Consider the following 57,426-nt stretch of genomic DNA (forward strand, 5'->3'; position numbering starts at 1 on the left):
ATTCAGTCAAAAAATCGGCAAAAAAAGCCAGCAAAACCACCCCCATCAGACAAAACCACCCTCCCTGGAGGGCGATTTCGTCAGGTATCAGGAAGAAACGCGAGCAAAAACACCCTCCCTGTTCAAAAGCACCCTCCACAGACAATAACGCCCTCCACAAACAGAAACACCCTCCACAGACAAGAAAAATACGAATTATCCACCCAAAAACACCAACCCCGGAGGGCAATTCTGTCGCTGGAGGGTGGTCTTGTCCCTTAAATACGTGGTGCCGGGAAAGTGATTAGGTTACGGGAGGGTAACTCGATTCTGGGAGGGCAGGTTTGTCACCTGAGGGTATTCATATCGCGGGAGGGTGGTTTTGTCCCTTAAATACGTAGTGCCAGGAAAGTGATTAGGTTACGGGAGGGCGATCTTGTTTCCGGTAGTAAGTTTCGGTAACAAAAAGGGGCTAATGCCGAGCTAATGCCCTTTTGGGTATTAACCCGGCATTAACCCACGAAAAGCGCAAGAAAAAGGGTAGCCCTGGCGGAAAATCCGCCAGGGCTACCCTTGAATCTTTAGGTAACTAGCTAAACAGCAGAGTTACTTCATCTTGGTGCCGACCGAGCCGAGGCGTTCACAAGCCTCAACTACGCGCGCCGCCATACCAGCTTCGGCAGCTTTGCCCCAAGAACGCGGGTCGTACTGCTTCTTGTTGCCGACCTCGCCGTCAATCTTCAGCACACCGTCATAGTTCTTTAGCATCCAGTCAGCTACCGGACGGGTGAAGGCGTACTGGGTATCGGTATCTACGTTCATCTTGATAACACCGTTGCGAACCGCAGTAGCAATCTCCTCGGCAGTAGAGCCAGAACCACCATGCATTACCAGGTCGAACGGCATTTCTTTACCGACTTTAGCTCCGACCTCTTTCTGGATGTCGCCTAGGATTTCTGGGCGCAGTTTAACGTGACCGGGCTTGTAAACACCGTGTACGTTCCCGAAGGTCAAAGCGGTAATGTAACGACCCTTCTCGCCCAAACCTAGAGCTTCAACAGTCTTTAGACCATCTTCAGCAGTGGTGTACAGCTTTTCGTTGATTTCCCCAACAACGCCGTCTTCTTCGCCACCGACAACCCCGATTTCAACCTCTAGGATGGTGTTGGCTTTAACGGACAGCTCTAGCATTTCCTTGGCGATTTCCAGGTTCTCTTCTAGCGGTACAGCCGAGCCATCCCACATATGAGACTGGAAGAAAGGCAGACGCCCAGCCTTTACTTCTTCAGCTTCCAGTTCCATTAGCGGGCGAATCCAACCATCAATTTTCTCTTTCGAGCAGTGGTCAGTATGCAGTGCCACGGTAACGTTGTAGCCCTTGGCGATTTCACGAGCATAAGCGGCCATAGCCAGGGAACCAGCTACCCGGTCATTCACAGTGGAGCCCGACCAGAAATCCGCACCACCGGAGGAAACCTGGATGATGCCGTCAGATTCAGCTTCGGCAAAACCGCGAATCGCGGCGGTCAGCGTTTGGGAAGAAGTCACGTTAATCGCGGGATAGGCGAATTTGCCTTCCTTAGCGCGGTTAAGCATTTCGTTATAAACATCAGGGGTTGCGATTGGCACTGTGGCCCTCCTTTTCTAAAGTTCTTACGGGTCTCATTCTCTCACAAGGTCAGGCTTAGTGCAGGGTCTTGTGTCCCACGGTTTTGTTATGTTGAATCACCCACGCCCACATGGCAACGGCGGCAGCTGCTCCTACATTGATAGACCGGGTAGATCCATATTGGGTAATCTCGTAAACTGCGGCACATTCCGCAATCATTTCTGGGCTCAAACCGTTCGCCTCAGAGCCAAAGACCAGGCAACAGCGCTGCGGTAACTGCGCGCCCTCTAGAGGCTGAGAACACTCAACATTGTCAATCCCAATCAAGGTAATCCCGCTCTGCCGCGCCCAATGCGCAAAAGAGGAAGCGTCCGGGAAATGGTCTACATGCTGGTAGCGGTCAGTTACCATCGCGCCGCGTTTATTCCAGCGGTGTACCCCCACAATATGTACCGAGTTAGCGCCAAACGCGTTAGCAGACCGCACAATGGATCCGATATTGAAATCATGGTCGAGGTTTTCGATAGCCACCTGGAACGGGAAACGTTCACTGTCTAGGAAATCGCGAATAGCATCCCGCCGCCAATAGCGGAAACGATCTTCCACATTCCGGCGGTCGCCTCCCGCCAGCAAATCCGGATCCCAATGCTCGCCCTCTGGCCAGTGTTCCGGCCCTCCCGGCCAAGGTCCAACTCCGTTAGCCATACCCTAGACCCGGAAACGGTCACGCTGGAGGTAACCGGTGAAATGGCACACCAGGGAGCGGGGAGCTTTCCAGGTTAGGAAGCTCATCAGCTTAAAGATTAGGGAAGGCACCGAGATGACCTTGCCACGCGCCAAGTCATTCAAGGCCTGTTCCACCACGTAGTCCGGGGTTAGCCGGGCAATAGTGGGCACGTCCTCGATTTTGGTAGTGATTTTACTGAAGAAGCCGGTATCGGTAGTGCCGGGCTTCAGCGCCATTACCTGTACTTCACTGCCACGCAGTTCCTCGGCGAGGGCGCAACTAAAGATTTCCACCCAGGTCTTATGGGCAGCGTAGGTTCCCATCGCAGTACCGGAAGCTACCGAGGACACATTCAAAATTGCGCCCCGTCCACGCTTGCGCATCCGAGAGGCCGCGGTTTGTGACAGCAGCATTACCGCCCTCACCATCACGTTTAGCCCCCGCACCTGTTGGGAGGCGGACCCGTCCACAAAATCTTCTGCCAGGGCGAAACCAGCGTTATTAACCAGCAGCGAAATCGGGCGTTCAGAGGCAGCCAAGCGGCGCGCAACCGCTTTAAGCCCCGGTTGGGTAGCCAAGTCTGCGGGTAGAACCTCGCAGGTAACCCCATAGTAATTCTCGATGCGTTGCGCCTCGGTCACCAAAACATTTTCCCGGCGGGCAACCATCACCACATTGTGTCCGCGCCCTGCGAGCTGGTTACAAAACTCTAGCCCTAGCCCACTGGAAGCCCCAGTTACTAAAACCCATGACATCTTTAATCCCCCTCGATTCCTAAATCTGCCAAATCCAGCGCCGCCAGATATTTCCAGCCAGCCTGATTAACCTTTTGCTTCGCTACATCACCGCGGTCTACCACTACCGCCACGCAGAGTACTTTAGCACCTGCTTTTTCTGCCGCCTGAGCTGCTTGAATAGGAGAGCCGCCGGTAGTGGAAGTATCTTCCACGATTACCACCTGTTTGCCCGCAATATCTGGGCCTTCAATCTGGCGTCCCATTCCGTGATCTTTAGCTTCTTTACGAACCACAAACGCATCAATATCGAGTCCGCGCGAAGCCGCCGCTTGCATAATCGCGAAGGCCACCGGATCGGCTCCCATGGTCAGCCCGCCGACTGCGTCAATATCCTCTGGCAGAAAGCCGGCTTCTTCTAGCAGGTCAAGTAATACATGCCCGATCAGCACTGAAGCCTCATGATGCAGAGTTGAACGCCGCAAATCAATATAGAATGAGGATTTTTTGCCACTGGCCAGCGTGAAATCGCCGTATTTAACAGATAGCTCTTTGATTAAGGAAACCAAACGAGCCTTTTGAGAATCATTAGCGGTCATGACATTCAGTTTATCGGTTTTGTAACCGATATGGTTAGCACATGAGGATTGCAACTTGGAACGTTAATTCCATTCGCGCCCGATATGAGCGGGTAAGCGCATTTTTAGAGCGGGAAAACATTGATGTTTTGGCGATACAAGAAACCAAATGTCGCCCCGAACAGTTCCCTTATGAACCTTTTTCCGCTGCCGGATACGAGGTCGCGGCGCATGGAGCGAACCAATGGAATGGGGTGGCGATTATTTCTCGGGTGGGTCTTAAGGACGTGCAGCGGGATTTCTCTGGGCAACCCGCCTACGGCAATCCGGGGAAGGAACCGGTAGTGGAGCCGCGCGCAATCAGCGCAAAATGTGGCGGGGTGCAGGTCTTTTCCCTCTATGTTCCCAATGGGCGGGAGCTTTCTCACCCTCACTACCGCTATAAGCTCTCCTGGCTAGAGCGGCTCCGCGAATATACGTCCTCGCTGTTAGAGGTGGATTCCCAGGCACAAATAGCACTGATGGGTGACTGGAATATCGCCCCCTTTGACCAGGATGTGTGGGATATGGAGGTGTTTGCAGACTCCACTCACGTGTCTAGGCCGGAACGGGAAGCATTTTTCGCTTTCGCAGATGCCGGTTTCACCGAAGTTACCCGCGACCTGTTTGATCAGTACACTTATTGGGACTATAAACAGCTGCGTTTCCCGCGAAATGAGGGAATGCGGATTGATTTTGCCTACTGCTCCTCTGCCCTGGCAAAACGGGTCACGGGGGCGCAGTCTTTGCGCGAGGAACGTAAAGGCAAAGGGGCATCTGACCACGTACCGGTGATTTTAGAGGTGGCTCCCAAGATCCATTAAGCGGTTTGGGCTACTTCCCGCAGGGCACGGTTTAGCTTCGGCCATAGCTGCTTGTGGAGGGCGCCGAAAGGCTCTTGCCCTAAAAAGACTGCTCCCAAACGCGAGGTAGGGTCAATCCACAGGAAGGATCCGGATTGCCCAAAATGGCCGTAAGTATCCTCGCTGGAGCCAGGCAGCGTCCAGTGTGGGTCTTTGGCGCCGCGGATTTCACAGCCCAATCCCCAGGCATTGTCGCGGTGAAAGCCATAGCCAGGCACTACCCCAGGTAGCTGCATCCCATCACTGCGCGACCAGGCAGCAAACAGCTTTGGGGAGAGGAAACGCGGGCAGGCGGCCTCGATAGCAAATGCCAAGAGTTCCCGGAGGTTCCCGTGCATTCCCCAGGCGGGCGATTCGGACAGTTGGCGTTCTATTCCCAGGGGTGAAAGCACCATTTCTTGAGCCCAAGTAGTGAAAGGAATCCCGGAACGCTGACTGAGTAGTTCACCAAGAATCTCATATCCAGAATTGGAATACACCCGGCGCCTACCGGTCGCGCGGGTAAACTCCCGTTTTTCATGACCCAGGCCGCTGCGGTGCGCGAGCAGGTCAGCAACACTTACCGGGCGGGACTCGCTTACTCCTGTTAGCTGTGGCAGAGGCTCGCTCAAGTCGAGGACACCGTTTTCTACTGCCCCCAAAATAGTGCGGGAAGTTACCAGCTTGGTGACCGACATCCAAGGATAGACTTTATCCTGGTCGCCCCAGCTTCCAAGCAGCTGACAGCTCCCTGGCAAAGTTGCAGATTTAAAGGAAAAAAGCGCGCAGGAAACCGGAAAAGGAAATTGCGCTAGGACTGCGGCTACGGGGTCAAAAGCCATAGCGGCATTATCCTTAGAAAGGACGAGCAGCCATAACTGCGGTAAGTGCCGCCACCGCTTCACGCGGCACGACGCCAACATCCGCCAAAGTGTTGTATTCCTCGGTTTCGAGAACGCTGTTGATAACCAAACGCCCCAGCAAGTCGATACTGAGAGCCTGGTTTTCCTGCGCGTATTCGAGGTCGTTCGCGTTTAGAATGCCGGAACGAACAATCTTGTCCAAGATTTCTTCCGGTACATCCGACAGACCGTATTTCTCCATTTCCTGGGAGGAAAGACTGATGTAGCCCTTTTCCAACAGGTCTTCCAAAGTAAAACCAGCAGCCTGTTCGATAGCGGCCATTGCGGAGGGGGTGGCAAAACCGCTGGACATGATGGCGCGCAGTGCCTTGGGGTTGGACAAGTCTACCTGGTTAATAATCAAGTTAGTGAGGGAGGCGACTACGTCTACCCCGTCACGGTTATAGAGCCACTGAATATGCAGCCCGTACCATTCGGCTAACAGGGAATGACCAAGTGATTTAGGATCTGCATCCTGGTTGATAAGCTCATCTTCTTGTAGCTGAGTAAAAGCAGAGGTAAGTACCTTTTGTAGCCCTTCAAATCGGGCTGCGAAGTGATCATGTGCCGGGTGAACTTCGTTTGAGGCTTCCACCGAGAGCATACATTCCATTTCCACGATTGTGGGATTGGAGCTGAGCTCGGTAGATAGCTGGGTGAAGGCGTTAAACACTTCAAACGGCTGCATATGCCGCATTGCTTGAATATCGAAATGGGAGCGATCTTCATAGCGTTCAATAACCGCCATGAGTAGGGCTTCTTTGGAGGGAAAATGGTAGATAACCCCAGGGTGAGAAATGCCGACCCGCCGAGCCACGTCGCGCATAGATAAACCGTGGTAGCCGACTTCCGTAATCATATCTACGGTTGCGTCAAGTATGGCTTCACGGCGAGCCACGCCACCGGCGTACGACCCGCGTTCCCCGCTCTTATGTGCTGGTTTGGGCACCTGGGCATCCCCTCCCTTCACTTCACCTAGTACTTATGTCCTATCCATCGCTTACATAAGAATACCTAAGCTTTAACCAGGATACAGTCTTTCCCCGAAAAATACATAACGAATTAACAATTTTTTTAATTTTTACTTCTGGGTACAAGAACTTACCCCCCCCCCGAAAATCTGTTCAACCTGGATAAGATAAACAAATAACCACCATATTTAAACATTTGTTTTACTGACCCCAGATTAGACATCGAGACATAACCCTCAAGATTTCCACACGGACTGTCATCAAATTATTTGAAGATTAAAACGAGCTGAGTTGGGGATAACCGATTCCGGAACTTTCACCGTAAGCTCGGAGCCATCTTCCCACTTGCCCGCCAACAATCCTTGCGCCAATTGGTCGCCAATCTCACTTTGAATCAGGCGACGCAGCGGACGAGCCCCAAATGCCGGGTCATACCCGCGGTTAGCTAACCACTGCTTCGCTTGCTCACTCACATTCAGTTTCAAACGGCGCGAAGCCAGACGCTCCATCAGCTGTCCCAACTGCAAATCCACGATTTTAGCGAGTTGAGCCCGGCTGAGCGGCTTAAAAATCAAAACCTCATCTAAACGGTTCAGGAACTCGGGACGGAAATGATTCTTCACCGCTTCCTTAACCAGCCGCTCTTTCTCTGCTTCTGCCAGGTCTTTCTCAGTCAAATACTGCGAACCCAAGTTAGAGGTGAGCACCAAAATTGTGTTGCGAAAATCCACCACTCGCCCTTGACCATCCGTAAGGCGACCATCATCTAAGACCTGCAGCAACACATGGAAGATTTCTGGATGCGCTTTTTCGACTTCATCAAGCAGAATTACCGAATAGGGACGCCGCCGCACTGCCTCGGTGAGCTGCCCGCCCTCTTCATACCCCACATATCCAGGAGGCGCCCCGATTAGGCGCGATACCGAGTGCTTTTCTCCGTATTCGCTCATATCGATGCGCACCATCGCGGCAGGATCATCAAAGAGGAAAGCCGCTAAGGACTTGGCAAGCTCGGTCTTCCCCACCCCGGTTGGCCCTAGGAACAGGAAAGATCCCGTCGGACGATTAGGGTCGGAGATTCCTGCCCGCGAGCGCCGCACCGCATCAGCAACCGCCTGAACTGCCGGTTCTTGCCCGATTAGTCGTTTACCAATCTCGGTTTCCATATGCAGCAGTTTTTCGGTTTCGGTTTGCAGCATTTTCCCGGTAGGAATCCCGGTCCAGGACTCCACCACTTCGGCCACTTCGGTAGGACCGACTTTTTCGACTACCATTACCGGTAAGTCACCGCTTTCCTGCTCCTGCTTTTCCGCAGCGGCAATCGCGGCCTGGATTTGCGGAATTTCTCCGTTTTGTAGCCGGCCAGCCTTTTCCCAGTCGCCACTGCGCATTGCCCGCTCTAGCTTGGTGTTTAGCTTATCGAGTTGCGCGCGCAAATCCCCCACTTTATTGCGGGAGGCTTTTTCAGATTCCCACCGTATATTCAAGTCATCCAAGACTTGTTGTTCCTTGGCGATTTCCGCGCGCAAGTCTGCTAGCCGGGCTTTGCTCTGCTCATCTAGGCCTTCCCCTTCGGAATCTGCCAGGTAGGCTGCTTCCATTTTCAGTCGGTCTACCTGGCGACGTTTTTCGTCTACTTCCACGGGACTGGAATCTAGCTCCATTCGCAGCCGGGAAGCGGCCTCGTCAATCAGGTCAATAGCTTTATCTGGCAGGTTACGTTCGGTGATATAACGGTCGGATAGTTTTGCCGCCGCCACCAGCGCCCCATCGGTAATCGTAACCTTATGGTGTGCCTCGTATTTGGGGGCAATCCCGCGCAAAATCGCTACCGTATCTTCTACGCTAGGTTCGGCTACGAACACCTGTTGGAAGCGGCGCTCTAACGCCGGGTCTTTCTCGATATTTTGTCGATACTCGTCCAGGGTGGTGGCTCCCACCATCCGTAGTTCGCCGCGCGCCAGCATGGGTTTAATCATGTTGCCGGCATCCATCGCCCCCTCAGAGCCACCCCCAGCCCCTACTACCGTATGCAGTTCGTCAATAAAGGTAACCACTTGTCCATCGGCATTTTTGATTTCTTCGAGGACGGCTTTCAGGCGTTCTTCAAATTCGCCGCGATATTTGGCGCCCGCGACCATCGCCCCGATATCTAGGCTAATCAGTTTCTTATTTTGCAAGGATTGGGGAACGTCTCCGGCTACAATCCGTTGCGCTAGACCCTCTACCACTGCGGTTTTACCTACCCCGGCCTCTCCGATTAGCACCGGGTTGTTTTTGGTGCGCCGCGAGAGCACTTGGATTACGCGGCGAATTTCTTTATCGCGTCCAATTACGGGATCGAGTTTGCCGCTACGGGCTACTTCCGTCAGGTCACGACCATATTTTTTCAAGGCCTGGAAGGAGGCTTCCGGGTCTTGCGACGTGACCGGGTCTTTGCGAAGTTCTTTGAGTTTGGCACGCAACGCCTTCACGCTGGCTCCGGCAGCATTTAGCAGCCGGCTAGCCCCAGTTTCCCCCTCGGATTCATCGGCGAGGGCGATTAACAGGTGTTCCGTGGATACGTATTCATCGCTGAGTTCACGCGCCAGTTCGCTGGCTTTCTTGATAACGCGGCGCATAGCCAGGGAGGTTTGCACTTCTCCGACGGAACTGCCGGTGACGCTAGGCAGTTTTCCCAGCATTTGATGGAGGGGCGCATTAATCTGCTGAGTGCGATTTGGTACTAACGTGTCCAGAAGCGCAAAGGCTATCGAGTCGGTTTGTCCCAGTAACGCATTCAACAGATGTTCTGGTTCTACCTGGGGATTGTTATTTACCTGCGCGGTTTGTACCGCATCCCCTAAGGCAGCTTGTGATTTAACAGTAAGTTTGGTTTCCATTTTTTCCTCCCATGTTCCCATCCGGGTGGGATGGGGTGTTGCTATTTAGTCCAACACCCTGAAAGTTGAGTTTATTCCACTCAACTTGCCTATTAAGTCACGCTCACCTCTCAAAGCGCTATTCGCCCTCCCCGCTTTCTAAAACATCAAGCCCAGGCAAAAGCGCAGAAATCAACCCAGAAAAGAGATAGCAATAGAGGATTTAAGACTTAAAACCTAGCGTGAACCCTCACGTCAGCTAAAAAAGATAGACGAATCCTAATATTTAAGAACCCTAACGATAATAAGAGGCGGTAATCAAGGCTTGGCGATTATCCCTGCCCCGTTTAACCGTCCAAACAATCCCCCAAATCATCAGCCCCAAACCGGCAAGCCCGATAAGAGTAGGAATCCCAAAAACCCACCCTAGGAAACCAAAAGAAAGATTAGGAATCAAACCGATAGACTCGATTTGAGTATTGGACGAAGAAGTGCAATCAACCTTAAGTTTGCCCGAACCACTAATCGCATAGGAATACACGGCAGACCCATTTTTGTCCTCTTGCAAGGATTCAGCCAACGCAACCCCAAACGAATCACCACTTTCAGGCTCTATAACCTCGCCATTAAAAGTAGCTTCACATTTAACATCCTTGGGGTTACTAGCTTCGACTATCAGTGCAGTATGTCCCGAAAACTCGTCTACCCGCTCGATACTGTTTTTACCCTCAAGCATGTCAAAATCAGAGACTGTATCGGTAGCCCACCCAATTATCAGACCAAAAAACGCGAGCGGAGCAGCAACTAGCATCATTACAATCCCAACAACCAATACCGTAATCGGTACGGCGCGAGATTTCACCGGGCGAGGCGGATAGGAGGAACCACCCCCTAATCCGGAAAAACTGCCTGCCGCCATATTTCCCGGTCCCGGCGTAACTGGCATTCCCGCTGGTGAATTAGTATTCCAAGAGTAATCGCTGTCTGGATACCTGGGGGGAATCGGTAAAGGAGCACCGCCATTACCTGCTGGCTGCGAAGGAGTAGCGCCACCTGCTGGGAAAGCTGTAGGCAAGGGCGCAGCGCCATTGCCGTTTGGAACACTAAAACTAGCTTCATTTACAGGATTTTGCGAGGGCGATACAGTATTTGATACCGAGGGCGCATGGTCATTCTTGCCCACCTGCGCGGGATTTCCCGAATATAACTGACCATCAAGCACCCACTGCTCCTGATCATTTGAGTTAGCTCCAAATTGATTCGGGGTTTGTCCCATTGTTCCTCCCATAAAAAGATTTATCCCCATTGTAAAGGCTAATAACGCTTTCCACCCCAAAGAACTATTTGCCCAGGTAAATAGGGCACAAGTTCCTGACCAACTGGAGCGCGAGAAGTCGGAAATTTAGTTAAGGGAGATACTTCCCCATTGGGACCGGCTGAAAATACCCGTCCTCGTCCTCGTTCATAAATAGCTAGCCGTTGCCGCAGCTGCTGATTTTCTGCCACCAAGCGAGACAGGGCGCGTTGCAGCTTGAGCACCTGTTTAATCCCCGCCAGATTCATCCCCTCTTCCTGAGACAGGCGCTGCACTTCCCGCAGCTCCGCAATATCTTGCGCGCTGTAGCGACGCCCCCTGCCCTTGGTACGCCGCGGAATCACCAACCCAATCCGGTCATATTGCCGCAGCGTTTGCGGATGCATACCGGCAAGCTCGGCAGCCACCGAAATCACATAGAGAGTTTCTATACCGCCAGACATTAGCGTCCCTCAAGATGACTGCGAGGATTAAAGTCAGGGTGATCTGCGGCAATCGCACTCGCTAGCTGCTTCGCAATATCAACCACCCGATTAGAGGGATAGGCAGGATTAACGATTTGCACCCTGGCCACCACATCTAGACCGTCCAGTCCTTTACCCCGTAATCGGAGTTTGGTTCCACTGTCAGCTCCTGCCGGAATCTTAATGGTCGCTTGTTTGCCTCCCAAGAGCGGGATTTGTACTTTCGCACCTACCAGCGCCTCAGCAGCAGTGACCGGCAGCTGCATTTGCAAGGCTTTCCCATCAAAGGAATACACCGAATCCGGTTTGACGTGTACCGTTACCACCAGGTCGCCATTACCCGCTGGCCCTGGTCGCCCTTTCCCGCGCAGACGCAGCTTCTTGCCGTCACGAATCTTGCCAGGAATGCGTACGGTCATAGTTTTCCCGTCCACCCCAAGTTTCATCGTGCTGCCGGACATAGCGGTAGCAAAATCTAGAGTGACCTCGGCAGCTAAATCTTGACCTTTCTCACGCCCAAAACCGCCACCAGCTCCAGATCCGAAACCTCCGGGAGCGCCATAACCGCCGCGCGTTCCGCCGGAAAATAGCGACCCCAGCATAGAACCCAAATCGCCTTCGCCCAGGTTAAACCTAGCGGAGCCGCCCCCCGGAGCGGTTCCTGCCCCAAACATAGAGGCGAACACGTCTTCGAAGCCTCCGGCCCCACCACGACCTGAAGTGGGGCCGGCGCTGAAACGGGCACCACCGCCCGCCATAGCGCGAATCGCATCATATTGCCGTTTTTTTTCCGGGTCAGAAAGCACCTGGTAGGCTTCGCCAATCGACTTGAATTTTTCCTCGGCGGCTTTATCACCAGGGTTTTGATCGGGATGATATTTACGCGCCAGTTTCCGGTAAGCTTTCTTAATCGCGGCCTGATCTGCTTTTTTTGACACCCCGAGGGCAGCGTAGAAGTCTTTATCTACCCAATCCTGTCCTGCCATGAATGCTCACCTCCTTAATCCCTAATCAGGGTTATTGACTATTACTTTGGTTGCCCGCAAAACGTTTTCGCCCACTTTATACCCGGGCTGGAGTACCTGGGCGATACTGGGTTCGCCCTCCCCACCGCTTTGCGCCATCAAGGCTTCATGCACGTTCGGGTCAAATTCTTCCCCAACGCTGCCGTAGCGAGTTAGCCCAAAATTGGTTTCCAGGGTATTTTCCATTTTCTTTGCAATGGCTTCGAAAGGACCTTTCAAATCCCCGGCATCACGCGCTGCTTGCACATCGTCCAGGACGCTTAGCAGAACCTGCAAGACCGCTTTCTTCCCCGCGGCATGATGGGCAGACATCTCAGTTTTGCTGCGCTTAACATACCCAGAGTATTCCTGCTGCAAGTTATAGATTTCCGCTCTTGAGCGCGCCAGCTGTTCGTTAAGCTCTGCCACCTGGGCTTTAAGTTTTTCTATTTCTTGGTTAGGGACGCTATCCGCATCTGATTCACCCGCGTTAGCCACTTCTTCAACTGGCGCGTCTTCATCATTGATTTCTTCCCCCAAACGTGCAGCCAAATCCGCAAAAGTCGCGTTCTCATCTGGGTTTTCAGTTTCCTCAGCTACCGGTGCATCTCCTGGCACGGCAGCGGCGCTATCTTCGAGGTCACTGCAACCGTCTTGCGAGGACGAATCGGCAGTGTTATCAGCATTTTCCGCTGCGTCCGGTGCTACCTGAGGGGTCGAACCCTGCTCTGGGGAAGAATCCCCATTATTTTCTGTATCTGGAGTCGAAGCCGGATTCATTGGATCTTTCACCTTAATCTTTATCCTCCGTTTCCCATTGTGCTCTTCCAAACTGTTTCCTCCTGCCCAGGGGGCGCCCACTTTCGCGAGCGCCCCCGACAGTTTGAGAGTAAAGAATTACTTGTTTTCGTCCTCGTCATCGACAACTTCCGCATCGATAACGTCATCTTCGGCTCCCGCTTCACCGTTTTCCGCAGAGGATGCACCCGCTTCAGCTTGGCTTTGCGTGGCCTCTGCCTGGGTCTGGGCGTAGAGGGTTTCCCCAATCTTTTGCGACTTGGTGTTTAGTTCTTCCATCGCTGCCTTCACGGCCTCGATATCCTCGCCTTCCAAAGCTTTCTTAACCTTGTCGGATGCTTCCCGCACCTCTTTAGCGATTTCCTCGGGGAGCTTTTCGGCGTTATCTTTCAGCAGCTTCTCGATTGAGTAAACGGTTTGTTCCGCCGAGTTACGCAAATCAGCTTCTTCGCGCCGTTTCTTATCCTCTTCCGCGTGCGCTTCGGCCTCTTTAACCATGCGGTCAATCTCGTCCTTAGAAAGAGCCGACCCCCCGGAAATGGTCATTGACTGTTCCTTATTGGTGTTTTGGTCTTTCGCGGAAACGTGCACAATCCCGTTGGTGTCAATGTCGAAAGTAACCTCAATCCGCGGAACCCCCATCGGTGCCGGCAAAATCCCGGTGAGCTGGAAGGTGCCCAGCGACTTGTTATCGCGAGTAAAGGTGCGTTCCCCCTGGAACACCTGGATTAGCACCGAATCCTGGTTGTCCTCAGCAGTAGAGAATATCTCTGAATGCTTGGTAGGAATCGCGCTATTGCGCTTAATCAGGGTAGTCATTACCCCACCCTTGGTTTCGATTCCCAGCGACAAGGGAGTTACGTCAATTAGGAGGACGTCGTTGCGATCTCCCTGGATAATTCCGGTTTGTAGGGCGGCACCGCTGGCTACCACTTCATCGGGATTAACCGACTTATTGGCTTCTTTTCCACCGGTCAAAGTCTTTACCATCTCGGCTACCGCCGGCATCCTGGTCGAACCACCAACCAGCACTACGTGATCAATGTCAGAGACCTGAATCTTGGCATCTGCAATCACCTGCTCGAAGGGCTTGCGGGTGCGTTCCAGCAGATCCTGGGTCATTTCTTCAAAGTGGGCGCGGGTGAGACGCTCATCTAGGTGCACCGGACCGGACTCGCCCATTGACAGGTACTGCAAAGAAATCTGGGTAGAGGTCGCAGATGAGAGTTCTTTCTTGGCTTGCTCGGCGGAATCACGTAGGCGCTGAATCGCGATCTTGTCATTTGACAAATCTACACCGGTATTAGTTTTCACCTTGTCCACCAGCCATTTCACGATGCGCTGATCCCAATCATCACCACCTAGGTGATTGTCTCCGTTAGTGGCGCGAACCTCAATGGTCGAGAATCCGTCCTCGTCTTTCATTACTTCCAGTAAGGAAACATCGAAAGTACCACCACCAAGGTCGAACACCAGGATAGATTCGTCCTTTTCGCTCTTTTCTAGCCCGTAGGCGAGGGCGGCCGCAGTGGGTTCATTTACTAGGCGCAGTACGTTTAGTCCCGCAATTTTACCGGCATCCTTGGTGGCCTGACGCTGCGCGTCATTAAAGTAGGCCGGCACGGTGATTACTGCATCTTTAACCGAGTCCCCGAGATATTCCTCGGCATCTTTCTTTAGTTTACCCAAGATAAATGCGCTGATTTGCTGGGGATTGTATTCCTTGTCGTCAATTTCTACCGTCCAGGAACTGTCCCCCATGTGACGTTTCACGGACGCGATTGTCCTATCTACGTTGGTCACTGCCTGACGCTTGGCAACTTCACCTACCAGAACTTCCCCGGCCTTTGAGAATGCCACTACCGAGGGAGTGGTGCGCTGACCTTCCGCGTTGGCAATAATAGTGGGCTGTCCACCTTCTAGAACCGCAATCGCGGAGTTGGTGGTTCCCAAGTCAATACCTACTGCACGTGCCATAGTTGTTGTCCTTCCTAATAATTTAGTTTTCAGTCTCGTTGGCTCGGGTTCTCACCTAGCTAGCGAGCGTTTCAACATCTGCCCCGCTTTCCGCTTCAAGCAACCTTGAGCCTTACACACTCAAGGCTACCAAATCTCGGCGAAACATCAAGCTGTAACCCAAAACCTGAGTCTACTTAGCTCAACTCTTAAGGACTGGTTTTTATTCCCCTTTTCCCTCTCTTTTTGCCTCAATTAATCTAGATTCGGCTTCAACCAGGGAAATCATCTTGAAAATCAAAGGGAGGGAGGGACTTTTCAACTAAAAAATCCCCCACCCCCAAATATCTCTTCCCAAATTGCGCTTGCAGCATATATCTTTTCTAAGTAGCAACTTCCCGAAAACCCGGAAAAGGAGAAATCATGGCAGTAGAACTGGTCGAAGAGTTCAGTGAGGAACTCCTAGAGGCATTTTCCCGCCTTATCCCCCAACTATCCAGTTCTGCCCAGGCGCTAAACGCCCAACAGATTAAAGAGTTCTGCGAACAAGAAGGGGTTTATCTCTTGGTTTTCCGTTCCGAAGAGGGCAAGATTTTAGGGATGCTTTCGTTAGCAACCTTCAAAATCCCCACCGGAAAGCGCGCTTGGATTGAGGACGTGGTGGTAGATTCAGCAGCCCGCGGTCAGGGAGCAGGTCAGGCACTGGTAGAAGCGGCGGTGCGCCACGCCAAAAAAGTAGGGGCAAAAACCGTAGACCTTACCTCCCGTCCCACCCGCGAAGCCGCTAACCGCCTATATCGACGCTGCGGATTCAAGCAGCGACAAACCAATGTTTACCGCTACGCCGATAACTAGCCGCTACGCCTTGCTTTCAGTAAGCGCGCGGATGAGCTAAGGCAAGAGATTACCTGCCCGAGCTCATCCTTAGGAAACATCGCGTCTTTGCGGAAGCTTAGGTTTTAGGTTAGATGCAAGATAAAACACATCACCCATTTATTAACCGTTTACCCAGGTTAAAAGATTTTATTTTGCCAAAATATCCCCTTAGGAAAATCTTGGACGTGAGTTAAAAAGCAATTACCTGCCAAAACTAGCTCAAGAGAGTAACAATGGTGGCAATAGCAATCGAGAAATAAGGATTAGTTTTTATGAGCACCCCATCTATTCCCACTTTGGAGCTTTCAAACGGATACCAGATTCCACAATTTGGGTTCGGAACCTACAAAATCTCCGCTGAAGATTGCGTTGATACGGTTAAATACGCTTTAGATTTAGGGATTCGCCATATTGATACCGCGCAGATGTATCACAATGAGGCCGAAGTGGGACGTGCCATTGAAGAATCCGGAATTCCCCGCGAGGAAATCTTCCTCACCACCAAACTCAACAATGATAAGCATCTGCCCGAGGACGCGCGTCGCTCTTTCGCGCAAAGCCTGGAGGATTTGCGCACCGACTATGTGGATTTATTCCTAATCCACTGGCCATTACCGACCCTTTACGGCGGTGATTTCGTGCAAACTTGGCGCACCCTATTAGAGTTCGAGCAACAGGGACGGGCACGCACCGTCGGGGTATCTAACTTCCAGATACCTCATTTAGAGCGTCTGATGAAAGAAACCGGGGTAATGCCCGCCGTGAACCAAGTGGAGATTCACCCCCATTTCGCTAATAATCAGCTGCGTTCTTTCCACCTCGAACACAACATCTTGACCGAAGCCTGGTCACCGCTAGCCCGCGGGACAATATTCGGAGATGAAAAAGTTATTTCCGCCGCTAAACGCCTAGGGAAAACCCCTGCCCAAGTGGTGTTACGTTGGGGGATTGAACGCGGAGACGTCCTCTTCCCCAAATCGGTTACTCCCGATCGCATTAAAGAAAACCTGGATATTTTTGATTTCCAGCTAGATGAACAGACTAAAGCGGATTTAGATTCTCTAGATAAGGGCGAGGACGGACGCACCGGTTCTCACCCCGACACTATGGCTCTCCTCTAACCCCCTGTATCCGCCAACAACGCGAGTCCTGGACTTTTCCTCCCACCTGACGAACAGCCATAGCGGTTCCCCGGGGGGATTGGTGCGGTAAAAGCGCTCGGGGCTCTGGTGAGCCTTGCTTCGCTCGGCTCAAGTCGCCTCTCGCATCTTTTACCGCACCAACCGTAAGACCTGCCTATATGGTAATACGTGCGCGTATCGGCGCAACATAGTAATCAGGTTGGTTCCAGCTGTGGGCGGGGGTAGATTTTATCCGAGTGGGTGCGGTGGGCATAAGAAATAGGGGAAAGACTTCCGTCTTTCCCCTATTTCTTGGGCGGGAGGAAAAATCTACCCCCGCCCTCCAATAAACAACGCTGAAGGCTAGTGTTCGCGATTGGCGTGGTAGTAGTTGATCAACGCTTTAGTCGAAGGATCTTGTTGCTCCAGAACCTCCCGGTCACCGGCGATTGCGGGAGTGAGCGCCTTAGCGAGCTGTTTGCCCAGTTCTACGCCCCACTGGTCGAAGCTGTTAATCCCCCATACGATCCCTTGGGTAAAGGTGATGTGCTCATAGAGGGCAATTAACTGTCCCAATACCGAGGGGGTTAGCCGGGAAGCCATAATCGAGGTGGAGGGCTTATTACCGGGGAATACCCGGGCAGGGACGATAGGTTCTGGAGTGCCTTCGGCACGTACCTGCTCGGCGGTTTTACCGAAAGCTAGCGCCTGGGTTTGGGCAAAGAAATTACCTAGGAACAGCTCATGCTGATCATTGTCTGCGTCTTTAAGCGGCCAGGTGGGGTTGGCGAAAGCTATAAAGTCGGCGGGAATCATTTGAGTTCCCTGGTGGATTAGCTGGTAAAAAGCATGTTGCCCATTAGTTCCGGGTTCTCCCCAAAAAATCTCACCGGTATCATAGCTCACTGCCTGCCCGTCCCAGCGCACGGCTTTACCATTTGATTCCATGGTTAGCTGCTGCAAATATGCGGGGAAGCGATGTAAATACTGAGAATACGGAAGCACCGCGTGGGTAGGTGCGTGCAGGAAGTTTCGGTACCACACGTTGATGAGTCCCATCAGAATCGGAACGTTCTCGCTGAGCGGAGCCGTCCGGAAATGCTCATCCATAGCGCGCATACCGGAAAGGAAATCAGCAAATCCTTCTTTACCAATCGCAACCGCCAAGGCAGTACCGACTGCGGAATCTACCGAGTAGCGCCCTCCTACCCAGTTCCAAAAACCAAAGGCGTTATCGGGATTGATGCCAAAGTCGGATACGGCTTCCAGATTGGTAGACACCGCTACGAAATGCTTTGAAATCGCTTCCCGGGATTGGGAGGCGTCTAATTCTTGGGGATTATTTTTGCCGTCCCAAACCCCATTAGCGACAAGTTTTTCAAGCAGCCAGCTCCGAGCAGCGCGGGCGTTAGTTAAAGTCTCTAGGGTGGTGAATGTCTTGGAAGCGACGATGAATAAGGTAGTTTCCGGGTCTAAGTCTTTAACTTTTTCACACAAATCTGTGGGGTCAATATTGGATACAAAGCGGCACTGTAAGCCCGCTTTTACGTAGGGCATTAGTGCTTCATAGGCCATAGCCGGACCTAAATCCGAACCGCCGATACCGATATTTACCACGGTGCTAATAGGTTTCCCGGTGATTCCTAGCCACGCTCCGGAGCGAACCCGTTCAGCAAAATCGTAAACTCGCGCTAGAACCTGCGCCACGTCCTTAGAAACGTTTTGCCCATCCACCTGGAGATTATCTTCTGCGCTGCCCCGCAAGGCGGTATGAAGCACGGCCCGGTCTTCGGTGTTGTTAATATGCTCACCAGCAAACATGGCGTACCGGTGAGCTTCGACTTTGGTTTGGGATGCTAAACGCATTAGAGCTGCTAGCACTGGCTCGGTTAGCAGATTTTTCGATAAATCAACGTGCAGTTGAGCGGCAGTGAAACTAAGCTGTGTTGCTCGCTCAGGATTTTTGGCAAACCATTCTGCTAAGTCGGGGTTAAAACCTTCAGACAGAGCCTGTAGCTCTTTCCAGGCAGGGCAGGTTGTCGGGTCTAAAGCAGCGTTCATTTTTCTCCTATTCAAATGTTTAGCTTAGAGGTCAATGATTGGTAGCTGGGAGACTTCAATATCCCATTCATCACGCGAAACCACCGAAATAATAGCGGTCAGCGGTAGCCACCATTGATCAAGAGGACGACGCACCTGGGTATCTACCTTTTCTTGCATTTGCATTAGCCCGAAAGGTTCAATCCCGTTAGCGCTCAACCCCACGGCTAGGGGGTCAGTCCGTTGTTGGGCAAATTGCGTATTTAGCTCTTGAATTGCTACCCGTACCAGGCGGGTAGCGAGAATACGGTCAAATGGGGATGGCTCTCCACCTTGTTGGAGATGTCCCAGGGCAGAATGTCTGACATCGAACAACCCTTTTGATTCTTGCGCAAATACGGAGGCAATGAACTCACGATTGTAACGACCACCGGCTTCTTCGTTATGTAACACCAGACAGAGGCGGCGACCTTCTTGGAAAGAATCGCGCATCATTTGCACATCATCGGTTAAATCTTGCAAATCGTAGGGATTCTCGTCAAGGTAAACCAATTCGGCTCCCGCAGCAATACCGGACATGAGGGACAAATACCCACAATGCCGTCCCATCGCGTCAGCGACAAAGCAGCGCCGGGAGGCAGCCGCAGATTCTCGAATCCGGTCAAGTGCCCAAACCGCATTATTTAGCGCTGAATCGGTTCCAATAGAGATTTCCGAACCCGGAAGATTATTGTCAATAGATGCCGGTACGCAAATCATTGGGATTTTGAAAGCCGGGTAGCGAGAGGTCTCTTGCCTCATCTGGTTAATCGAAAGATAGGCGTTATATCCGCCGATTACCATCAGGGCATCAATGCGGTGTTCTTCTAGGGCTCGACCGATTGCATAGTATTCTTCGACGCGGGGAATCTGGCGTAAAGTACCCAGCTCTGCTCCCCCATCAAAGCCCCATCCTTCAACGTCTTCCCAGCCTAAAGGCTTAATTTTTCCGGACATTAACCCTTCAAAAGAGCCGTAAATCCCCAGCATTTCGTGTCCGGCTGCGATTCCTAAACGCACGGCAGCCCGAGCCGCGGTGTTCATACCGGGAGCAAGTCCACCTACGTGCATTATCGCTATTCGTTTCGCATCTTTCTTTTGCGGTTCTTCTGTTGGTGGAGCCGCCATTACTTCATTAATTTCCAGCATTTCCGCAAAGGAGCGTCCCCGAGCCTGCACAGCTTTACCGTATTCTTTAGCCTTGGTGAACTTGGCGACTGCCCGGGTTTCAGTGACGGCTTTCATCAGGGGCAGACGAGCCACTCGGTTATGCCGAGCACCAATAATCACCGGCTGGGAGTCCTCGTCTTGATTCAAAACTTCATAAACAGCCGCATATCCCAGGGCGGTAGGCATCCACCGATCATAGGCAGAGGGCGTGCCGCCGCGTTGCACGTGCCCCAAAATGGTTAGGTGAGGACGCTCCCCCATTTCTTGTTCGAGAGCATCACAAACATCATTAGCGGTGATGGGGTTGCCGTCATGGTCGATAGCTCCCTCTGCTACCAGCACTATTGATTCGCGCCTACCGGCTTGCCGCCCGGCAGCAAGTTTTTGGGCGAGGGTGCTTTGCCACCCAACTTCGGGGGGCGCTTCGGGAATGAATACATAGTCACAGCCACGAGCGACCGCGCTCATCAAGGGTAAATATCCACAGTGTCTGCCCATGACCTCTACTACGAAAGTACGCCGATGGGAGGCGGCAGTCGAGGATAATTCGTCTAGTGCAGACAGGATTCGCTGTAAAGCAGAATCGGTGCCAATAGTCATGTCGAAGCCGACTAAGTCGTTATCGATTGAGCCGACCAGCCCCGCTACCCGCAGTTTTTCATGTCCAGCTACCTGCTCAGGGGTGAGTTCACCGGAGGTAACCAGTTCGTCTAACAGGCTGGGCCATTCTTCTTGGAACTCGTTGGTTCCGGCTAAGGAACCGTCTCCCCCGATTGAGATTAGGCGATCTATTCCATTTAAGAGGAGGTTCTTGGCGGCTTTACGCAGCCCAGAACGTTCTCGGAACTCTTTACAACGGGCGGTTCCGATGACAGTGCCACCTTTGTTTAGGATGCTGGAAACATCCGACCAGCCCATCGGCTTAATCATTTCGCCACCGGTGACAGCTCCCTGCCAACCTTCCAGGATTGCGTACGGCTGAGCACCCATTTTCAATGCAGTACGTACCACAGCTCGTACCGCAGCGTTCATTCCCTGGGCATCGCCGCCCGAGGTTAAAACTCCTAGCCGTTTTGGCTGCGGTTTTGCGGAGTCGGTCATTTTCCCTCCCCTTAAAGACTGGCTCCTAGGCGCTTCCCCGGGCTACCAGCGTCATTATTTTATCTACCTCTTCTGGATTAGGCGCTACTACCTTTTTTCCAGACAAGTATTCGCCGAGCGCTTGGGCATAAATCCGTCCACTGGCATCGGGATTGAAATCAACTGATGTGAGGGGCGGATTAAAAAGTTGCCCTTCGGGGGCATTGCCTACCCCGATTACTGCGCAGTCATTGGGAACCATGCGACCACACATTCTTAGGGCTTGGATAACTTCCATTGCCAAGAAATCATTGTGACAGATAAACCCATCGATACCAGGATTTTTAGAAAATAGTTGCACCAATTCTCCCGATAGGTTGGGAGAGTTATATTCGGTGGTCAGCATAGTAGGGGTGGGACAACCCCCAAGAATACATCCTTGGAGTACCCCCGCATAGCGCAGTTGGTTCAGGTTTTCCAGCAGGGAGCTGGAAGAACAGGGGTAAACCAAATTGCGATGCCCCGAGGAAACCATTCGGGAAGCCATTGCCCGTCCGGATGCACCGTAGAGGGCAGCTACCACTGGATATAGGGGCGAATCGGTAGCGAAAATTGCTTTCTTTACCGGCGCTCCCAGCGCTTCTAGCTGGTTATTCTGTTCTTTACTAAAGGAAACTAGAGGAAGAATCGGACCGATTTCTTTCGAGGTTTCAGCCAGAAAGTCTAAGTCTATCTCGTCGCTTTTCAGGAGGATGGGAACCAGTTCAAACCCCATCTTGGCACTTTCAAACAACACCCGCAAAAGGGTAGTAACCAGTGGAGAACTGTGCGGCATCGGCGGCATTACAAACAGATATCTTTGGGTATCTGCCTGCGGATTCTTTGCCACTATTTCCCCTCCTTGCCAGAGTTCAAATCTTGAGTTTCTCTTGAACTCTTAGTTCATTAATCAATACTAGCCTATTTCCGCCAAGCAACCAGTGAAAAAGCGGGGCGGACGCTTTATTTTTGCGTCCGCCCCGCTTTTGATGTTGAAAGAAATGATTTCCTAGCGTATTCCTGCCAAAAAATCAGCACTTTTCCGGCTAGTATTTAGGATTCTTGCCTTAAACGCTGCTCCAGATTTTCTTGCAATACATTCATGAAAGCATCGGTATCTAGCCAGGGGTGGTCGGGCGCGATTAGGCAAGCTAAATCTTTGGTCATTTGTCCGCCCTCGACAGTAGAGATTACGACTTCTTCTATCGTCTTTGCGAAGTGGGTAACTTCCGGGGTCTTATCTAGGGTTCCGCGATGTGCCAAACCGCGCGTCCAGGCGTAGATTGAGGCAATCGGGTTGGTGGAGGTCTTTTCTCCCTGCTGGAAGCGCCGATAGTGGCGGGTTACGGTTCCGTGAGCAGCCTCGGCCTCCATAGTGCGCCCATCGGGGGTCATAAGTACCGAGGTCATTAGCCCTAGGGAACCAAATCCTTGCGCTACGGTATCGGATTGCACATCACCGTCGTAGTTCTTACAGGCCCAAATATATCCGCCTTCCCATTTAAGGGAAGAAGCCACCATGTCATCAATCAATCTGTGTTCATAGTGCAGACCGGCTTTTTCATATTGCGCCTGGAACTCGGTAGCGTAAATGTCGGCGAAGATATCTTTGAACTGTCCGTCATAGGCTTTCAAAATAGTGTTTTTAGTGGACAGGTAGACTGGATACCCACGGAGCAGACCATAGCGGAAACAGGCGCGCGCAAAATCCTTGATTGACTCGTTAAAGTTGTACATCCCCAGAGCCACTCCACCGCTGTCAGGATATTCAACCACGGTATGTTCAATGGGCTGAGAGCCATCTTTAGGCTGGAAAGTTATGGTTAAGGTGCCGGCACCAGGGATCTTGAAATCGGTGGCTTTATATTGGTCACCGAAAGCGTGGCGGGCAACTACGATAGGTTTTGTCCAGCCTCCAACCAGTCGCGGCACATTAGCCATAATGATTGGTTCTCGGAAGATTACCCCACCCAGAATGTTGCGGATAGTTCCGTTCGGCGATTTCCACATTTTCCGCAGCCCAAACTCTTTTACCCGGGCTTCATCGGGGGTAATGGTTGCACATTTAACCCCTACCCCATGTTCTTTAATCGCGTTTGCGGCATCGATAGTTACCTGATCACTGGTGGCATCCCGGTTTTCTACGCTCAAATCGTAATAGCGCAAATCCATATCTAAGTACGGAAGGAGTAGTTCATTTCGGATTTTCTGCCAAATAATCCGGGTCATTTCGTCGCCGTCAAGTTCCACAACCGGACCAGCTACTTTAATCTTTGCCATGAATAACTCCAAAATATCTCGTTTTAAGTCCTTTACATCAACTTTACTTGACATCGAGATAAATTGGTAACATCTGGAACTGCCAGTTATTAGGTGATGATTTAAATTAGCTGTATGCAAATCCAGATTGGCACTAGCGCCCCGGCTCAACCCACCCCCCTAATTTGGCTGGAGGCAGGGCTGGGAGGGTCGATGCAATCTTGGAATCTGACTTTTCCGATTCTTTGTCGCGCATTTTATTGCGCCCGCTCTACCCGCTCAACTATTTTGAATCCCGGTGAGAGTGAGAACGTAAGTTGGAGAAGTCTAGTAACCGAGATGCGCGAGGGCGGAGAAGAAACTGCGCTTCACCTTGGAGCCACATTCTCTAACCCCCTTCCAGTCATACTGGTTGGACATTCCTATGGAGCGATGTTGGTGCGCGTCTGGGCTGCGCAGATTCTCAAAAGTTCCAGTCCCTCCCGGATACGACCCGTGGGAATCGTCCAGATAGACCCCTCTTTTGAGGGCAATAACGAGGGCGCCGGGCCCCTTTATCAAAAGTTGGAACAAAAACTATTAACCTGGCTTTACCAGGGGGCAGCCCGCGAGCAACCCTCCTTTTATATGGCATGGAAAGATTTGCAAGAGATAGATTTGCTTGACGACCAACTTCCGCAATTGGTTATTTCTGCCGCCCATCGCAAAGGTGGAAAAACCTGGAAAGGTCTGAAAGCGTTTGCTCGTGCCATTGATGCCCGCCTGGTACGGGCAGATTCTTCCCGTCACCTATTGCAGGTGTTTGACCCAGTTACGGTCGCCAGCCAAATCATAGAGTTCACGGCGCAAATAGGCGCTGAAATGAACCGCAAAGCAAATTAACTACCACCACTTAGGGGCGAGGCAACCCGTGTGAAACAGCGAGGGTGGGGACGTAGCCAGGCTACGTCCCCACCCCCATAACGGCTAGCTAATACTGCTAGTTAGCGTCATTTACCACTTGGCTCTCGCCCTCAATCTGCCGCGAGCCGCGTTGTACTGTAATTTTGCGCGGTTTAGCTTCTTCTGCCACCGGGATAACCAGCTTGAGCACCCCGTCCACATACTCGGCTTCAACTTGGTCAAGAGCCACCCCATTACCCAAGGTGAGCTGGCGGGCGAAAGTACCGAAAGGACGTTCGTGGCTTAGCCACTGCGCTCCCTCTGGCGCTACCGCTAGCCGCTCGGCGCGAATAGTGAGGGTGCGGTCTTCGATATCAATATCTACACTGGCCGGATCTACCCCCGGTAAATCGAAAAGGGCAATAAATTGCTCACCATCTCGGTACAAATCTAGGGGCATGGCTGCCCGGGAGGGACCTTGACGCATAGCATCATCAAAAATTGCTTCCATCTGGCGGAATGGATCATACCTGCGAACCATGATTACTCCTTACCCCCACACAAGGCGGGAAATCTATTTACCGAGTATTTCTCGGCTTCACAACTCCCATTCTGGCACTCCTACCTTTTAAGTGCTAGACAATTATTCTGGAAGCGAAAACCTTAGCCGCATTGACTCAACTTTATACTTCTAACATTTTCCTATTTTTAACAAAACAAAAACAGCCCATGAACAGCAAAAACAGATTTCCACCCCCGCTATCTTCCCCCAGACAGAAAAACGCCGCCCCAAAGACGCCCTAAAAGTCAGCGCTACTGAGAAAATAAAGACATGAGCACGCGATACCTACCTTTATTTGTCTACGGAACCTTAAAACTCGGTTCTCGCGGCTTTGGCTCCAGTCTGAAGGCCGCGGTAACCGAATTCGCCCCGGCATATCTACGGGAAGCCTCCCTATACATCGGTGCGTCCTATCCAATGGCCATCCGCTCTATCGGCGGCACCGGAATCCACGGACAGATACTACTAATTGAGCAGCGCCTATTTGAAGAAACCCTAGAAGAACTCGACGAATACGAGGGCTACTTAGGTGAGGGCAACCCCGATAACATGTATATTCGCCAAACCGTGCGAGTAGAAGTATTCCCCGATGAAGAAAGCACCTGGGAAGGCCCCACTCAAGACGTTAAAGCCTATGTCTATATGGCTCCGCCAGAGTCTTTCCGTAACCATCGAGCCGAATTAGTGCTCTCCCCCAGTGGGGATTGGGAAAACCACGAAGAAGAATGGGAAGAGCTCTCCCCCTCCCTAGACGACTTCGACGACCCCAACTATGACGACCGATTTACAGAGGATTAACCCCCAGGATTAATCGGAGTAATCCCACGGCAGGTTAAACGCTAAACTACTTAGCTCCTTTAGCCCCTCCAGCTTGAGAGTTCCGGTACTGCATATCCACCTTTTGTTGGGAATCTTGAGCCGCCAAAAACCAGCGTCCATCAATCATTTGCCACCCCATAATTTGCAGCGAAGTACCTTTCTTATCTTTGATTAACACCGCTTTCACCTGGTCAATATCACCGGATTTCTCCAAAGAAAAAACCAAATCAGAAAGTTTAATAGTGGACTTCCCTTGCGCCCCGGCAAAGGCAGTATTCGCAGCTTTAGCGCATTCCTTAACGCTAACCTCGCCCTGGGATTGAGCATTATCCGATTGCGACTGGTTAATCGCCGCTACCAGTTCCCCACGCGCAGCCGGAGAACTAAGAGCACACAGAGATTGCGCATCCTTGTCTATTAGCGCTTGATAATAGGATTTCGCCCCCTGGATAGGAGAATCTGCTCCGACAACAGTAAAAATAGTCTGCAATATACCACTGGCGTAAACAGCAAACCCCACCACTAGCAACGTTAATATCGCACCCAAAACATAGAAAACACCCCTGCGCGAACGCGAACTAGACGGGGCATCCGTTTTCTTTACCGAAATCTTGGAAACATCAAAAGAGGCATTGGTTCCCACAGTTGAAAGATGTTCCGTATCTACCCGTCCACCAGCCTGATTACCCCACACTCGCTGAGCGTCTTCCCCAGCATCCTGCTGCTCGGTTGACTCGTCCTCGTGCCCCATCCCGAGAGGCAGGATTTGCGGAATCTGAAACTTTACAGCTCCATCGTCCGTGCCCTCCTCACCGCTACTATCAGTATCTTCGCGGGCAGAATCTAGCTTTTCACCCTGGGAGCTAAGAACACTGGAGCTTTCCTTAGTTTCCTCAGCGTTCATTCTCGGCGAAATCGCCCCCACCCCTACGGAGCTAATATCGGCAGCATCAAAGCTGCCAGCAGCTTTTTCTTCTTCATCTTTCCCAACAGACATGAGCTGATTCTACCGAGAATAGCCGCAATGGGCGCATCTGAACTACCCGAAAAGTCGCGCAGCTCACTAATAAGCGTTATGGTCTAAATAGAGACATAGCTACGCCAGCGAAGCATTTATGTCCAAACAAAACACAATAATTAATTCAGTTACGTTAAAGGAAATGAGTATGGCTAACACGCAGAAGACTAAGAAAAATACCACCATCGTGCCCACTAGCGAAGAAGCTAAAGAGCTGATTCCAGAAAACAACGTAGCTGAGAATCAAGGACAGGGACTAACCACAGTTGCCGACCAAGTAGTGGCAAAAATAGCTGGTCTAGCCATCAAAGAAATTCCAGGGGTCTACGACCTAGGAAATTCCGCTGCCCGCGCGCTGGGAGCACTGCGCTCGAAAGTCGGAGCCTCCGAAAGTATCACTCAAGGAATCTCGGTTGAAATCGGGCAAACCCAAACCGCCCTAGACGTAGTACTAATTGTCGAATACCCCTACCCGGTACACGAAGTCGCCGATAAAGTGCGGGACGCTATTTTCTCTGCTATCGAGGGGCTGGTTGGTCTGGAAGTTACCGAAGTTAATATCAAAGTAACGGACGTACACGTACCCGATAGCGACGAAGAGGACGCAGACAAAGACAGTAAAGACCTCAAGTAATACCGCTAGAAAGGGAAGAAATGACAACCATAGCCGGTATTTTTAGTGGCGCCTTTCTAGCCTATATGGCAGTTGCCCACGGATTCTTTGGGTTCTTAGTTTCCATCTTATTTATGGCAATAGGTGCCATCATAGGTAGAGCAGCATCTGGCAAGCTAGATTTGAAAGGCGTTGGTGAAGCCCTAATCGGCAAGCACACCACTACCTCCGATTAACAAGGAGGAAACAAATGCAATCCGACCAGGAAGCAAGCAAATTCACCGGAATCACTACGGTGTGCGCCAAAGCTATCCAAACTATTGCGATAGCAGTCGTTACGCAACGCATTAGCGTTCCCAGGGAGCACATCAAAGTTAGCACCCATGATGACCGGGGATTATTGGGGATAGATATTTCCTGTCCCGTAAACTCCCAGGTTTTAGAAATCATAGCTAAAAATCCAGATACCTCGATATTTTCCCTAGCCGAGCAGGCAAGAGACGATATTGTCCAACGTATCAGCACCCTCGCAGGTCTAAAAGTAGGGCGGGTAAACCTACGGCTTTGCGGACTATACCGGCATCGGGAGGGGAGAAAGCTGAAATGAGCAATAAATCCAGAAAATCCCGCCTCCGGGTTCCCTACCTGGTGCGCCGGGAGACCCATTCGGCGCGAGCCCTGCTTAGCGTTAGCGTCGCATTCATTTTGATAGTGGCTTTGGGGTATTTAGTTACCGAGGGGGTACTCGCTTTATCTGGACAAAATCCGCTGATAGCTACCCCAGAAAATATCTGGAAGCAGTTCTATAGCGACCTAAACAATGATTCAAGATTAGTCCCGATAACCGTAGGAGCATTATTGAGTCTCTGCGGGGCACTACTGCTAATAAAATCACTGTTACCTGGGACTTTAAGCAAACACGCCCTCAACGATAATCGCGTTGCCTATGTAGTTGATGATGCGGTTATTGCCTCAGGAGTTTCTCGTTTGGTACGAGAAAAAATAGGTCTGCCCCAAGGAGCGGTAAGTACTGCCGTGAGCAAGCACCATTCCTTGAGCACAATCACGCCCAACACCGGACAAGAGATTAACCAAAAGGAAATCCACGATTTCACAACCGAAAAAGTTACTTCCTGGAATTTACATCCGAGGCTAACAGCCCGCATCAAAATAAACACAGAGGGCAGGTTAGAAAAGTGAAGAAATTACCTCGCGCCCTCAACCGGATTCTATTGTTTATTCTGGGGCTACTATCGTTAGCCAGCGGAATTCTACTGATTGCGACACCGCTGTCAGCGAAAATCCGGACTCAGGTTCTCTACTACGGCGAGCGCCTTCAGACGCTTTTTACGTCTCTAAACCATAGGTCACGATTCCAAATACAGGGCTGGGAAAGCTCTGGGGTACAGGTAGGGACGCTAGCGATTGCAGTAATCGTTATCGTCGCTTTGCTAATCTGGATATTTGTTCAAGGGGGCGGCAAGATTCGTTCCCTTGCCCTAAATAAAATCGGTAAAGATACCCAAAAACAGGGTGAAATTACTGCCGAACTAGGGCTTATTAGGGACATTATAGAGGACGAAGTTTCAGCTAGCCGCTGGATTTCCTCAATGAAAATACAGTCTTGGGAAGTCAAGAAACGACCGGGGCTATTAGTAACCGCAGCGGTATATAAGGGAGCAAACCCGCAGGAAATAAAGACGGAGCTTGATAAAGCTATCGCAAAGCTCGATCAAGTTTTAGGAATAAAAATGCCGGTTTTAGTGCGCGTAAGCACCAATTGGCGAAGCAATATCGGATCTGCCAATCGCGTGGATTCATAAACAAATTAAAGGAGAAGAAAATGAGTTTAGAAGACAAGATTCAAAACAGCGCCGAAGATCTAGGTGGCAAAGCCAAAGAACTAGCCGGGGACGTTAGCGGTGATAAAGACCTTAAAGCCGAAGGCAAGGCCGACCAGGTAGGCGCGCAAATCAAAGACAAAGTTTCCGAATTTACTGATAAAGCTAAAGACGTGGCCGAAGAAGCCGGCGCTAACCTGAAGGCTGCTGCCGAAAAAATCAAGGAAGGTTTCTCTTCCGACAAGTAACGCCCCTTTCCCTTTTGTGATTTAATGCCGAAAGGTTAGGGCGGAAAATAGGGCTAAAATCGGGAGGCAAATGCCTCCCGATTTTTTTATATCCTCACCTGAACAGATAAAACTCCAACCAGTCCCCACTTCTAAGCCTGCCCCCCTCAAAGAAAGGAAGTCACGCCCTCGCCAATAGCAGGGTAAGCACCCCTAATCTAAATCACTGGTAAGAACCTTGGTTTCCTCCCCGATACGCATATCAGCAATCTTCCCGGCAGCGCGCAGCTCTTTTAAGCGGGGAACTATCCGCTTATAGATTCCCCACGGATCAATGGTGTTCAAATATATGCGAGTACCGCCCTCAAATCCTGCCAAAGTCGAAATCCGCCATTTCAGCAAGATTCTCCAACGCATCGGAGTGGAAATCGAAAGTGGACGGTGATACCACTCTTCATTACAGGGAACGTCGGCTCCGGTAGCGGCGTGAACGGCCTGCAATATATCGGAGACCGCCCGCATTTTCCGCTCTCCCACATCCCACGGATTACCCGCCTGACCCAAAGGCCAAACCGCAATCGTGGGATAACGATGCCCTACCCCCGCCATGGCTATCGCATCCTCGTTTTGTGCCAATATCAAGCCGCGAGTAGCCCGAATTTTCAAAATAGTATGGTAAATATCAGGTTCTTTACGCACCCGTTCGCGTTCTTGAGAAATTTGCACCGGATATTCGTCAATCGCCACCAGCTGCTTGTGAAGATGATCGAAACTAGCACCCGCCGGTTTTAACCAGTTTTGGAAAGTCGCCACATATTTTACTGCCGGATTCAAATCGTAGAGGTCGCGAAGCGTCCGGGCAGTGTAGGCAGTATAGGCATAATGCTCATCGGGGGTAAGCGTGCCCGCCGAAGCCAGTTGGGAGGAATCAGTAGCACCGGGAACGAAATGACGATTAGCCACAATCAAATCATGCCCGCCAGAAAAGAATGAGCTAGCTTGTCCGAGCATCTCCGATTCATTCAAAGCATCAATCTCGGCATCCTCCATGCCGTATTGATGGAGTTTGGCACGCACTACCCGCAAAATATGGTCATATCCAGTTCGGGTAGAAAGGTATTCAGCCATATGCTGACGTTGCCTATCGGAGGGCTCGTGACCATAGTTTAAATTCCAGTATTGATAGGAAACAATCTCAAATAGGTTCGGAATCCGGCGAAAATCTGCCGGATATTTATCTAGTTCTTCGGCACTAAGCCCCTCTAAGATACGAAAACCCTCGGCGGTAACAGTTTTGGAGGGCGGCAGTTCGCCACTGCTCAAAATTACTCGAGATTTTTCCGGCGGGGTCTCTAGGTAGCGATCAGAACAGAAAGCACAGGTACAGGTATAGTCTTTGGCAGTAATCGGAGTCGGGTTAATCTGTGGCTTCGCTAGCGGGCGATGTCCGCGCCCCGGAACTGTCCAAACCTGAGTTCCAGTTAATTGGTTGCGTTGTTTGACAGTTCCATCTGCCAGTTTCACTAGGGCGCGTGCGGCTTCTGCTTCCTCTTTTGCCATACTTCCACCCTAGTTGCTGACGGATATTTTTGGGTTACTACGAGCGCGTGTAAGTAAGATGCTAAAAAAGACAGGTAGCTGGTTTATAGTGAGCGTCAGGGAGGGAAGTTGATTAAATATTTAGGGTCGAAGCGGAATCTGGTTCCCGCCTTAGGAACTATTGCCCAGGCTGCACAGGCTAAAACTGCTCTCGATTTATTTTCGGGTACTACCCGGGTTGCTCAAGAATTCAAGCGACGCGGGATTTTCACCACTGCCACCGACCTTGCTTCCTATAGTTACCAATTGGCTCGTACCTATATAGAAACAGATTCCGACCTGGTCGATTATGATTCTTTGCGGCAACATTTAACGACTATGAGCACCCTGAAAGGAAAAGAAGGATATTTCACCGAAACTTTTTGCCGACAGGCCCGTTTTTTTCAGCCTGATAACGGTATGCGCATTGATGCCTGCCGTGACTATCTGATGGATTTGGAGGACAGTCCCCTATTCCCGATTTTGCTCACTTCCCTAATAGAGGCAGCCGACCGGGTGGATTCGACTACCGGAGTGCAAATGGCATATCTAAAACAGTGGGCTGCGCGCTCCTATAATCCCCTAGAACTGCGGATACCGCAATTGCTTAGCGGGAAAGGACAGGCTTTACAAGGCGACGCCCTAAAGCTGGTTAATCAGGTTGCCCCCGTCGATCTCGCCTACCTCGACCCTCCCTATAATCAGCATCGTTACTTCACCAACTACCATATTTGGGAAACTCTGGTACGCTGGGACGCTCCCCAAACCTATGGGGTGGCGCGCAAACGCATAGATGCCCGCGGAGACGAGCATCGCTCTGTCTTTAATTCTAAACGCACCATGGCGACCAGCTTCTTTTCCCTCTTGGCGCAGGTTAAGGCAAAGACCCTGGTAGTTTCCTACAATGATGAAGCCTGGATAAACGAGGACGAAATGATTAGCGCTATTAAAGAAGCTGGGTTTGCCCAGGTTAAAAAGTTTGGTTTTTCCCAGCGGCGTTACGTGGGGGCAAAGATAGGAATCTATAATTCGCGGGGAAAGAAAGTTGGAAAACCGGGGGCTGCCCACAATACAGAAAATGTCTTTATTGGAGGTAGCGCAGCGGTATTAGCGCGCATCAGCCAGGCTTTAGAGAAATGCTAGACCTGCCTATTACCGACAAACGCTAGCGACCGTCCTATTAGGACGCTAGTACTGTACCCAGCCTTTTGCTTGCTGAGATAACTGCTGCAATAAAGATAGGGCTTCTGTTGCCCGCTCTGCCGGTACCATCAAGTGATCATGATGTAAACCGGATAATACGTTACAGGGAATTGATTGACTGGCTAGTTGCGAGGCGACAGTGAAAGTCAGACCAGTTTCTTCTAAGGAAACATCACATTCCAAAGTGATACGGCGATAAATCTTTTTACCCTCGGATACTCCCGCAGCTTTCGCTTGCTCTAGGGGAACGATTACAGTGAGTCCTTCTTCCTCTTTTATCTGTGCAAACGGCTCTAAACCCGCAGGTAGACCATCGCGAGCCGACAAGAACACATACTTGCCATACAGATGCGGATGGAGCTTAGACAACGCCAAATCAAAGTCAGAATACGAACTCATGGTTTTACGGTATGAGCCTTGGGGATATCCGTGCTCGCTAGTCTCACCTATCGGTCGGATAGCTAACAACCAAACAGATTATTGTTAGCACATTCTCTGATAGACACTCATTACCGCCCTAGCTACTGCCGAGGGCGCCTCCAAGGGAACCAAATGCCCCGCCCGCGGCACCGACACCACCCGAGTACCTAGCGCCTTAGCCATGGCTTCCGCCTGAGCCGCAGTAGAGTTAGTGTCTTGTTCCCCCCGCACTACCATTGCCGGAATCTGTGCTCTCTCCAAGGTTTCCAAGCGACCGGGACGGGTAGCTAAAGCCCGCTGCGCCCAAGAAATCGCCTCCCCAGAAGTTTCATTAATCCACTTTTCCATCAGCTGTGGGATTTTGGGGAAATCTGCAACAGTTTCTTTCGCTAGCATAGTGGGAATCCCCTGCACCAGCTGAGAGTGCGCTCTGCCTACCAGGGCAGAAATTGCCATCTCGGTACGTGCTGCCCGCGCCTGAGGAGTGTCAATATCAGCTTTCGTACCCACTAGCACCACCCCGCCTACCAGACGCGGATGACGCTCAATCATGGCTTGCGCGGTATATCCCCCCATAGAATTACCACAGACCAGTATTTTTTCTGCGCCCTCAGCGCGCACCGCCTGCGCTACATAATCGGCATAAATCTCCAAGGAAGGAGAATTTACCGGTAGCGGAGAATGCCCAAATCCAGGCGGGTCAATCGCGATTACCGGAACCCCCTCGAAACGGCGAGCTACCCCCTCCCACATTCGATGATCATATGGGAAAGCCGCCAATAGGACTATCGCCGGAGTGCTCCCCATTCTTTGCGCATCCCGCGTAAAAATCGCCACATCCATACCTATATTTTTGCACAGCCACTCGCCTAGCTTGAGATAAACCGGCGTAAGAGTAGCGATTAGCTTTTGAACGTAAACCCCCTAATGCCCTCAAGCTTAGCTAAAAGCCACGTTCAAAGCAGAAACGATGCCAATGACGGCGCTGTTCAAGACCAGAACGCTCCCCAAAAAGGGAATCGGTACGCCACGCTACCACATGCGCCTGCCCGATATTTATCTGCTGATTACACCCCGGACACAAGTAAACCTTTCGCGCCTGCGAAAGATACTGCACCTGATAATCACCATCGGTGCGAGAAACCGAGCGGGGCATCGAAGCCAAAGAATCCATCCTTAAGGGACGATGCTCACCCCAGGGACGTTTACGGGAACGTCTGGTCACTTAAAAAACCACAACTCCCCGTTTGTAGACCCGCATAGGATTCAAATCGGCATCAGTAACTAGCAAATCTGCTGACTTTCCGGGCGCGATTTCTCCCAACTGGTCATCACCTAGAACTTTTGCCCCCTGATAGGAGGCACAATAAACGGCATCGACCAGAGGGATTCCAGCTTGATGCGCTATCTTGACCTGTTGGATTAGATGAGAAGTTCCCCCTGCCTGGCAGTTAGAATCGGCTGCCAAAGTCGCCAGCCCATCTTTTACTTCGACCGTTTGCCCCCCCAAAAGATAGCGTCCATCTCCCAATCCGGTTCCCGCCATCGCGTCAGTGACAAACACAATCTGTTCGCGTCCTACCAATTCATATACGTTGCGAATCAGGGAGGGAGCTAGCTGTTTTCCATCACAAATAAGCTCTACAATTACGCCTCCACCAGCAGCGTCAGCTAAAATCTCGGGGATTGGCCCGGGGTGTAGAGGCTGCATCGGAGGCATCGAATTAAACAAATGGGTGACAGTGGCATGAGGACAGCGCGCTCTGGCGGAATGAGCCAGCATTTGCCGAACCTCAATCAGGGCTTCACGCATCTTTTCCGAATTGGTATCGGTATGACCAAAGGAGGGAACAGCACCCCCCGCAATCAAAGTGTCGGCAACCCCAGATGCTCCCATAGCATAGGGCTTTTCCGGAGCAAAAGTCATAGACACCGCATAGCCGCGGCTGGCTATCAGCAACTCGCGCACCAACGGCGCATTGGGAGCCTGAATATGGCTAGGGTCGTGCGCCCCGCAGTTCCCCTGGGCTATAAAGGGACCTTCAAAATGGATTCCCGCCAGTTTCCCAGCCGCGCACATTCCTGCCAACATTTCCGCTTTTTCCCGCAGAACCATAGGAGAATGGGTCACCAGCGAAGCTACCAGAGAAGTAGTCCCCCAGCGTAAATGCTCGGATATAGCCCCCAGGGCTTGTTCTTCAGTTTGAGCATCTGGGAACGATACCCCTTGCCCCCCATGGCAATGAACATCAATCAAGCCGGGCAGCAAATAGCGGTCATCACTGGGAGAAGTGGCAGCCAAAACCTCATCCCCAAATCCAGCGGCTTTCGCGTCAGGAGCTTCACCTACCCACACGATGGCATCCCCAGAAATTACCACCGCTCCATCGGTAATAATTCTATTAGAGGTAACAACTCGTCCCCGTAACGCAAAAACTTCAGTCATAACTGCAATACTCCAGCCCGGTCAAGTGTTAATCGCAATGCTTAAAACAGGCGCGATTCCGCGTCATCTACCCCTCGCATACTATCGTAATCCAAGGTAAGACAGCGAATTCCTCTATCTTCTGCGAGAGTTCTAGCCTGAGGTTTAATCACCTGCGCGGCAAAAATGCCGCGCACTTCCGGCATTAGCGGGTCACGAGAAAGCAAATCTAAGTAACGAGTGAGCTGTTCCACCCCATCAATCTCACCGCGACGTTTAACTTCAATGGCGACATGGTTAAGCTCCGGATCGAAAACCATTAAATCCACCGGACCTACCGGAGTGGGATACTCGCGCCTGATTAGCTCCCAGCCCGAACCTAAGATTTCGGGGATTTGCGCTGCCAGTAACTCTTGCAAATGCGCCTCTACCCCATCCTTTTGCAACCCGGGATCAAGTCCCAAATCACGGCTAGTTTCCGAGAATATCTCTCCGATTCTTAGTTTTAGCTGATCGCCGGTTTTTGCCGACTGCACGAGCCAAACCTGCTGTACTCCTGCCGCTTCGTCCTCGGAATTAACCTGGAGTTGCTCAATACTGGCTGGACCGGCCATCCAGTTAAGAGGCTTATAAGAACCGCCATCACAGTGAATAAGCACCGAAGAATCGGCCTTTACCATAATCAATCGCGGAGCCATCGGCAAAAAAGAGCTGAGACGACCGCTGTATTCAACAGAGCAATTAGCGAAAAGGACGCGCATGAGAATCTATTCTAAAGGATTGGAATCTACTACCAAGATTCTGGTATCTCGCGCGGAGGGGCAGCTTCAGCCCAAGAGACCAAACCCGCATGGTCATCCTCGGATAGGAAAAGCCAAAAATGCTGAAAATCTACACTAACCGAAACCGCCACATTGCGAACCCCATTTTTTGACAGGTAGTTATGAACCTTGCCCAGTTTAACCTGTCTGCGCGACCAAGATTTATCAGGACGAAGAAACAGTCCCGCTGCCTTGTACCAGTTTAAGGATTCGGACTCGTAAACGGCACACCCCTCACTCCAACCAGAGGTTACATCCGGACGATACGAACACAAAAAGGCTCCTTGCCGGCGCAGATGGTTCATCCGCCACAAGAAAAAGGCAGCCATCAAAGCCAGCAAAACTGCAATCAGTAAAATGATTAACAGGAAAACTTTTAGCGCCGTCATGTCCTAACTATAAGCCTTAAAAATGATTATTTTCGGTTTATAGTCCATCAACGATAATAGTCACCTGGTCTTGGTCTACAGATACAAACCCCGGAACCACCTCAAACACTTGGGCATCGGGATCGTTTTCTTTCTTGCCGACCTTAACCTGCCCCTTGCCAATGGTAGCTAAAAGAGGCTGATGACCTGCCATAATCCCGATTGAGCCTTCGGTAGTGGGCAGGGAGACAAAGCCTGCCTGCCCACTAAACAGCTCCCCAGAGCGGGTAACTAACCGAACCGAAAGCGCGCTCATTAGGCAGATTCCTTCTGAATCTTCGCCCAATTGCGTTCCAAATCTTCGATACCACCGATATTGAAGAACGCCTGTTCTGGAACTTGATCGTATTGACCTTCGCAGATACGTTTAAATGCCTCAATGGTTTCAGCCAGCGGAACCGTAGAGCCAGCAACCCCGGTGAATTTCTCGGCCATATAGGTGTTCTGGGACAGGAACTGTTGGATTCGGCGTGCCCGGTTCACGGTGAGCTTGTCTTCTTCGGAAAGCTCATCCATGCCTAGAATCGCGATAATGTCTTGCAGTTCTTTGTTCTTTTGCAGAATCGACTTTACCTTGGTGGCAACCTGGTAATGCTCTTCGCCCACATAAGTGGGATCTAAGATGCGCGAGGTAGAAGCCAAAGGATCAACCGCCGGATACAGACCACGGGAAGCAATATCACGCGAAAGCTCGGTAGTGGCATCTAGGTGCGCGAAAGTAGTCGCCGGAGCGGGGTCGGTGTAGTCGTCAGCCGGTACGTAAATCGCCTGCAGCGAGGTAATCGAGTGTCCCGCAACCGAAGTAATACGTTCTTGGAGCAGACCCATTTCATCGGCCAAGTTCGGCTGGTAGCCTACGGCCGAAGGCATATGACCCAGCAGAGTGGATACCTCTGAGCCAGCCTGGGTGAAACGGAAAATGTTGTCGATAAACAGCAGCACGTCCTGATGCTGCACATCGCGGAAGTATTCCGCCATGGTTAGACCGGTTAGCGGAATACGCAGACGAGTCCCCGGAGGCTCATCCATCTGTCCGAATACCAGTGCGGTCTTATCAAAGACTCCTGCCTCGTCCATTTCGTGAATCAGGTCGTTACCCTCACGGGTACGCTCGCCCACGCCCGCAAATACGGACACACCGCCGTGATCTTGGGCAACGCGCTGAATCATTTCCTGAATCAACACGGTCTTGCCTACGCCTGCTCCGCCGAACAAACCAATCTTGCCACCCAGCACATAGGGGGTGAGCAGGTCAATAACCTTAATCCCAGTTTCAAACATCTGGGTTTTGGATTCCAGCTGGTCAAAAGGAGGAGGGTCACGATGGATTGGCCAACGCTCTTTTACCTCTAGGGTTTCCCCCTCTTTCAGGTTCAAGCATTCACCAGTAACGTTAAATACGTGTCCCTTGGTAACGTCACCTACGGGGACTGAAATGGGAGCCCCGGTATCGGTAACTTCTTGTCCCCGAACCAGCCCGTCGGTGGGCTTTAACGCTAGACAACGAACTACGTCGTCGCCTAGGAACTGTGCCACCTCTAAGGTAAGTTTATGGGCGGGAGTGTCCTCGTCCACCTGAATCATGGTTTCCAAAGCGTTATACATCTCGGGAAGATGATCTGGCGGGAACTCCACGTCCACAATCGAGCCGATCACCTGGGAAACCCGTCCCACGCCCGTAGTCCGTTCGGTATCACTCATTAGAGTCTCCTTATTTCTTTGTTTCCTCTAGCGACCAGCGGCCAGGGCTTCTGCCCCACCGACGATCTCTGTTATTTCAGTAGTAATTTCAGCCTGACGTGCATTATTCGCCAGACGAGTATAACGCTCAATCATGTCCTGAGCGTTGTCATTTGCGGTATGCATAGCGGTTTGTCTGCTGGCCAGCTCGCTGGCAGCTGCCTGTAAAAGAGCAGACCGAATCCGCGAGCGCACATACATGGGTAAAACCTGTTGTACCACTGCCTCAGGATTGGGTTCGAACTGATAAAGAGGTGGAACGGGCCCGGTAGGTTTCCCAAGATTAATGTCCATCTCTTTAGCTTGTTCAGGGGTTACTACCTCTAGAGGTAGCATTTTGCGCACCTGGGGAATCTGACTAACCATATTTACGTAGCGAGTAAAGACAATATAGACCTCGCAAACGCTGTTGGTCGGATCTTCACCCAAAAAGTCTGTGGTTAAGGTATCAGCTATTTCATATGACTGTTCAATGGTAGGGGAATCCGAGTTACCCGTCCAAGATTTTTCTACCGCAATCCCGCGGAAACGAAAATAGCTCTCTGCTTTGCGCCCATAGCTGTAAAGAATTGGCTCCTTGCCCTCTTCTTTTAGCTCGCTAACCAGTTTTTCGGTTTCCCGCAGAATCGAAGCTGAATAGGCACCCGCCAAACCGCGGTCAGAGGTTACGCACATTATCGCAACCCGCTTGGTATCGGTACGTTCTTTAGTGACGGGATGATCAAACTTCGAGTGCGCAGCCAAGGCAGTCAAGGCCTGGGTAATCGCGGAATCAAAAGGAGCCGCTTGGGTGGCTGCTTTCCGCGCCTTACCAATACGTGAAGCCGCAATGAGCTCCATCGCATGAAAAACTTTACCTAAAGTCTCAGTAGCGTTAATCTTCTGCTTGTATATCCGTTGCTTACCGCTCAAGGTTATTCCTTTTTACTGCTACCGGTTGAAGCACCAAGAACCAATTTTTCCTGACCGCGTTCTACTTCAGTTTCCTCTTCAGCTAGATTAACTTCTGCGCCTACCAAACCCTGGTCAGATAGGAAACCACTGCGGAATTTCTCTACCCCAGCCTTAAGTTCCTGCTCGGTTTCACTGTCAAAGAGACCAGTCTGTTTAATTTTAGCGGGAACACCGGTATGGGAATGCAAGTATTCAAGCATTTCGGTCTCGAAACGATGCACATCCTTAACTTCGATATCGTCCATATAGCCGTTAGTGCCTGCCCAAATAGAGCAAACCTGATCTTCGACCTCAAAAGGAGTAGCCTGAGGCTGCCGCAGCAGTTCCATCAGCCGCGCACCCCGAGTGAGCTGCCGCTTAGTGGTGGCATCTAAATCGGAAGCGAACATCGCGAAAGCCTGCATATCCCGGTACTGCGCCAAAGTAATCTTCAAAGTACCGGAGACTTTCTTCATCGCCTTGACCTGCGCGTCGCCGCCTACCCGGGAAACTGAAATACCTACATCCACGGCCGGACGCTGGTTAGAGTTGAACAGGTCAGACTGCAAGAAAATCTGCCCATCGGTAATCGAAATAACGTTGGTAGGAATATAGGCCGACACATCATTGTCTTTGGTTTCAATCAAAGGCAATCCGGTCATCGAGCCTCCACCCAGTTCATCAGAAAGCTTGGCGCAGCGTTCTAGGAGACGAGAGTGCAGGTAGAACACGTCACCGGGGTAGGCTTCGCGCCCCGGCGGACGGCGTAGCAATAGGGAAACGCTACGATAGGCTTCAGCTTGCTTGGAAAGATCGTCAAAAATGATGAGGACGTGCTTACCCTGGTACATCCAGTGCTGACCGATAGCGGAACCGGTGTAGGGTGCCAGATACTTAAAGCCGGCGGAATCAGAAGCCGGAGCTGCCACGATAGTGGTGTACTCCATCGCGCCAGCCGCTTCGAGCTGCCCACGGACGCTGGCAATAGTAGAACCTTTTTGTCCGATAGCCACGTAAATACAACGAACCTGCTTGTTCGGGTCTCCACTTTCCCAGTTCTTACGTTGATTTAGAACCGCATCAATCGCAATGGCAGTTTTTCCGGTTTGGCGATCCCCAATAATCAATTGGCGCTGGCCACGCCCAATCGGAATCATGGTGTCGATGGCTTTCAGACCGGTCTGCAAAGGCTCGTGAACCGATTTACGCATCATTACCCCCGGAGCCTGTAGCTCCAAGACACGGCGTCCTTCCAGATTGGAGATTTCCCCCATGCCATCAAGAGGACGTCCCATGGGATCGACCACACGCCCTAGATAACCATCACCAACCGGCACCGATAGCACTTCCCCAGTGCGACGTACTGGTTGTCCCTCCTCGATACCAGAGAAATCTCCCAAAACAATCGCGCCAATAACCCTATCTTCCAGGTTCATGGCTAAACCGGTAGTGCCATCTGCGAATTTCAGCAGCTCGTTTGCCATTACTCCCGGGAGACCCTCAATACGGGCAATCCCGTCCGCTGCCATTACCACGTGCCCTACTTCTTCTTCAGTAGAACGTGTCGGCTCGTAGGAGCTAACGAAATCCGCCAGAGCCTCGCGAATCTTTTCCGGTTGGATTTGAAGTTCAGCCATGAATCTGCCTTTTCTTAACGTTCCGGTCTTTAACCGACCAATTTCTGTTTAGTTTTATTAATAATCGTAGCCAGGGAGCCGTCAAAAACTTGGGAACCAACCCTAACTTTTATGCCACCTATCAGCGAAGGAAGCACGCTAACTTGTAAATAGATATCTTTGCCGTATCGCTGAGACAAGATTTTTTGCAAGCGCTCTGCTTGGCTCGGTTGCAACGGGGTCGCGACCTGTACGGTTGCCACCAGTTTATCCGCCGCCTTTGCCAACTCCCGCCGCAGATGCCGCAGGGCAGAGGTCAAGGAAGTCACTTCCTCGATGTTACGTTGCCGATTAACCGCCTTTATTACCCGCGATATTAAGCAGAAAGCCGGTTGAGAAAGCTTATCCCCAAGCAGCTGCTTTAAAAGACGAATACGGTTATCTGCGTCTCGGTTGCGATCAGATAAAGCTGAGCGAACATCGGGGTTATTGCGGACAAACTGCTCGAAAGCGAAAATCTCATCCGCTAAGGCTATAGCCTGCTCATCTTGCATTGCTCCCAAGCGCACCGCATGAAACCCCAAGTTTTCAAAAACACTCGCAATTTCATCTTGCCTAGAAAGCGTGTTTACAGCGACTTGAGCAGCCTCTTTTACCTCGGAAGAGAGCTGGGGAGCCACCGCCGATAACAGAGCCGTTTTGTCATCGACACTTCGAGACGGATCGGTGAGCGCAGCTGCCAGTCGCGCGGAGGATTGAACCAAATCAGAAAGGTTGAACCACTGATTTGCCCAGTTGTAACTAGTCTCGCTATTGGGACTGTGCGCTTGAGCAAGAGAGTTTTCTGCCTGTTCAAGAGCTGCTCTACTGGAGGCACGCATTAGTTACTAACACTTTCTTTTTCCGACGAGACTGCTAACTGATCTAAGAAACGATCAACTACCCGAGCCGATAGCTCTCTATCTGTCAATTGCTCACCAACGATTTTCTCTGCTAGTTCACTGGCAAGTAATCCCACTTCGGTTTTTAGGGATATTTCGGCTGCTTGACGGTTAGCTTCTACCTGCCGGTTAGCATTGAGACTGATTCGCTCGGCTTCTTGCTCGGCTTGTTCTTTTGCCTTTGCAATTATCCGGCTCGCATTCGCGTGCGCATCTTCACGAATCTGGGCGGCTTCTTCATGAGCTGCCTGTATTTCTCGTTGGGCTTTAGAATCAGCCTCGGCTATTTCCCTTTTAGCCTTGTCAGCCATTTCTAAACCGGTACGGATAGTGTCGGCTCGTTCCTCAGTGAGCTGCCGGTACTTTGGGTATACGAATTTTAAAACCACCAAGAAAAAAATGGCAATGATGATGGCAGACCAGATTACTTCCGGTAATGCCGGCAGCAGAATGCTGTGTTCTTCACCGCCCGAGGCTGCCTGTATCATCTGTAACATTTAATCCGCCCTCTATTTGAACAGGAAGCCGGCAACCAAACCGATTAGAGCTAGTGCTTCTACGAAAGCAATACCAATAAACATATTGGTGGTGAGACGACCACCCAGCTCTGGCTGCCGTGCCATAGATTCTTGGGTTTTGCCAATCAAAATCCCGATACCAATGCCAGGTCCTAGGGTGGCCAGACCATATCCGATAGTAGCTAGAACGCCCAAACTCATAATATTTTCTCTTTCTTTTCTTGTTTTCCCCGTATCCAGTTCGCTTTGATACGGAAGTCTTTTAATGTGCTGGGTGAACCGAAAGGTTCACGTATACCGATGACAAAATCGCAAAAATATACGCCTGTAAGAACGCCACCAATATCTCAAAAGCGGTACAGGCAATTGCGGCTACAAAGGTAACTAAAGAAATAATCTTCATTCCGCCGCTGGCCCACAATAAGAAGTAGTTAGTGGCCAGAATGGTCAGAGCTAACAAAATATGTCCCGCAACCATATTGGCCAAAAGCCGCACAAACAAGGTAAAAGGCCGAATAATGAACGTGGAAATAAACTCGATTGGAGTTAGTAACACATACAGAACTTTGGGAACATTCGGGGGAAAGAGGGAGGATTTCATGAAGCCCCCAAAGCCCTGCGCCCCAATTCCGGCAGCCACAAAAAGTACCCAAGAAAACAGTGCCAATATCAAGGGAACTCCGGCCACAGATGAACCCGCGATGTTAAGCCCCGGAATCACTCCCGCTATGTTCATGAACAACACCGTGAAAAAGATTGCGGTGATAATCCCGTTATAGCGACGTGCATATTCCTTGCCCATAATGGCTTCCGAAATGCTTTCGCGACAAAAATCCAAAAGATATTCCATCGATGACTGCGCCGTACCTGGAACCAACTTTGCCCGACGCACATAAAGGAAAGAAACCAGCAAAAACAGGGTCAGCATTACCAGACGCACCAACACAATCCGGTTCAGTTCAAAGGGAGTACCGGCAAACGCAATCACCGGGGGGAAGAATTCATCAATGGTAGGTGCCTCGAAACCGCTTTGCGGTATCAGGGTGGTTAGCCCACTGAGCATTGGTGACACTGTCTGTTCCCTTCATTTCTGCCACGCGATTGAAACCTGTGTTTCAGGCTCTATTCTAACGCCTTAGTTTTACTTCAAGAACCCGCTCTAGAATATCTAATGATTAACTTAACATAGGACTTGCGTCCCCGAGAACTTGGGTTTTCTTTATGAAGATTTTAGCTTCACTAGATTCTCCCGATAATTAACCTATTGGATTTTGATACCACTGCGGCTTCACCAATAGTGGTTAGTAAAATCGCGATTACCAGAACCAAGAAAATCGTAGGGTTATCCACCTGGGATATAGGTCGCAACGCCGCAACTGCCACCAAAACTATGAGCAGTTTCACTAAATAAGCCCCAAATACATAGGTTGTAGTGCGCAAAGGATTACGTAAAACCAGCTGATTGGCACCAATACCAATCGCCGCAACTACCCACATGATCGCCAATGCGCAAACCGCCCCCAAAACTCCGGAAAAACCTCGTATTAGACCCGCCGGCGGAATCGCCACCACCGTCAAAAAAGCCAAAATGATAACCACCGCACGATTGCCTTTACGAATTGCCAAGCGCGCCCCATAGCGATTTTCAATCGCAGAAGAAGTAGCTACCTGGTCTTTTGTAGCTGCCAGTTTTACGGGTTTGCCCCGCTTTACCGTTACCTCTCTGTCGGAACCGCACGATGCGTCCTCTTTCATAACTCGTCCTTTTCTAGTAAGTGACGTGGATAAGAGCCCGTAAAATAATAGCTACGCAAACCTGGCAAATAAGAAATGGTGACCAGCAGACAAAGCACTCCCCCTCCCAGAGCCAGCAACAGCTCGGGCAGCCAGTTCAGTTTCAATAGACAAACCGCGAGCAGCGAAAAGTATAGTGCCCAAAGATACATCACCAGAACTGCACGCCGATGGGAATGACCCATTTTTAATAGACGATGATGTAAATGCTGACTATCAGGCTTAATAGGGGTGTCTCCTCGGCCTACGCGACGAATTACTGCCATGATGGTGTCCAGGAATGGCAAAATTAATACGGCAACTGGTAAAAGCAAGGGAATCGCGGCCGGTAAGAACTGGGAGCCACCGATAGAGGCGGGGTCAATTTGCCCGGTAACCACGATAAACATACAGGAAATAGTGAGCCCCAGCAGCATTGAACCCGAATCCCCCATAAAGATGGTGGCGGGATGGAAATTTGAAAACAGAAATCCAAGACAAACCCCCACGATTACTATCCCAATCATGGCAGCAAAAGAGGCATAGCTTTGGGCATTGGTAAGACGAATTAAAAGATAAGAGTAGACAAAGAATGCTCCGGCTCCAATCAGGGTGATTCCGGCTGCAAGTCCGTCAAGACCATCAACAAAATTTACGGCATTGATTGCAAACACGATTATCAACACCGTAACCATTATCGACATCCGAGTAGACGGGATAGTGATACCAAAAACTGGGAAAGATATGACTTGAATACCCTGCCAAGCCACGGCAGTGGCAATCAGGATTTGTCCCGATAGTTTAGTCCACCAGGTTAAATCGTAAATATCATCCACCACCCCCAAAAGGGTGATAGCGAGGGAACCAAAAATCAATGCCCAAACTTGCGGATCAGCATAAAACTGCGAAAAATAGGGCATTTGCCGAGAAATCAAAAACGCTCCCACCATTCCCAAAAGCATTGCAATTCCCCCTAAACGGGGGGTCGGAACGGTGTGGACATCACGTTCACGAACCGGAGTTACCACATGGAGGGCTAGGGAAATGCGACGCACTATTGGGGTCGCTAAGAAAGTAATCGCCATCGCAATTACTCCCAGCAACAGATAGGCTTTCACGGTTCCTCCCTAGTCATTGGCTACTTTTCCAGCTACTGCCTTTAGCTCATCGACCCCAATCGCCCCCATACGCAGCAACCAGTAGTCGCCTCCTATAACTTTAATGATGGTTGAGGGTTTCCCAATCGGGCTTTTCCCAGCATCTACATAATCTGCGACTTTATCCCCGAAATAGTCTCGTGCTTGGGTTGCCGATTGCGCCGGGGAACAGCCATGTAAGTTAGCGGAAGTAACCGCGAGCGGTCCGGTTACCTCCATTAATTCCAAGAGATCTTTTTGATTTGGCTGCCGGATTGCTACCGTACCTCCAGTTATCCCCAAATCTAACGATAAATCTTCGCGAGCAATGAGCACAATAGTGAGCGCTCCAGGCCAGAAGCTATTCATAAATTTTTTAGCTAGAGGAGGTATCTCGGGGACTAAAGATTCTACTTGCGAAATACCGCTAACTAATACCGGGGAGGGGAAGTCGCGCCCTCTGCCTTTAGCGGTTAGCAATTTATCAACCGCAGAGGACGAAAAGGGGTCAGCCGCAATTCCATATACGGTGTCGGTGGGTACCACCAGCAGTTTCCCGGATTTAATCTGGGTGTTTAGGTGGGCAATATCTTTATTATTTAGCGGAGTGCGCATACCTGCATACTAGCGTTTTTGCTGCGTTCACGCGCGTAGGTTACTACCGCAGTGCCCAGCCAAATACACAGCAAAGAGCTTCCAGTGAGCCAAATATCGCGCTGCCCTCCGGTCTTCGCTAAGTCCGGAGGACTAGCCGGGATAGAGGGAGCAGAATCGGGGGCGTTTTCTGGAGGTTTACTACTTTGACTTGCTGGTTCTGTATTTTGAGGAGTCTGGGTAGGAGCAGACGAAATACTTGCTGGCGGGGCAGAACTACTAATGGGTTTATCGATAGGGGCTTCCTTAAAACTCAAGGAAGCGTTGGGGGTAGGGTCTACGGCAAAAGCAGAGGACGTGAAAACTATAGGGAGGAAAGCCGCAGCTGCTACCGCTACTGCCGAACGCTGCCACGACCTCATTGACTACTCTTTCTCCCATTTGCCAGCCACTTTAGTTAAAAGATTAGCATTATCTCAGGTGGGAATTAAACTTATTTCCTATTTTTTTGCGAAAAGATATCGATTACGACCAGTAAGGTCGCGCCGCGTCCTCGCCTTAGAAAATCCGATACCGGTGGCATAGCTATTAAGCTGTTCCCCTTGGCTAGGGTCATGTTCCATTGCCAATACTCCCCCGGGCCTTAGCAATCGAAAAGCCTGTTTCACGGTTCGGGTGGGAATCAGCAACCCGTTTTCTCCCCCACCCCACAGGGCTAGCGGGGGGTCACGGAGAGCTTCAGGCTGGTCTATAGCTCCCTCAGGTACATAGGGCGGGTTGGATACGATGAGGTCAAAGCGTCCAGCTTGCTTTGCCCACAACTGCTCATCAGCTACATCTGCACAGGTAATCTGGATTCGTTCGCCCTGTCGGGGATAGCGGTTGAGATTCTTTTTTGCCACCCCTAACGCTTTTTCACTAATCTCGACCATGAACACTCGACAGGAGGGAAGCGCGTGCGCGAGAGCAAGGGCAATCGCGCCAGACCCAGCACAAAGATCGGCGACCAGCTGCGCGCCTTGAGCCGCCTCGGTTTGTAACGCCAGTTCCACCAGATACTCGGTTTCGGGGCGCACGATGAAAGCATCGGGGCTAGAAAATAGGCAGAAAGAACCAAAATACATTTCTTTTAATAGATGTTGTAAAGGTTCATGATTGCAGCGCCGTAAAACCAGGTCGCGAAAGGTTCTCGTTTGCGAAACCGTTAATTTTTCGGGCGCAAATAGATATTCCTTAGCCTGACAAACGGCACAGTACAATCGTTGAATTTCTTGAGCCGGAACTATTTGAGCCTGAATATAGCGACTGCGCGCCCAACTATAGGCTTGTTCGCGGGTGAGGACGTCCTCTTGGTTCACGGGAAATAATAGCCAATCCTATTTGTCGTCCGATTTTCCGGATAACTTGGCGAGTCGATGCTCTTCATCAAGTTTAATTGCGGAGTCAATCACTGGTTGCAACTGTCCGTTCAGTACCTGGTCGAGGTTATATGCCTTGTAACCAGTGCGATGATCTGCGATTCGGTTTTCTGGGAAGTTGTAGGTGCGGATACGTTCAGAGCGATCAACGGTACGTACCTGGGAATGTCGCTGCTCGGCGGCTTCGGCTTCCCTTTTGGCATCCTCTTCTGCTTTCAGGCGCGCCCGGAGCACCCGGAATGCAGCCTCCCGGTTTTGGATTTGAGACTTTTCGTTCTGCATACTGACAACGATTCCGGTGGGGATATGGGTTAGACGAACCGCAGAATCGGTAGTATTAACCGACTGTCCACCAGGACCAGAGGAGCGGAACACATCTACCCGCACATCATTTGGATCAATCTCAACTTCACCGGTATCTTCTGCCTCGGGCATAACAAGCACTCCTGCCGCTGAAGTGTGGATTCTACCCTGAGACTCAGTAACCGGCACTCGTTGAACCCGGTGAACCCCACCCTCGTATTTCAGATTTGCCCAAACTCCATCCTCGGGAGCAACATTCCCCTTGGCTTTAATCGCGATTTGGGCATCCTTAATCCCACCCAGGTCATTCAAAGTAGAGTCCATAACCTGCACAGTCCAGCCTTTATCTTCGGCGTAGCGCTCATACATTCGCAGTAAATCTCCCGCGAATAGGGCGGATTCATCCCCGCCCGCCCCGGCTTTAATCTCCATAATCACATCCCGAGCATCATCGGGGTCGCGCGGAGCCAGAATCTTACGTAATTTGTCGAGGGCTCTTTCTTGAGCTGCTTGCACAAGGGGAAGCTCCTCAGCGAATTCGGGGTCTTCCTTAGCTAATTCTTTAGCGGCTTGCAGGTCTTCTTCCGCGTCTTTCCAAGCCGTATAGGCTTTAGCGATTTGGGATAGTTGCGCGTGCCTACGTCCAATCTTGCGGGCTTTAGCCTGGTCTCGCGCCACGCTGGGATCACCCATTTTCATTTCTAACTCAGTTTTTTCAGTAATCAGCGCTTCAATAGCTTCCTGATCTACAGGTGATGACACGGGTACTCCTAGGTTTTCAATAATGACCAATTCCCAGTCTACGTTCTTGCGCGCCAGGAATAAACTACAAGCTAGCTTTCAAGGGTAGGCAATCAGTTTCAAGTTCGGGTGCTTACCATAGCTAACTCTTAGCGAGTCAGATAAACGATTACTGATAATCGCTGCATTTGCAAGGATAGAGCTAGCTATTCGCAAGCTAGCAAAACTCTTCGGACGGTATCTGAAAGATGTAGTAGATACCAAAAGGTGTGGTCGATTAGTAATCGACCACACCTTTGATTAAAACTTATTTGTTGCGGTTGCGTTTTCCGTAACGAGCCTCGAAGCGGGCTACCCGTCCTCCGGTATCCATAATCTTTTGCTTACCGGTGTAGAACGGATGGCAAGCCGAGCACACATCTACCCTCATAACACCAGAGGTAATAGTGGAACGGGTTTCAAAACTGTTTCCACAGGTACAAGTAACCGTGGTAGGGACATATTCGGGATGGATTCCCTGCTTCATGATTTCTCCTTGGATTCTAAGAGCCCCGGGTCCAAATGTGGGTTACAAACGGTGAACCGGAACCGGATTAGATTATGCCACCTTTCACGCCGATAATGCCAGCTAGAAGAACAAAATGTGTCCGGGGCTACCTTTCAGCGCTTCCCTATCTGCGCCATGTTCGTTATCCGAAAAAATTTTCTTATAACAATCTCATAACAAGAGATGGTCTTGACCAAGGTTACCGCAGGTCAAGCGGGTAGGAATACCTATTTACCTGCACTGTGAGCATACTTACCTAACCTTGAGGTAGCGAACCTAATAATCACAGTTAGGATAAAGATGTTGTTTTGATTAGCCAGTTTGGAAGCATCGGTATAAATGTCTAAGAAAGCAAAAATCTCAATCGGTATTGTCATTGGCGTGCTAGTGGCATTGATTGCAGCCTTTGCAATCTACGTCTCTTACTACGCTGTGGGGAAAAAGGCTCTCCCCGGCACCACCGTGGGGGAAGTTAAAGTATCAGGAATGACTGCTGCCCAAATTCAGCGGCAGCTAGAAAAAACCCAAACCAGCGGTAAAGCCACCTTCTCCGGCAAGGGAATCCAACAAGTATCTTTTACTCCCCAAGAAATCGGCTACCGGGTTAGCGCTGCTTCCACCGCTGAAAACGCTACTGCTCGCAGCAGTGTTTTTGACTATGTGAGCAGCCTATTTACTTCCCGGAAGCTACCAATTGCTCACACCGTAGATCCCGCCATTACCAATGCCCTATCGCAAGAAATATCAAAATCAATAAAAGATGCTAAACCGGCTACCGAGCCCAGCGTAAAAGTTAATAAAGACGGAACCGGATTTGAGACGGTTGCCGGAAAGGACGGTTTCGGAGCAGACACTAAAGCACTGCTAACCGCTGCCGAAAAAGTAATGAATACCCAAAAAGATCAGGCTATAGAGATAAGCGTGGGGGCAGTCAAACCACTAGCCGACCTGGAAACCGCTCAAAAGCTAGCTGAACTTGCTACCAAAAACCTGCAAACCAAAGTGGCTATTAAAGCCGGAGACAAAGAAATAACTGCTGACCAAAAAACCAAAATTAGCTTCACTCAAATCCCCCCCGTAAGCAAAAACGCTAAGCTGCAGGCAAATGAGAAAGCGGTGAACGAGTGGGTAGAGGCGAATAAGAAAGCCGTTGAAGTCAAGAAAGTTGATGGAAAACGTTTCGTTAATAGTGGCGGTAAAGTACTAAAAACCGAGGTAGAAGCAAAAGATGGGGTTACGGTAAGTAATATCGATAAAGTAGCCCAGGAAATCTCCAATAAATTCCCAAATGGGATTGACAGTTCTCCCTCATATGAAACCAAAGTTGAGAAAGCTACTACCAAGGATAAAACCGTTGCTGATGGCGCAGAAAAGTTAGCCTATATGGCAGCTCCCGGTGAAAAGTGGATTGATGTAAATCTTTCAAATTACACGGTCACCGGATACGAGGGAGCTACTGTAACTAAAGGACCGGTATCTATGGTTCCTGGCGCTCCCGCTACCCCAACTATTCAGGGTACCTTTGCTATTGACCGCAAGTATCGTTCTAAAACCATGCGCGGTTTTAACATTGACGGAACCCCGTACACTACCCCGAATGTACCCTACGCAATGTATTTTTCAGGAGGATACGCCCTGCACGGCGCTCCTTGGCGTGGCTCTTTTGGGTGGGGTGGTCCTGGTGGATCCCACGGCTGTGTAAATATGCCGGTATCAGCAGCCGGTCAGTTCTATAACTGGGCTCCGCTAGGTACTGTGGTTGTTTCTCACCGCTAACCAGCGGTCTGGATAAACCCTCAGGCGAAAGCATAAAATCCCCTCTAACCTGGGTATCCCCTAAAATCTAGCTACTGCTACTACTGCTAGGGGAAACTACCTACCCTAGTTAGATAACAGCCAGGAAATAATCTGGTTTCCGCTGGCACGCAGCCCGTCGTGGTGCAAATCCTCTTTCTCCAAGATATTGGCTCCCATAACCCTGCCGGTATTTAGCGATAGGGCGCGGGGAACGAAAATGTCGTCCCGGTAAACCACTGCATGTATCGGAACTTGGTTTTCCGCCAATTTCTGCGGGTCATAGAGTACCGGCCACTCGGTTTCCGCCGCCAAATCATCTGCCAGTTCCGCTAGGGACTTGAGCGCAGGATCGCGGGTAAACACCCAGCTACCAAAATGTTCCCCAGTAAGGTAATAGGGTTGAGACTTATCGAGGGGATCGGAATCTTGGGCAAATCCGGGAGCCTTTTCGCGAATCCGATCTGCCGCCCAGGCAGTGGGTTCCACTTCGCTTTGTTCAACCGCGTTCCCGTAAATAGTTTCATGCAAGAGGGCGTAGAGGGGATCCAGAGCAAAACTGACTCGTCCTCCTACCTGTCCTAAAAATTCTTGGGTGAGGTGACGTTTACCCCCAATCTGCACAAACGGCGCCTCGAACAGGTAGCGCAGATTTTCCAGGCCAAGCGTGCGTCCCAGCTCCAGACCTACCTGTCTAATCCGATTGGGGGTCAGTTTTTCTCCATTAGGTAGGTATTCATCGTGTTCTAGCACGTGGGCACAGGTTTGCCGAACCGCTTCTTCCATACCGGGCAGGGCGTAGAACTCTTGGCAACGCCGGGCGGTGGCCGCGAAAGTTTGCTCGTAAATCCGGTTTACCTTGGTCAGCCCCGGCAGCCCCCCGGTGATATAGGCTTTTTCGATGGCCTCGGGAAAGCGAGACAGATAGGCGGTAATAATAAAGCCCCCGAAACTTTGCCCCATCACCGTCCATTTCTTTATCCCTAGGGCGCGGCGCAGTGCTTCGGCGTCCCCTACAATCTGGTCGGCGCGCATCAGTCGCAACCAGGCTCCGGCGCGGTTTCCTAGAGCAGGAATAGTGACATTATCGAGCGGGGTGGAGCGCCCAGTTCCCCGCTGGTCAAGCATGATTATCCGATATTTTTCCAGGGCAGCGCCGAACCAGGGAGCAGACCAGTCTGCCGGACGAGAGCCTTTACACCCCGGGCCGCCTTGGAAATAAATCAGATAGGGACGGTTTTCGTCATCATCCAGGGCGATTTCGCGGGCATAGATTTCGATATTGGTTTGCTTGATTTCCGCATCGACCCAGGGAGGCAGGAACTGGCTGTCTGGTGTCGAAATATCAAAGTTTCCCTGCGCTTTTGGCCGGGTTTGTTCGCCGGGAGTAACCGCAAAAAGCTCGCTCTGTACCCCGGTGTCCTGGGTATGCGCCCCTCGTTCCAGGTTTACCACCGGATTTTTCGCCGAGTCCGGGAACAGGTTTAACGCTACTTCCGGGTGGTAGAGAGGAACCGTGAGGACGTGTTCGCGGATTAGGTAACGTCCCTGACGATATTCTTTGGGGTTAGGATTTTGCTCTAATTTCGGGTAGAGAGGGCGCGCGAGGGCAGCTGCCGGAGCGGCAGGTTTTTGCTGACCGTTAGTTTCGCGGCAACCTTTCATCTTCCGCTCTTGTATGAAACTATCTGCGCTACCACCTGCGGTATCGGGAGCTATCCCACTGGCATTCTCCTTGCTGGTATTCCAGCCTGGCCCAAAATCCGCCTCCCGAGGAGTCCCCGTCTGGTATGCCTTTGCAATCGCCTGGGCATGAGAGTCTGCCTGTTCATTGAGGGGATGCCCGGCGTGCCCCTTTACCCATTCGAAGCTAACTTTCCCCCTTCTGGCTGGGTCAGATAGTAACTGATCTAGGCGTTTGACCAGTTCCAGGTTGGCTACCGGTTTGCCACCGCCAGTTTTCCACCCCTTTTTCTTCCAGCCGAACCGCCATTTCGTCAAAATATTAATCACGTACTGGGAGTCCGCCTGGATCAATAAATCATCATTCATACCCGCAGTTTCGGTGAGTAAATCGGCTACTGCCATCAGTTCTGCCTGATTATTTGTTCCGAGCGTGAAACCACCAGCACGCCAACAATCAGGAGACAGATACCAACACCAGCCGCCTGCACCGGGATTTCCGAGGGAGGAACCATCTGTTGCTGCGATAATCATCTTCGCTCTCCTAACTGCACACCTGGAAAATTAATATAACCTGGGGACGCCTCCCGGCGTCCCCAGGTTATCAGTACACAATCAGATTAACCGCTACGGCAAAGCATTTATTAGTTAGCCCGATGCTGCATTCATCGCCTCTAAAACTCGCGATTACCTAGGCGCTATCCCCGACTTAGCAGCCTAGTGCCAGAAATGGCGAGTACCGGTCAAGTACAAAGTTACGCCGGCTTCTTGACAGGCTTTGATAGTGTCTTCGTCGCGAATCGATCCACCGGGCTGCACAATGGCTTTCACCCCTGCCTCAATCAGGGATTGCGGACCATCAGCGAAGGGGAAGAACGCATCGGAGGCAGCCACCGAGCCGCGTGCCCGCTCGGGGGCAGCTTCACCTTCCGGCGCCTGCCCCAAAGTATTTGCCCGTTGAATCGCCAGAGCACAAGAATCTACTCGGTTCACTTGCCCCATCCCGATACCGACAGTGGCCTGTTCTTTTGCTAGCAAAATGGCATTTGACTTCACCGCCCGCACTGCTTTCCAGGCAAAAGCTAAATCTGCCAGAGTGGCTTCATCAGCTGCTGCGCCCGCCGCTAAAGTCCAGTTTTCCGGATTATCGCCCTCGGCCTGCAAGCGGTCGCGAGTTTGCGCCAACATTCCCCCACTGATCTGGCGGAATTCCCACTCCACCGGGGCGTCTGCGTCAATCCGCAAAATCCGCAGATTCTTCTTGGTCTGTAGCAGCTTTAAGGCTTCCTCTTCGTATTCAGGGGCAATAATTACTTCTGTGAAAATCGGTTTCACCTGCTGCGCCATCTGCAAAGTAACCTCACGGTTACAAGCAATCACTCCGCCATAGGCCGATAGTGGGTCGCAACCGTGCGCCAATAAGTGCGCCTTCGCTACGTCCTCGGCGACTGCAATCCCGCAGGGGTTAGCGTGTTTGATTACCGCCACGCAAGGCTCGCTATGGTCGGTGGCTGCCCGCCAAGCCGCATCGGCATCGGTGTAGTTGTTGTAGCTCATGGGTTTGCCGCCCAGCTGCTCTGCCTGCGCCAGACCGCCCTCTTCATCGGTGAAACGATAGACCGCGGCCTCTTGATGCGGGTTCTCCCCATAACGCAAGCTGTGTAGTTCTTTGAGCTGTGGTTTCCACTGTTCTAAGTTAGGCAGGGCGCTGCTAGCGGTAGCTTCGTCCTCGCCCTTTAGTTGCTTCGCAAACCAGGAGGAAATCTGGGTGTCATAAATGGCGGTGTGGTTGAAAGCCGTAGCTGCGAGTTCGCGGCGCTCCGCAGCAGTGAATCCCCCACGTTGCAGGGCAGCAGCTAAATCGTCGTAGGAACTGGGATCCACAATCACCGCTACATCGGCGTGATTCTTGGCGGCTGCCCGAATCATTGACGGCCCCCCAATATCAATTTTTTCGATACAATCCGCAAACCCCGCACCGGAAGCTACGGTGTCGGCGAAGGGATAAAGATTACAAACCACAAGGTCAATAGGGGTTACTTTAAGTTCTTCTAGCTGGGCAACGTGGGCAGGAAGCTCCCGGTTAGCCAAAATCCCGGCATGAATCAGAGGGTGCAGGGTTTTTACCCGCCCATCGAGGCATTCAGGAAACCCGGTTACCTGGGAAACTTCGGTTACCGGTACCCCGGCAGCGGCAATCACTTGAGCTGTAGAACCGGTGGAAATAATTTCAACCCCAGCTGCCTGTAGGTTTTTCGCCAGTTTATCGAGGCCGGTTTTATCATAGACGCTGACCAGAGCACGTTTAATGGGTTTTATTTCGCTCATGACGTGGGAATCCTTTTGTTGCATTCTTTGTCCAGCCCAGGCGAGCGACTGTCCTTTTACGTTCCCCAGTGGTTATCCACTTTTTTCGCCAGTCACGTTAAAACCAGTCTACCCTGCTGGCTTCGGTGGCGAAAGTTAGTCTTGGTCGGGAATTTCGATGGCTTGGGTGGAAGTGTCGTCAGCGCCGCGCCGCGGTTTGCCCGCACGCAAGCGACCTCGTTTGAAAATTGAACGTTTTATTGCTGGCCGCGTCAGTTCTGCTTCCGGGAGGCGCTGGGCAGAAGATTTGATTTTTTCCAATTCCTGGCGTTCTTTCGCAATAACTTCATCGGTTTTGCGCTCTGCCCAATCGGTGGCCAGGTCTTTTATTTCCTCGGTATCTACCGGCAGGGCTCCCCTAGAGCGCGCAAACTTTTCTTCCGGGCTCTGCCGCGGGGCAGCTGGCTTAGCCAACTGGTCAGCTTGCGATTTTTCGGTAGTTTCGAGGGCGTCCTCGCTGTCTTTACCGACAGCTTCAGTCTTTTTACCCGACTTGGCTTCGCTATCATTTCCTTCACCAGCGGGGACAGTTTCCGAATCTGTCATCGGAAGCTCTGACGGTGGCGCTACTTGTTCAGTTTCCGTCACCTCATTCGCAGCTGAGGGCACTTCCTGCGCCTCACTATCTCCGGTCGCCTGCGGCTTCGCGGAACTATCCTCTCCGCCTGTTTCCTGCGTATCGGCTTCCGCGTCCTCATCCGTAACCGCGCCCTCGGCGCTCAGAGGATTTCGGGAGTGCAGTTCTTTCGCTTTTTCCTTCGCTGCTGCTATCCCTTGGCGACTAACGCGCAAACTCGCCCTCCTCGCCCTAAAGAAATTATCTGCCAGGTAGGCACGAGCACGAGGGTGCAAAACCACTCCTACCAGTACTATCGGCAACCAAACTAGGATAAACCCCATAGCGGCAGTAGCCAGCGGTTGCGCCCCCCAAACCGACATTCTCCCCGTCCCTATAGACCCGGAAGCTAGGAAACAGAACCAAGCGGTGAGCACTGTAAAAGAAAGCGCCCCAACCAGGAAAGACGCTATATGAGAAAAGAAATCAACCCGCGCCATCGAGGTGTAAAGCCCATATCCAACTACGAGACTACCCGCTACGATTAGCGCCAACACCCAGTATCCGGGAGTTTGATTTGGCAGCGCCCCCAAAATAGGGACTGCCGGAATCGGTCCGGCTTTCACCTGAGTGAGAGAGCGGACAGTACCAGTCCCCTGCGCAAAACCCGGACCTAACACCCAGGTCAGCGCCCAAGTTTGCACAGTAGGCAGATACAGCAATTGCGCCAGCCAAATCAAAATCCCTGCCCCTAGGGAAACTCCGTAAAGGTCATAGATTTTATCAACCGCCGAAAAATGCGAAAACACTTGAGTGAGCACCAGAATCAAGGTGATGAAACCGAAGAACACAAACACTTTCCAGCCACTGCGAACTCCGGACACCACCCAACCGGGAACCGTCCAAGTGCTACTGGCGCCGTCCCAGCTGCGCTCGTCCCGATCAATTCCCAGACGGCGGTTTTCTAAATCTTGGCTATATGCGTAATCGGGATTGACAAGGCGCGCCCGCAAGGCTCGGCTTTGCGCATTCAAATAATCTAAACGGTATTTCAGACGCGATTTAAAGTTACGCAACGCAGGTTTAACTTCTTTAGGGCGCTGCTCTCGGTCAAAAAGATAAAAAGCATAGCCGACAACTATAAAACCATGAAGCAGTGCCCAAAAGAACAGTTCACCCAGGCTATAGGCTCCTCGCACCACCAAACCCACCAGGGTAGCTACCAGTGCTTGCGCGAAAGGATATACCCAGAGGATAGTTTTACTTTCGAGGACGAGACGGTGCGCGAGATGCGCCCCCAACCATAGGTACGCAATCCACAAACCGAGGGGTATAAGCGACATGGTTGCCGCTTTCCCTAGAGTGAAATGCAAGGGAGTAGCGAACCCTAAAGCCCAAATACTAGAACCCACCGCCAAGGAATCTGTCCAGACAATATCTACTATCCACGGATTTGAAGAGGTAGAAAAATAAACTCCCGCGCAGCAAGCCAAGATAATAATCCAAGGAAAAACGCAGGTGATGAGGGCAGCTGCCACCATACGGGTAATTCCCGGTTGAATCCTAACCGTGAAGGTGCGTCGAGTTTTTTGCGAGGTAGCAACACCCTTTTCCCCCGCCTCTGCCTTTAGCGGCCGTTTTGGATTCTTGGGCTTAATCGTGGAGGTACGGGTAGACCCTTTCCCCGCACCCGCAGGTTGCCGAAGAAATTTTTGAAAATTTAAACGCCGCACCATCTCTACTATTGTCCACTTTTTCAAAGAAATACCGCTTAGGCACACCGCATATAGTAGCTGAGAATCCAAAATCGGTCAGGGAGATACCGCTAGGTCGCCCTCCCCCACAGAGTTTTTTTAGGTAGGAGAATCCGGCTATCGGATGCCCATATCTTAGCTAACCGGCAGATAGCAGGTTTGCTGCTAGTGGAGCGCGTTGAATGCTTCCCGCACCAACTGGGCAGTTTGAGAGGGAGTCTTGCCAACTTTGACGCCCTGAGCTTCCAGAGCTTCCTTCTTCGCCTGGGCAGTGCCTGCCGAACCGGACACGATAGCTCCTGCGTGCCCCATGGTTTTACCTTTAGGAGCAGTAAAGCCCGCTACATAAGCGATTACCGGCTTGGTGACATTAGCGGCGATATAGTCGGCGGCGCGTTCTTCCGCGTCCCCTCCGATTTCACCAATCATTACGATTACCTTGGTGTCGGGGTCATTTTCAAACGCCTTTAGCGCGTCAATATGGGTAGTACCAACCACTGGATCACCGCCGATCCCCATACAGGTGGTGAAGCCAATATCGCGCAGCTCAAACATCATTTGATAGGTCAAAGTACCGGACTTGGATACCAATCCGATAGGGCCGGAGCCAGTGATATCGGCCGGGGTAATGCCCACATTGGACTGTCCCGGCGTAATAATGCCCGGACAGTTCGGACCGATAATCCGGCATCCCTTCTCCAGGGCGGCATTTACGAACTCGGTGGAATCCTGTACCGGAATCCCCTCGGTAATCACCACGATCAGCGGCATC

At 51.2% G+C, this 57,426-nt stretch carries 57 protein-coding genes and 1 riboswitch (1 of these 58 cut by a window edge); of the genes, 13 read left to right on the plus strand and 44 right to left on the minus strand.

Annotation, left to right across the window (positions count from 1 at the left end):
* Positions 1-585: 585 nt before the first annotated feature.
* Genes fbaA through pyrE form a run of 4 tightly spaced genes read right to left on the minus strand, consistent with a single transcriptional unit; the run spans position 586 to position 3,648 of the window.
* Positions 586-1,608, minus strand: a complete 1,023-nt coding sequence (gene fbaA, locus PG728_RS07050; protein ID WP_072509228.1) for a class II fructose-bisphosphate aldolase — start codon at positions 1,606-1,608, stop codon at positions 586-588.
* 55 nt (positions 1,609-1,663) lie between these two features.
* Positions 1,664-2,293 carry a TrmH family RNA methyltransferase gene (locus tag PG728_RS07055; protein WP_270626665.1) on the minus strand — a complete coding sequence of 210 codons (630 nt, stop codon included), beginning with the start codon at positions 2,291-2,293 and terminating at the stop codon, positions 1,664-1,666.
* Between the two features lie 3 nt (positions 2,294-2,296).
* Positions 2,297-3,070 carry an SDR family NAD(P)-dependent oxidoreductase gene (locus PG728_RS07060; RefSeq protein ID WP_270626666.1) on the minus strand — a complete coding sequence of 258 codons (774 nt, stop codon included), beginning with the start codon at positions 3,068-3,070 and terminating at the stop codon, positions 2,297-2,299.
* Positions 3,071-3,072: 2 nt separating this feature from the next.
* Positions 3,073-3,648 carry an orotate phosphoribosyltransferase gene (pyrE, locus tag PG728_RS07065; RefSeq protein ID WP_270626782.1) on the minus strand — a complete coding sequence of 192 codons (576 nt, stop codon included), beginning with the start codon at positions 3,646-3,648 and terminating at the stop codon, positions 3,073-3,075.
* A gap of 41 nt (positions 3,649-3,689) precedes the next feature.
* Between pyrE and PG728_RS07070 the strand changes: the two genes are divergently transcribed.
* Positions 3,690-4,490, plus strand: coding sequence for an exodeoxyribonuclease III (locus PG728_RS07070; RefSeq protein ID WP_270626668.1), 801 nt, complete (start codon positions 3,690-3,692; stop codon positions 4,488-4,490).
* Here the strand turns inward: PG728_RS07070 and PG728_RS07075 are convergent.
* The 8 genes from PG728_RS07075 to dnaK all read right to left on the minus strand — a co-directional run bounded on the left by PG728_RS07075 (position 4,487) and on the right by dnaK (position 14,800).
* Positions 4,487-5,350, minus strand: coding sequence for a serine hydrolase domain-containing protein (locus tag PG728_RS07075; protein WP_270626669.1), 864 nt, complete (start codon positions 5,348-5,350; stop codon positions 4,487-4,489). The two genes, PG728_RS07070 and PG728_RS07075, sit on opposite strands and share 4 nt — an antisense overlap.
* Before the next feature lie 13 nt (positions 5,351-5,363).
* Positions 5,364-6,359 carry a TetR/AcrR family transcriptional regulator gene (locus tag PG728_RS07080; RefSeq protein ID WP_270626671.1) on the minus strand — a complete coding sequence of 332 codons (996 nt, stop codon included), beginning with the start codon at positions 6,357-6,359 and terminating at the stop codon, positions 5,364-5,366.
* A 282-nt stretch (positions 6,360-6,641) separates the two neighbouring features.
* Positions 6,642-9,263, minus strand: coding sequence for an ATP-dependent chaperone ClpB (gene clpB / locus PG728_RS07085; protein WP_270626673.1), 2,622 nt, complete (start codon positions 9,261-9,263; stop codon positions 6,642-6,644).
* A gap of 274 nt (positions 9,264-9,537) precedes the next feature.
* Positions 9,538-10,518 (minus strand): hypothetical protein, encoded by a 981-nt coding sequence (locus PG728_RS07090; protein ID WP_270626674.1) that lies wholly within the window; start codon positions 10,516-10,518, stop codon positions 9,538-9,540.
* A gap of 38 nt (positions 10,519-10,556) precedes the next feature.
* Positions 10,557-11,000: a heat shock protein transcriptional repressor HspR gene (locus PG728_RS07095; RefSeq protein ID WP_270626676.1), complete on the minus strand. Its 444-nt coding sequence runs from the start codon at positions 10,998-11,000 to the stop codon at positions 10,557-10,559.
* Positions 11,000-12,007 carry a DnaJ C-terminal domain-containing protein gene (locus PG728_RS07100; protein ID WP_270626678.1) on the minus strand — a complete coding sequence of 336 codons (1,008 nt, stop codon included), beginning with the start codon at positions 12,005-12,007 and terminating at the stop codon, positions 11,000-11,002. Before PG728_RS07100 ends, PG728_RS07095 begins: the two co-directional genes overlap by 1 nt.
* Positions 12,008-12,028: 21 nt before the next feature.
* Complete coding sequence (gene grpE / locus PG728_RS07105) at positions 12,029-12,817, minus strand: nucleotide exchange factor GrpE (protein ID WP_270626679.1); 789 nt, start codon at positions 12,815-12,817, stop codon at positions 12,029-12,031.
* A gap of 105 nt (positions 12,818-12,922) precedes the next feature.
* A complete protein-coding gene (dnaK, locus tag PG728_RS07110) occupies positions 12,923-14,800 on the minus strand; it encodes a molecular chaperone DnaK (protein WP_270626681.1) in 1,878 nt (625 codons plus the stop codon).
* Between the two features lie 402 nt (positions 14,801-15,202).
* On the opposite strand from dnaK, the gene PG728_RS07115 reads away from it, so the two are divergent.
* On the plus strand, positions 15,203-15,634 hold the full coding sequence (locus PG728_RS07115) for a GNAT family N-acetyltransferase (RefSeq protein ID WP_072509216.1): 432 nt from the start codon (positions 15,203-15,205) through the stop codon (positions 15,632-15,634).
* Positions 15,635-15,927: 293 nt separating this feature from the next.
* Positions 15,928-16,776 carry an aldo/keto reductase gene (locus PG728_RS07120; RefSeq protein ID WP_270626684.1) on the plus strand — a complete coding sequence of 283 codons (849 nt, stop codon included), beginning with the start codon at positions 15,928-15,930 and terminating at the stop codon, positions 16,774-16,776.
* A gap of 363 nt (positions 16,777-17,139) precedes the next feature.
* On the opposite strand, the gene pgi is transcribed toward PG728_RS07120, so the two are convergent.
* From pgi to PG728_RS07140, 4 genes are all read right to left on the minus strand, one after another.
* Positions 17,140-18,837, minus strand: a complete 1,698-nt coding sequence (gene pgi / locus PG728_RS07125; RefSeq protein WP_270626685.1) for a glucose-6-phosphate isomerase — start codon at positions 18,835-18,837, stop codon at positions 17,140-17,142.
* A 24-nt stretch (positions 18,838-18,861) separates the two neighbouring features.
* Complete coding sequence (locus tag PG728_RS07130) at positions 18,862-21,126, minus strand: 6-phosphofructokinase (RefSeq protein ID WP_270626687.1); 2,265 nt, start codon at positions 21,124-21,126, stop codon at positions 18,862-18,864.
* A 25-nt stretch (positions 21,127-21,151) separates the two neighbouring features.
* Positions 21,152-21,994, minus strand: a complete 843-nt coding sequence (locus PG728_RS07135; protein ID WP_270626689.1) for a substrate-binding domain-containing protein — start codon at positions 21,992-21,994, stop codon at positions 21,152-21,154.
* A 203-nt stretch (positions 21,995-22,197) separates the two neighbouring features.
* Positions 22,198-23,424, minus strand: a complete 1,227-nt coding sequence (locus PG728_RS07140) for an NADP-dependent isocitrate dehydrogenase (RefSeq protein WP_333558172.1) — start codon at positions 23,422-23,424, stop codon at positions 22,198-22,200.
* A gap of 114 nt (positions 23,425-23,538) precedes the next feature.
* Between PG728_RS07140 and PG728_RS07145 the strand changes: the two genes are divergently transcribed.
* A complete protein-coding gene (locus tag PG728_RS07145) occupies positions 23,539-24,285 on the plus strand; it encodes an alpha/beta fold hydrolase (protein ID WP_072509210.1) in 747 nt (248 codons plus the stop codon).
* 97 nt (positions 24,286-24,382) lie between these two features.
* Here the strand turns inward: PG728_RS07145 and PG728_RS07150 are convergent, their stop codons facing one another.
* Complete coding sequence (locus PG728_RS07150) at positions 24,383-24,826, minus strand: Hsp20/alpha crystallin family protein (RefSeq protein WP_072509209.1); 444 nt, start codon at positions 24,824-24,826, stop codon at positions 24,383-24,385.
* A gap of 291 nt (positions 24,827-25,117) precedes the next feature.
* Here PG728_RS07150 and PG728_RS07155 point away from each other — a divergent pair, with 291 nt between their 5' ends.
* Positions 25,118-25,645 (plus strand): gamma-glutamylcyclotransferase family protein, encoded by a 528-nt coding sequence (locus tag PG728_RS07155; protein WP_072509208.1) that lies wholly within the window; start codon positions 25,118-25,120, stop codon positions 25,643-25,645.
* A 46-nt stretch (positions 25,646-25,691) separates the two neighbouring features.
* Here PG728_RS07155 and PG728_RS07160 read toward each other — a convergent pair whose 3' ends face one another.
* Positions 25,692-26,663, minus strand: a complete 972-nt coding sequence (locus tag PG728_RS07160; protein WP_072509207.1) for a hypothetical protein — start codon at positions 26,661-26,663, stop codon at positions 25,692-25,694.
* 169 nt (positions 26,664-26,832) lie between these two features.
* Between PG728_RS07160 and PG728_RS07165 the strand changes: the two genes are divergently transcribed.
* From PG728_RS07165 to PG728_RS07190, 6 genes are read left to right on the plus strand one after another with little or no spacing between them, the layout of a single operon-like run.
* Positions 26,833-27,318, plus strand: a complete 486-nt coding sequence (locus tag PG728_RS07165; RefSeq protein WP_072509206.1) for an Asp23/Gls24 family envelope stress response protein — start codon at positions 26,833-26,835, stop codon at positions 27,316-27,318.
* Between the two features lie 20 nt (positions 27,319-27,338).
* Positions 27,339-27,533, plus strand: coding sequence for a hypothetical protein (locus tag PG728_RS07170; RefSeq protein ID WP_072509205.1), 195 nt, complete (start codon positions 27,339-27,341; stop codon positions 27,531-27,533).
* A 14-nt stretch (positions 27,534-27,547) separates the two neighbouring features.
* Positions 27,548-27,904 carry a hypothetical protein gene (locus PG728_RS07175; RefSeq protein WP_270626694.1) on the plus strand — a complete coding sequence of 119 codons (357 nt, stop codon included), beginning with the start codon at positions 27,548-27,550 and terminating at the stop codon, positions 27,902-27,904.
* On the plus strand, positions 27,901-28,497 hold the full coding sequence (locus PG728_RS07180; protein WP_270626695.1) for a hypothetical protein: 597 nt from the start codon (positions 27,901-27,903) through the stop codon (positions 28,495-28,497). Before PG728_RS07175 ends, PG728_RS07180 begins: the two co-directional genes overlap by 4 nt.
* Positions 28,494-29,120: a hypothetical protein gene (locus PG728_RS07185; protein WP_270626696.1), complete on the plus strand. Its 627-nt coding sequence runs from the start codon at positions 28,494-28,496 to the stop codon at positions 29,118-29,120. The genes PG728_RS07180 and PG728_RS07185 overlap by 4 nt, the downstream gene beginning before the upstream one ends.
* A 20-nt stretch (positions 29,121-29,140) precedes the next feature.
* Positions 29,141-29,386, plus strand: a complete 246-nt coding sequence (locus tag PG728_RS07190) for a CsbD family protein (protein WP_072509201.1) — start codon at positions 29,141-29,143, stop codon at positions 29,384-29,386.
* Between the two features lie 192 nt (positions 29,387-29,578).
* On the opposite strand, the gene PG728_RS07195 is transcribed toward PG728_RS07190, so the two are convergent.
* Positions 29,579-30,925, minus strand: coding sequence for a DUF4921 family protein (locus PG728_RS07195; protein WP_270626698.1), 1,347 nt, complete (start codon positions 30,923-30,925; stop codon positions 29,579-29,581).
* 108 nt (positions 30,926-31,033) lie between these two features.
* Here PG728_RS07195 and PG728_RS07200 point away from each other — a divergent pair, with 108 nt between their 5' ends.
* Positions 31,034-32,086 carry a DNA adenine methylase gene (locus tag PG728_RS07200; protein WP_270626700.1) on the plus strand — a complete coding sequence of 351 codons (1,053 nt, stop codon included), beginning with the start codon at positions 31,034-31,036 and terminating at the stop codon, positions 32,084-32,086.
* A gap of 45 nt (positions 32,087-32,131) precedes the next feature.
* On the opposite strand, the gene PG728_RS07205 is transcribed toward PG728_RS07200, so the two are convergent.
* The 21 genes from PG728_RS07205 to rpmE form a co-directional block, all read right to left on the minus strand.
* Positions 32,132-32,545: an ACT domain-containing protein gene (locus PG728_RS07205; RefSeq protein WP_072509198.1), complete on the minus strand. Its 414-nt coding sequence runs from the start codon at positions 32,543-32,545 to the stop codon at positions 32,132-32,134.
* Positions 32,546-32,629: 84 nt separating this feature from the next.
* On the minus strand, positions 32,630-33,409 hold the full coding sequence (locus PG728_RS07210; protein ID WP_270626702.1) for an alpha/beta fold hydrolase: 780 nt from the start codon (positions 33,407-33,409) through the stop codon (positions 32,630-32,632).
* A gap of 100 nt (positions 33,410-33,509) precedes the next feature.
* Complete coding sequence (locus tag PG728_RS07215) at positions 33,510-33,791, minus strand: LIM domain-containing protein (RefSeq protein WP_270626704.1); 282 nt, start codon at positions 33,789-33,791, stop codon at positions 33,510-33,512.
* On the minus strand, positions 33,792-35,012 hold the full coding sequence (locus tag PG728_RS07220) for an N-acetylglucosamine-6-phosphate deacetylase (protein WP_270626706.1): 1,221 nt from the start codon (positions 35,010-35,012) through the stop codon (positions 33,792-33,794).
* Between the two features lie 41 nt (positions 35,013-35,053).
* Positions 35,054-35,752 (minus strand): endonuclease NucS, encoded by a 699-nt coding sequence (nucS, locus tag PG728_RS07225; RefSeq protein ID WP_072509196.1) that lies wholly within the window; start codon positions 35,750-35,752, stop codon positions 35,054-35,056.
* A gap of 29 nt (positions 35,753-35,781) precedes the next feature.
* Positions 35,782-36,201, minus strand: coding sequence for a DUF2550 family protein (locus PG728_RS07230; RefSeq protein WP_072509195.1), 420 nt, complete (start codon positions 36,199-36,201; stop codon positions 35,782-35,784).
* A 37-nt stretch (positions 36,202-36,238) separates the two neighbouring features.
* Entirely contained in the window at positions 36,239-36,496 is a 258-nt protein-coding gene (locus tag PG728_RS07235; protein ID WP_072509194.1) for a hypothetical protein, read from the minus strand.
* Positions 36,496-37,941 (minus strand): F0F1 ATP synthase subunit beta, encoded by a 1,446-nt coding sequence (atpD, locus tag PG728_RS07240; protein ID WP_072509193.1) that lies wholly within the window; start codon positions 37,939-37,941, stop codon positions 36,496-36,498. Before atpD ends, PG728_RS07235 begins: the two co-directional genes overlap by 1 nt.
* A 27-nt stretch (positions 37,942-37,968) precedes the next feature.
* Positions 37,969-38,892, minus strand: a complete 924-nt coding sequence (locus PG728_RS07245; protein WP_072509192.1) for a F0F1 ATP synthase subunit gamma — start codon at positions 38,890-38,892, stop codon at positions 37,969-37,971.
* Between the two features lie 2 nt (positions 38,893-38,894).
* Positions 38,895-40,550 (minus strand): F0F1 ATP synthase subunit alpha, encoded by a 1,656-nt coding sequence (gene atpA / locus PG728_RS07250; protein ID WP_072509191.1) that lies wholly within the window; start codon positions 40,548-40,550, stop codon positions 38,895-38,897.
* 29 nt (positions 40,551-40,579) lie between these two features.
* Positions 40,580-41,410 carry a F0F1 ATP synthase subunit delta gene (locus PG728_RS07255; RefSeq protein WP_072509190.1) on the minus strand — a complete coding sequence of 277 codons (831 nt, stop codon included), beginning with the start codon at positions 41,408-41,410 and terminating at the stop codon, positions 40,580-40,582.
* A complete protein-coding gene (locus PG728_RS07260; RefSeq protein ID WP_072509189.1) occupies positions 41,410-41,967 on the minus strand; it encodes a F0F1 ATP synthase subunit B in 558 nt (185 codons plus the stop codon). Before PG728_RS07260 ends, PG728_RS07255 begins: the two co-directional genes overlap by 1 nt.
* A 12-nt stretch (positions 41,968-41,979) precedes the next feature.
* Positions 41,980-42,189: an ATP synthase F0 subunit C gene (gene atpE / locus PG728_RS07265; protein ID WP_072509188.1), complete on the minus strand. Its 210-nt coding sequence runs from the start codon at positions 42,187-42,189 to the stop codon at positions 41,980-41,982.
* Positions 42,190-42,250: 61 nt separating this feature from the next.
* The gene (atpB, locus tag PG728_RS07270) at positions 42,251-43,051 is read right to left on the minus strand and encodes a F0F1 ATP synthase subunit A (RefSeq protein WP_072509187.1); all 801 of its coding nucleotides are present in this window, start codon (positions 43,049-43,051) and stop codon (positions 42,251-42,253) included.
* Positions 43,052-43,227: 176 nt separating this feature from the next.
* Entirely contained in the window at positions 43,228-43,743 is a 516-nt protein-coding gene (locus PG728_RS07275) for a hypothetical protein (RefSeq protein WP_072509186.1), read from the minus strand.
* A complete protein-coding gene (locus PG728_RS07280; protein ID WP_270626710.1) occupies positions 43,740-44,879 on the minus strand; it encodes a glycosyltransferase family 4 protein in 1,140 nt (379 codons plus the stop codon). Before PG728_RS07280 ends, PG728_RS07275 begins: the two co-directional genes overlap by 4 nt.
* 9 nt (positions 44,880-44,888) lie before the next feature.
* Complete coding sequence (locus tag PG728_RS07285; RefSeq protein WP_072509184.1) at positions 44,889-45,512, minus strand: L-threonylcarbamoyladenylate synthase; 624 nt, start codon at positions 45,510-45,512, stop codon at positions 44,889-44,891.
* Complete coding sequence (locus PG728_RS07290) at positions 45,497-45,913, minus strand: hypothetical protein (protein WP_270626712.1); 417 nt, start codon at positions 45,911-45,913, stop codon at positions 45,497-45,499. The genes PG728_RS07285 and PG728_RS07290 overlap by 16 nt, the downstream gene beginning before the upstream one ends.
* A gap of 78 nt (positions 45,914-45,991) precedes the next feature.
* On the minus strand, positions 45,992-46,849 hold the full coding sequence (prmC, locus tag PG728_RS07295; protein WP_270626714.1) for a peptide chain release factor N(5)-glutamine methyltransferase: 858 nt from the start codon (positions 46,847-46,849) through the stop codon (positions 45,992-45,994).
* A gap of 18 nt (positions 46,850-46,867) precedes the next feature.
* Positions 46,868-47,974 carry a peptide chain release factor 1 gene (prfA, locus tag PG728_RS07300; protein ID WP_270626716.1) on the minus strand — a complete coding sequence of 369 codons (1,107 nt, stop codon included), beginning with the start codon at positions 47,972-47,974 and terminating at the stop codon, positions 46,868-46,870.
* A 286-nt stretch (positions 47,975-48,260) separates the two neighbouring features.
* Complete coding sequence (rpmE, locus tag PG728_RS07305; protein ID WP_072509180.1) at positions 48,261-48,479, minus strand: 50S ribosomal protein L31; 219 nt, start codon at positions 48,477-48,479, stop codon at positions 48,261-48,263.
* 360 nt (positions 48,480-48,839) lie between these two features.
* Here rpmE and PG728_RS07310 point away from each other — a divergent pair, with 360 nt between their 5' ends.
* The gene (locus PG728_RS07310; RefSeq protein ID WP_079985797.1) at positions 48,840-50,276 is read left to right on the plus strand and encodes a L,D-transpeptidase; all 1,437 of its coding nucleotides are present in this window, start codon (positions 48,840-48,842) and stop codon (positions 50,274-50,276) included.
* 105 nt (positions 50,277-50,381) lie between these two features.
* Here the strand turns inward: PG728_RS07310 and PG728_RS07315 are convergent, their stop codons facing one another.
* From PG728_RS07315 to sucD, 4 genes are all read right to left on the minus strand, one after another.
* Entirely contained in the window at positions 50,382-52,511 is a 2,130-nt protein-coding gene (locus PG728_RS07315) for an alpha/beta fold hydrolase (protein WP_270626718.1), read from the minus strand.
* Between the two features lie 183 nt (positions 52,512-52,694).
* Entirely contained in the window at positions 52,695-54,305 is a 1,611-nt protein-coding gene (gene purH, locus PG728_RS07320) for a bifunctional phosphoribosylaminoimidazolecarboxamide formyltransferase/IMP cyclohydrolase (protein ID WP_270626720.1), read from the minus strand.
* Positions 54,306-54,332: 27 nt separating this feature from the next.
* Positions 54,333-54,411, minus strand: a riboswitch (ZMP/ZTP riboswitch).
* A gap of 29 nt (positions 54,412-54,440) precedes the next feature.
* Positions 54,441-56,636: a cell division protein PerM gene (locus PG728_RS07325; RefSeq protein WP_270626721.1), complete on the minus strand. Its 2,196-nt coding sequence runs from the start codon at positions 56,634-56,636 to the stop codon at positions 54,441-54,443.
* Between the two features lie 183 nt (positions 56,637-56,819).
* On the minus strand, positions 56,820-57,426 hold the 3' portion of the coding sequence (sucD, locus tag PG728_RS07330; RefSeq protein WP_270626723.1) for a succinate--CoA ligase subunit alpha. It continues 326 nt past the right edge of the window; 607 of the gene's 933 nt are visible here — the last part of the coding sequence; the start codon falls outside the window, past its right edge — the gene reads right to left on this strand; its stop codon occupies positions 56,820-56,822.

The sequence above is a fragment of the Varibaculum timonense genome (genome assembly GCF_027694345.1).
In the GTDB taxonomy this organism is placed as follows: Bacteria; Actinomycetota; Actinomycetes; order Actinomycetales; family Actinomycetaceae; genus Varibaculum; species Varibaculum timonense_A.

What these genes read in the sequence shown, in the direction of transcription:
- PG728_RS07055 (WP_270626665.1), bottom strand. Translation starts at nt 2,293, where the DNA reads ATGGCTAACGGAGTTGGACCTTGGCCGGGAGGGCCGGAACACTGGCCA.
- PG728_RS07060 (WP_270626666.1), bottom strand. Translation starts at nt 3,070, where the DNA reads ATGTCATGGGTTTTAGTAACTGGGGCTTCCAGTGGGCTAGGGCTAGAG.
- pyrE (WP_270626782.1), bottom strand. Translation starts at nt 3,648, where the DNA reads ATGACCGCTAATGATTCTCAAAAGGCTCGTTTGGTTTCCTTAATCAAA.
- PG728_RS07070 (WP_270626668.1), top strand. Translation starts at nt 3,690, where the DNA reads ATGAGGATTGCAACTTGGAACGTTAATTCCATTCGCGCCCGATATGAG.
- PG728_RS07075 (WP_270626669.1), bottom strand. Translation starts at nt 5,350, where the DNA reads ATGGCTTTTGACCCCGTAGCCGCAGTCCTAGCGCAATTTCCTTTTCCG.
- clpB (WP_270626673.1), bottom strand. Translation starts at nt 9,263, where the DNA reads ATGGAAACCAAACTTACTGTTAAATCACAAGCTGCCTTAGGGGATGCG.
- PG728_RS07090 (WP_270626674.1), bottom strand. Translation starts at nt 10,518, where the DNA reads ATGGGACAAACCCCGAATCAATTTGGAGCTAACTCAAATGATCAGGAG.
- PG728_RS07095 (WP_270626676.1), bottom strand. Translation starts at nt 11,000, where the DNA reads ATGTCTGGCGGTATAGAAACTCTCTATGTGATTTCGGTGGCTGCCGAG.
- PG728_RS07100 (WP_270626678.1), bottom strand. Translation starts at nt 12,007, where the DNA reads ATGGCAGGACAGGATTGGGTAGATAAAGACTTCTACGCTGCCCTCGGG.
- dnaK (WP_270626681.1), bottom strand. Translation starts at nt 14,800, where the DNA reads ATGGCACGTGCAGTAGGTATTGACTTGGGAACCACCAACTCCGCGATT.
- PG728_RS07115 (WP_072509216.1), top strand. Translation starts at nt 15,203, where the DNA reads ATGGCAGTAGAACTGGTCGAAGAGTTCAGTGAGGAACTCCTAGAGGCA.
- PG728_RS07120 (WP_270626684.1), top strand. Translation starts at nt 15,928, where the DNA reads ATGAGCACCCCATCTATTCCCACTTTGGAGCTTTCAAACGGATACCAG.
- pgi (WP_270626685.1), bottom strand. Translation starts at nt 18,837, where the DNA reads ATGAACGCTGCTTTAGACCCGACAACCTGCCCTGCCTGGAAAGAGCTA.
- PG728_RS07130 (WP_270626687.1), bottom strand. Translation starts at nt 21,126, where the DNA reads ATGACCGACTCCGCAAAACCGCAGCCAAAACGGCTAGGAGTTTTAACC.
- PG728_RS07140 (WP_333558172.1), bottom strand. Translation starts at nt 23,424, where the DNA reads ATGGCAAAGATTAAAGTAGCTGGTCCGGTTGTGGAACTTGACGGCGAC.
- PG728_RS07145 (WP_072509210.1), top strand. Translation starts at nt 23,539, where the DNA reads ATGCAAATCCAGATTGGCACTAGCGCCCCGGCTCAACCCACCCCCCTA.
- PG728_RS07150 (WP_072509209.1), bottom strand. Translation starts at nt 24,826, where the DNA reads ATGGTTCGCAGGTATGATCCATTCCGCCAGATGGAAGCAATTTTTGAT.
- PG728_RS07155 (WP_072509208.1), top strand. Translation starts at nt 25,118, where the DNA reads ATGAGCACGCGATACCTACCTTTATTTGTCTACGGAACCTTAAAACTC.
- PG728_RS07160 (WP_072509207.1), bottom strand. Translation starts at nt 26,663, where the DNA reads ATGTCTGTTGGGAAAGATGAAGAAGAAAAAGCTGCTGGCAGCTTTGAT.
- PG728_RS07165 (WP_072509206.1), top strand. Translation starts at nt 26,833, where the DNA reads ATGGCTAACACGCAGAAGACTAAGAAAAATACCACCATCGTGCCCACT.
- PG728_RS07170 (WP_072509205.1), top strand. Translation starts at nt 27,339, where the DNA reads ATGACAACCATAGCCGGTATTTTTAGTGGCGCCTTTCTAGCCTATATG.
- PG728_RS07175 (WP_270626694.1), top strand. Translation starts at nt 27,548, where the DNA reads ATGCAATCCGACCAGGAAGCAAGCAAATTCACCGGAATCACTACGGTG.
- PG728_RS07180 (WP_270626695.1), top strand. Translation starts at nt 27,901, where the DNA reads ATGAGCAATAAATCCAGAAAATCCCGCCTCCGGGTTCCCTACCTGGTG.
- PG728_RS07190 (WP_072509201.1), top strand. Translation starts at nt 29,141, where the DNA reads ATGAGTTTAGAAGACAAGATTCAAAACAGCGCCGAAGATCTAGGTGGC.
- PG728_RS07195 (WP_270626698.1), bottom strand. Translation starts at nt 30,925, where the DNA reads ATGGCAAAAGAGGAAGCAGAAGCCGCACGCGCCCTAGTGAAACTGGCA.
- PG728_RS07205 (WP_072509198.1), bottom strand. Translation starts at nt 32,545, where the DNA reads ATGAGTTCGTATTCTGACTTTGATTTGGCGTTGTCTAAGCTCCATCCG.
- PG728_RS07210 (WP_270626702.1), bottom strand. Translation starts at nt 33,409, where the DNA reads ATGGATGTGGCGATTTTTACGCGGGATGCGCAAAGAATGGGGAGCACT.
- PG728_RS07220 (WP_270626706.1), bottom strand. Translation starts at nt 35,012, where the DNA reads ATGACTGAAGTTTTTGCGTTACGGGGACGAGTTGTTACCTCTAATAGA.
- nucS (WP_072509196.1), bottom strand. Translation starts at nt 35,752, where the DNA reads ATGCGCGTCCTTTTCGCTAATTGCTCTGTTGAATACAGCGGTCGTCTC.
- PG728_RS07230 (WP_072509195.1), bottom strand. Translation starts at nt 36,201, where the DNA reads ATGACGGCGCTAAAAGTTTTCCTGTTAATCATTTTACTGATTGCAGTT.
- PG728_RS07235 (WP_072509194.1), bottom strand. Translation starts at nt 36,496, where the DNA reads ATGAGCGCGCTTTCGGTTCGGTTAGTTACCCGCTCTGGGGAGCTGTTT.
- atpD (WP_072509193.1), bottom strand. Translation starts at nt 37,941, where the DNA reads ATGAGTGATACCGAACGGACTACGGGCGTGGGACGGGTTTCCCAGGTG.
- atpA (WP_072509191.1), bottom strand. Translation starts at nt 40,550, where the DNA reads ATGGCTGAACTTCAAATCCAACCGGAAAAGATTCGCGAGGCTCTGGCG.
- PG728_RS07255 (WP_072509190.1), bottom strand. Translation starts at nt 41,410, where the DNA reads ATGCGTGCCTCCAGTAGAGCAGCTCTTGAACAGGCAGAAAACTCTCTT.
- PG728_RS07260 (WP_072509189.1), bottom strand. Translation starts at nt 41,967, where the DNA reads ATGTTACAGATGATACAGGCAGCCTCGGGCGGTGAAGAACACAGCATT.
- atpE (WP_072509188.1), bottom strand. Translation starts at nt 42,189, where the DNA reads ATGAGTTTGGGCGTTCTAGCTACTATCGGATATGGTCTGGCCACCCTA.
- atpB (WP_072509187.1), bottom strand. Translation starts at nt 43,051, where the DNA reads ATGCTCAGTGGGCTAACCACCCTGATACCGCAAAGCGGTTTCGAGGCA.
- PG728_RS07275 (WP_072509186.1), bottom strand. Translation starts at nt 43,743, where the DNA reads ATGAAAGAGGACGCATCGTGCGGTTCCGACAGAGAGGTAACGGTAAAG.
- PG728_RS07285 (WP_072509184.1), bottom strand. Translation starts at nt 45,512, where the DNA reads ATGCGCACTCCGCTAAATAATAAAGATATTGCCCACCTAAACACCCAG.
- PG728_RS07290 (WP_270626712.1), bottom strand. Translation starts at nt 45,913, where the DNA reads ATGAGGTCGTGGCAGCGTTCGGCAGTAGCGGTAGCAGCTGCGGCTTTC.
- rpmE (WP_072509180.1), bottom strand. Translation starts at nt 48,479, where the DNA reads ATGAAGCAGGGAATCCATCCCGAATATGTCCCTACCACGGTTACTTGT.
- PG728_RS07310 (WP_079985797.1), top strand. Translation starts at nt 48,840, where the DNA reads ATGTCTAAGAAAGCAAAAATCTCAATCGGTATTGTCATTGGCGTGCTA.
- PG728_RS07315 (WP_270626718.1), bottom strand. Translation starts at nt 52,511, where the DNA reads ATGATTATCGCAGCAACAGATGGTTCCTCCCTCGGAAATCCCGGTGCA.
- purH (WP_270626720.1), bottom strand. Translation starts at nt 54,305, where the DNA reads ATGAGCGAAATAAAACCCATTAAACGTGCTCTGGTCAGCGTCTATGAT.
- PG728_RS07325 (WP_270626721.1), bottom strand. Translation starts at nt 56,636, where the DNA reads ATGGTGCGGCGTTTAAATTTTCAAAAATTTCTTCGGCAACCTGCGGGT.